The sequence below is a fragment of the Spirochaetota bacterium genome (genome assembly GCA_040756435.1).
Lineage (GTDB): Bacteria > Spirochaetota > UBA4802 > UBA4802 > UB4802 > UBA4802.
On the sequence record JBFLZD010000006.1, the window covers coordinates 1 to 57,671 of the forward strand.

Annotated in this window: 52 protein-coding genes; 32 read left to right on the forward strand and 20 right to left on the reverse strand. The window is 36.7% G+C overall.

Features of this window, described 5'->3' with window-relative positions; translation table 11 throughout:
- The first annotated feature begins 228 nt into the window (after nucleotides 1–228).
- From dnaA to gyrA, 7 genes are all read left to right on the forward strand, one after another.
- Nucleotides 229–1,572 (forward strand): chromosomal replication initiator protein DnaA, encoded by a 1,344-nt coding sequence (dnaA, locus tag AB1444_02905; GenBank protein MEW6525598.1) that lies wholly within the window; start codon nucleotides 229–231, stop codon nucleotides 1,570–1,572.
- 257 nt (nucleotides 1,573–1,829) lie between these two features.
- Nucleotides 1,830–2,951, forward strand: coding sequence for a DNA polymerase III subunit beta (gene dnaN, locus AB1444_02910; protein ID MEW6525599.1), 1,122 nt, complete (start codon nucleotides 1,830–1,832; stop codon nucleotides 2,949–2,951).
- Between the two features lie 14 nt (nucleotides 2,952–2,965).
- A complete protein-coding gene (gene recF, locus AB1444_02915) occupies nucleotides 2,966–4,063 on the forward strand; it encodes a DNA replication and repair protein RecF (GenBank protein MEW6525600.1) in 1,098 nt (365 codons plus the stop codon).
- A complete protein-coding gene (locus AB1444_02920; GenBank protein ID MEW6525601.1) occupies nucleotides 4,063–4,422 on the forward strand; it encodes a DUF721 domain-containing protein in 360 nt (119 codons plus the stop codon). The genes recF and AB1444_02920 overlap by 1 nt, the downstream gene beginning before the upstream one ends.
- Nucleotides 4,403–4,642: a hypothetical protein gene (locus AB1444_02925; GenBank protein ID MEW6525602.1), complete on the forward strand. Its 240-nt coding sequence runs from the start codon at nucleotides 4,403–4,405 to the stop codon at nucleotides 4,640–4,642. Before AB1444_02920 ends, AB1444_02925 begins: the two co-directional genes overlap by 20 nt.
- Nucleotides 4,639–6,534, forward strand: a complete 1,896-nt coding sequence (gyrB, locus tag AB1444_02930; GenBank protein MEW6525603.1) for a DNA topoisomerase (ATP-hydrolyzing) subunit B — start codon at nucleotides 4,639–4,641, stop codon at nucleotides 6,532–6,534. The genes AB1444_02925 and gyrB overlap by 4 nt, the downstream gene beginning before the upstream one ends.
- A gap of 52 nt (nucleotides 6,535–6,586) precedes the next feature.
- Nucleotides 6,587–9,031, forward strand: coding sequence for a DNA gyrase subunit A (gyrA, locus tag AB1444_02935; GenBank protein MEW6525604.1), 2,445 nt, complete (start codon nucleotides 6,587–6,589; stop codon nucleotides 9,029–9,031).
- A 229-nt stretch (nucleotides 9,032–9,260) separates the two neighbouring features.
- Here the strand turns inward: gyrA and AB1444_02940 are convergent, their stop codons facing one another.
- The 3 genes from AB1444_02940 to AB1444_02950 are packed head-to-tail and all read right to left on the reverse strand — an operon-like array spanning nucleotide 9,261 to nucleotide 12,080.
- Nucleotides 9,261–10,031, reverse strand: a complete 771-nt coding sequence (locus AB1444_02940; protein MEW6525605.1) for an SPOR domain-containing protein — start codon at nucleotides 10,029–10,031, stop codon at nucleotides 9,261–9,263.
- Nucleotides 9,998–10,588, reverse strand: a complete 591-nt coding sequence (gene coaE / locus AB1444_02945) for a dephospho-CoA kinase (GenBank protein MEW6525606.1) — start codon at nucleotides 10,586–10,588, stop codon at nucleotides 9,998–10,000. Before coaE ends, AB1444_02940 begins: the two co-directional genes overlap by 34 nt.
- Nucleotides 10,589–10,592: 4 nt before the next feature.
- A complete protein-coding gene (locus tag AB1444_02950; GenBank protein ID MEW6525607.1) occupies nucleotides 10,593–12,080 on the reverse strand; it encodes a 6-hydroxymethylpterin diphosphokinase MptE-like protein in 1,488 nt (495 codons plus the stop codon).
- 80 nt (nucleotides 12,081–12,160) lie between these two features.
- On the opposite strand from AB1444_02950, the gene AB1444_02955 reads away from it, so the two are divergent.
- Nucleotides 12,161–12,982, forward strand: coding sequence for an amidohydrolase family protein (locus AB1444_02955; protein ID MEW6525608.1), 822 nt, complete (start codon nucleotides 12,161–12,163; stop codon nucleotides 12,980–12,982).
- A 2-nt stretch (nucleotides 12,983–12,984) separates the two neighbouring features.
- Here the strand turns inward: AB1444_02955 and AB1444_02960 are convergent, their stop codons facing one another.
- On the reverse strand, nucleotides 12,985–13,248 hold the full coding sequence (locus tag AB1444_02960; protein MEW6525609.1) for a hypothetical protein: 264 nt from the start codon (nucleotides 13,246–13,248) through the stop codon (nucleotides 12,985–12,987).
- Nucleotides 13,249–13,356: 108 nt separating this feature from the next.
- Here AB1444_02960 and hisD point away from each other — a divergent pair, with 108 nt between their 5' ends.
- The gene (gene hisD / locus AB1444_02965) at nucleotides 13,357–14,652 is read left to right on the forward strand and encodes a histidinol dehydrogenase (protein MEW6525610.1); all 1,296 of its coding nucleotides are present in this window, start codon (nucleotides 13,357–13,359) and stop codon (nucleotides 14,650–14,652) included.
- A gap of 8 nt (nucleotides 14,653–14,660) precedes the next feature.
- Here hisD and AB1444_02970 read toward each other — a convergent pair whose 3' ends face one another.
- Complete coding sequence (locus AB1444_02970; protein ID MEW6525611.1) at nucleotides 14,661–15,299, reverse strand: DnaJ domain-containing protein; 639 nt, start codon at nucleotides 15,297–15,299, stop codon at nucleotides 14,661–14,663.
- 82 nt (nucleotides 15,300–15,381) lie between these two features.
- Here AB1444_02970 and AB1444_02975 point away from each other — a divergent pair, with 82 nt between their 5' ends.
- Entirely contained in the window at nucleotides 15,382–16,110 is a 729-nt protein-coding gene (locus AB1444_02975; GenBank protein ID MEW6525612.1) for a hypothetical protein, read from the forward strand.
- Here AB1444_02975 and AB1444_02980 read toward each other — a convergent pair.
- On the reverse strand, nucleotides 16,094–17,161 hold the full coding sequence (locus tag AB1444_02980; GenBank protein MEW6525613.1) for a mannose-1-phosphate guanylyltransferase: 1,068 nt from the start codon (nucleotides 17,159–17,161) through the stop codon (nucleotides 16,094–16,096). The two genes, AB1444_02975 and AB1444_02980, sit on opposite strands and share 17 nt — an antisense overlap.
- A gap of 92 nt (nucleotides 17,162–17,253) precedes the next feature.
- On the reverse strand, nucleotides 17,254–18,225 hold the full coding sequence (locus AB1444_02985) for an LEA type 2 family protein (protein MEW6525614.1): 972 nt from the start codon (nucleotides 18,223–18,225) through the stop codon (nucleotides 17,254–17,256).
- A gap of 149 nt (nucleotides 18,226–18,374) precedes the next feature.
- Between AB1444_02985 and AB1444_02990 the strand changes: the two genes are divergently transcribed.
- The 4 genes from AB1444_02990 to AB1444_03005 all read left to right on the forward strand — a co-directional run bounded on the left by AB1444_02990 (nucleotide 18,375) and on the right by AB1444_03005 (nucleotide 23,160).
- On the forward strand, nucleotides 18,375–19,190 hold the full coding sequence (locus AB1444_02990) for a hypothetical protein (protein MEW6525615.1): 816 nt from the start codon (nucleotides 18,375–18,377) through the stop codon (nucleotides 19,188–19,190).
- Between the two features lie 2 nt (nucleotides 19,191–19,192).
- A complete protein-coding gene (locus AB1444_02995; GenBank protein ID MEW6525616.1) occupies nucleotides 19,193–21,505 on the forward strand; it encodes a lytic transglycosylase domain-containing protein in 2,313 nt (770 codons plus the stop codon).
- A gap of 211 nt (nucleotides 21,506–21,716) precedes the next feature.
- On the forward strand, nucleotides 21,717–22,412 hold the full coding sequence (locus AB1444_03000) for a FecR family protein (GenBank protein MEW6525617.1): 696 nt from the start codon (nucleotides 21,717–21,719) through the stop codon (nucleotides 22,410–22,412).
- Nucleotides 22,381–23,160 (forward strand): HEAT repeat domain-containing protein, encoded by a 780-nt coding sequence (locus AB1444_03005; GenBank protein ID MEW6525618.1) that lies wholly within the window; start codon nucleotides 22,381–22,383, stop codon nucleotides 23,158–23,160. Before AB1444_03000 ends, AB1444_03005 begins: the two co-directional genes overlap by 32 nt.
- A 14-nt stretch (nucleotides 23,161–23,174) precedes the next feature.
- Here the strand turns inward: AB1444_03005 and AB1444_03010 are convergent, their stop codons facing one another.
- A complete protein-coding gene (locus AB1444_03010) occupies nucleotides 23,175–23,834 on the reverse strand; it encodes a hypothetical protein (protein MEW6525619.1) in 660 nt (219 codons plus the stop codon).
- 216 nt (nucleotides 23,835–24,050) lie between these two features.
- On the opposite strand from AB1444_03010, the gene AB1444_03015 reads away from it, so the two are divergent.
- Complete coding sequence (locus tag AB1444_03015) at nucleotides 24,051–25,151, forward strand: CDP-alcohol phosphatidyltransferase family protein (protein ID MEW6525620.1); 1,101 nt, start codon at nucleotides 24,051–24,053, stop codon at nucleotides 25,149–25,151.
- 39 nt (nucleotides 25,152–25,190) lie between these two features.
- On the opposite strand, the gene AB1444_03020 is transcribed toward AB1444_03015, so the two are convergent.
- The gene (locus tag AB1444_03020) at nucleotides 25,191–25,388 is read right to left on the reverse strand and encodes a zinc ribbon domain-containing protein (GenBank protein MEW6525621.1); all 198 of its coding nucleotides are present in this window, start codon (nucleotides 25,386–25,388) and stop codon (nucleotides 25,191–25,193) included.
- An 89-nt stretch (nucleotides 25,389–25,477) separates the two neighbouring features.
- Here AB1444_03020 and surE point away from each other — a divergent pair, with 89 nt between their 5' ends.
- From surE to AB1444_03045, 5 genes are all read left to right on the forward strand, one after another.
- A complete protein-coding gene (gene surE, locus AB1444_03025; protein ID MEW6525622.1) occupies nucleotides 25,478–26,236 on the forward strand; it encodes a 5'/3'-nucleotidase SurE in 759 nt (252 codons plus the stop codon).
- Nucleotides 26,224–26,916, forward strand: a complete 693-nt coding sequence (locus AB1444_03030) for a tetratricopeptide repeat protein (protein MEW6525623.1) — start codon at nucleotides 26,224–26,226, stop codon at nucleotides 26,914–26,916. The genes surE and AB1444_03030 overlap by 13 nt, the downstream gene beginning before the upstream one ends.
- A 403-nt stretch (nucleotides 26,917–27,319) precedes the next feature.
- Nucleotides 27,320–27,928 carry a TetR/AcrR family transcriptional regulator gene (locus AB1444_03035; protein MEW6525624.1) on the forward strand — a complete coding sequence of 203 codons (609 nt, stop codon included), beginning with the start codon at nucleotides 27,320–27,322 and terminating at the stop codon, nucleotides 27,926–27,928.
- A 116-nt stretch (nucleotides 27,929–28,044) separates the two neighbouring features.
- Nucleotides 28,045–29,322 carry a HEAT repeat domain-containing protein gene (locus AB1444_03040; GenBank protein MEW6525625.1) on the forward strand — a complete coding sequence of 426 codons (1,278 nt, stop codon included), beginning with the start codon at nucleotides 28,045–28,047 and terminating at the stop codon, nucleotides 29,320–29,322.
- A gap of 37 nt (nucleotides 29,323–29,359) precedes the next feature.
- The gene (locus AB1444_03045; GenBank protein MEW6525626.1) at nucleotides 29,360–31,006 is read left to right on the forward strand and encodes an NAD+ synthase; all 1,647 of its coding nucleotides are present in this window, start codon (nucleotides 29,360–29,362) and stop codon (nucleotides 31,004–31,006) included.
- A 1-nt stretch (nucleotide 31,007) separates the two neighbouring features.
- Here AB1444_03045 and AB1444_03050 read toward each other — a convergent pair whose 3' ends face one another.
- Nucleotides 31,008–31,661 carry an HAD family hydrolase gene (locus tag AB1444_03050; protein ID MEW6525627.1) on the reverse strand — a complete coding sequence of 218 codons (654 nt, stop codon included), beginning with the start codon at nucleotides 31,659–31,661 and terminating at the stop codon, nucleotides 31,008–31,010.
- 145 nt (nucleotides 31,662–31,806) lie between these two features.
- Here AB1444_03050 and AB1444_03055 point away from each other — a divergent pair, with 145 nt between their 5' ends.
- Both AB1444_03055 and AB1444_03060 read left to right on the forward strand, forming a co-directional pair.
- Nucleotides 31,807–32,754 carry an aspartate carbamoyltransferase catalytic subunit gene (locus tag AB1444_03055; protein ID MEW6525628.1) on the forward strand — a complete coding sequence of 316 codons (948 nt, stop codon included), beginning with the start codon at nucleotides 31,807–31,809 and terminating at the stop codon, nucleotides 32,752–32,754.
- Complete coding sequence (locus AB1444_03060; GenBank protein ID MEW6525629.1) at nucleotides 32,754–34,028, forward strand: dihydroorotase; 1,275 nt, start codon at nucleotides 32,754–32,756, stop codon at nucleotides 34,026–34,028. Before AB1444_03055 ends, AB1444_03060 begins: the two co-directional genes overlap by 1 nt.
- Here AB1444_03060 and AB1444_03065 read toward each other — a convergent pair.
- Nucleotides 34,021–34,626 (reverse strand): GDSL-type esterase/lipase family protein, encoded by a 606-nt coding sequence (locus AB1444_03065; protein ID MEW6525630.1) that lies wholly within the window; start codon nucleotides 34,624–34,626, stop codon nucleotides 34,021–34,023. The genes AB1444_03060 and AB1444_03065 overlap by 8 nt on opposite strands.
- Nucleotides 34,627–34,786: 160 nt before the next feature.
- Between AB1444_03065 and AB1444_03070 the strand changes: the two genes are divergently transcribed.
- Nucleotides 34,787–35,560: an SDR family oxidoreductase gene (locus AB1444_03070; GenBank protein ID MEW6525631.1), complete on the forward strand. Its 774-nt coding sequence runs from the start codon at nucleotides 34,787–34,789 to the stop codon at nucleotides 35,558–35,560.
- A 6-nt stretch (nucleotides 35,561–35,566) separates the two neighbouring features.
- Nucleotides 35,567–36,226 (forward strand): HAD family hydrolase, encoded by a 660-nt coding sequence (locus AB1444_03075; protein MEW6525632.1) that lies wholly within the window; start codon nucleotides 35,567–35,569, stop codon nucleotides 36,224–36,226.
- A gap of 3 nt (nucleotides 36,227–36,229) precedes the next feature.
- Here AB1444_03075 and guaB read toward each other — a convergent pair whose 3' ends face one another.
- The 3 genes from guaB to AB1444_03090 all read right to left on the reverse strand — a co-directional run bounded on the left by guaB (nucleotide 36,230) and on the right by AB1444_03090 (nucleotide 40,088).
- Nucleotides 36,230–37,726: an IMP dehydrogenase gene (guaB, locus tag AB1444_03080; protein MEW6525633.1), complete on the reverse strand. Its 1,497-nt coding sequence runs from the start codon at nucleotides 37,724–37,726 to the stop codon at nucleotides 36,230–36,232.
- Nucleotides 37,727–37,860: 134 nt separating this feature from the next.
- Nucleotides 37,861–39,210: a DNA repair protein RadA gene (gene radA / locus AB1444_03085; protein MEW6525634.1), complete on the reverse strand. Its 1,350-nt coding sequence runs from the start codon at nucleotides 39,208–39,210 to the stop codon at nucleotides 37,861–37,863.
- Nucleotides 39,211–39,212: 2 nt separating this feature from the next.
- Nucleotides 39,213–40,088, reverse strand: coding sequence for an MlaD family protein (locus tag AB1444_03090; protein ID MEW6525635.1), 876 nt, complete (start codon nucleotides 40,086–40,088; stop codon nucleotides 39,213–39,215).
- A gap of 175 nt (nucleotides 40,089–40,263) precedes the next feature.
- Between AB1444_03090 and purD the strand changes: the two genes are divergently transcribed.
- Complete coding sequence (purD, locus tag AB1444_03095; protein MEW6525636.1) at nucleotides 40,264–41,514, forward strand: phosphoribosylamine--glycine ligase; 1,251 nt, start codon at nucleotides 40,264–40,266, stop codon at nucleotides 41,512–41,514.
- Here the strand turns inward: purD and AB1444_03100 are convergent.
- Together AB1444_03100 and AB1444_03105 are read right to left on the reverse strand one after the other, a co-directional pair.
- Nucleotides 41,452–41,976: a YkgJ family cysteine cluster protein gene (locus AB1444_03100; GenBank protein ID MEW6525637.1), complete on the reverse strand. Its 525-nt coding sequence runs from the start codon at nucleotides 41,974–41,976 to the stop codon at nucleotides 41,452–41,454. The two genes, purD and AB1444_03100, sit on opposite strands and share 63 nt — an antisense overlap.
- Before the next feature lie 10 nt (nucleotides 41,977–41,986).
- Nucleotides 41,987–43,807: a cytochrome c biogenesis protein CcdA gene (locus tag AB1444_03105; GenBank protein ID MEW6525638.1), complete on the reverse strand. Its 1,821-nt coding sequence runs from the start codon at nucleotides 43,805–43,807 to the stop codon at nucleotides 41,987–41,989.
- Between the two features lie 269 nt (nucleotides 43,808–44,076).
- Between AB1444_03105 and AB1444_03110 the strand changes: the two genes are divergently transcribed.
- Nucleotides 44,077–44,247, forward strand: a complete 171-nt coding sequence (locus AB1444_03110; GenBank protein MEW6525639.1) for a hypothetical protein — start codon at nucleotides 44,077–44,079, stop codon at nucleotides 44,245–44,247.
- Between the two features lie 12 nt (nucleotides 44,248–44,259).
- On the opposite strand, the gene AB1444_03115 is transcribed toward AB1444_03110, so the two are convergent.
- A complete protein-coding gene (locus AB1444_03115) occupies nucleotides 44,260–44,883 on the reverse strand; it encodes a CsgG/HfaB family protein (protein ID MEW6525640.1) in 624 nt (207 codons plus the stop codon).
- Between the two features lie 287 nt (nucleotides 44,884–45,170).
- Here AB1444_03115 and AB1444_03120 point away from each other — a divergent pair, with 287 nt between their 5' ends.
- On the forward strand, nucleotides 45,171–45,809 hold the full coding sequence (locus AB1444_03120; GenBank protein ID MEW6525641.1) for a hypothetical protein: 639 nt from the start codon (nucleotides 45,171–45,173) through the stop codon (nucleotides 45,807–45,809).
- 88 nt (nucleotides 45,810–45,897) lie between these two features.
- On the forward strand, nucleotides 45,898–46,842 hold the full coding sequence (locus AB1444_03125; protein MEW6525642.1) for a histone deacetylase: 945 nt from the start codon (nucleotides 45,898–45,900) through the stop codon (nucleotides 46,840–46,842).
- Here the strand turns inward: AB1444_03125 and AB1444_03130 are convergent.
- Nucleotides 46,839–47,699, reverse strand: coding sequence for a DMT family transporter (locus AB1444_03130; protein ID MEW6525643.1), 861 nt, complete (start codon nucleotides 47,697–47,699; stop codon nucleotides 46,839–46,841). The genes AB1444_03125 and AB1444_03130 overlap by 4 nt on opposite strands.
- A gap of 228 nt (nucleotides 47,700–47,927) precedes the next feature.
- Between AB1444_03130 and AB1444_03135 the strand changes: the two genes are divergently transcribed.
- On the forward strand, nucleotides 47,928–49,946 hold the full coding sequence (locus AB1444_03135) for an FAD-dependent oxidoreductase (protein ID MEW6525644.1): 2,019 nt from the start codon (nucleotides 47,928–47,930) through the stop codon (nucleotides 49,944–49,946).
- Nucleotides 49,947–50,194: 248 nt separating this feature from the next.
- Here the strand turns inward: AB1444_03135 and AB1444_03140 are convergent, their stop codons facing one another.
- Nucleotides 50,195–52,003 carry a long-chain fatty acid--CoA ligase gene (locus tag AB1444_03140; GenBank protein MEW6525645.1) on the reverse strand — a complete coding sequence of 603 codons (1,809 nt, stop codon included), beginning with the start codon at nucleotides 52,001–52,003 and terminating at the stop codon, nucleotides 50,195–50,197.
- Nucleotides 52,004–52,428: 425 nt separating this feature from the next.
- Between AB1444_03140 and AB1444_03145 the strand changes: the two genes are divergently transcribed.
- From AB1444_03145 to leuS, 3 genes are all read left to right on the forward strand, one after another.
- Nucleotides 52,429–52,881 (forward strand): PTS sugar transporter subunit IIA, encoded by a 453-nt coding sequence (locus AB1444_03145; protein ID MEW6525646.1) that lies wholly within the window; start codon nucleotides 52,429–52,431, stop codon nucleotides 52,879–52,881.
- 11 nt (nucleotides 52,882–52,892) lie between these two features.
- Nucleotides 52,893–54,656, forward strand: a complete 1,764-nt coding sequence (locus AB1444_03150; GenBank protein MEW6525647.1) for a chloride channel protein — start codon at nucleotides 52,893–52,895, stop codon at nucleotides 54,654–54,656.
- 148 nt (nucleotides 54,657–54,804) lie between these two features.
- On the forward strand, nucleotides 54,805–57,270 hold the full coding sequence (gene leuS, locus AB1444_03155; GenBank protein ID MEW6525648.1) for a leucine--tRNA ligase: 2,466 nt from the start codon (nucleotides 54,805–54,807) through the stop codon (nucleotides 57,268–57,270).
- Between the two features lie 6 nt (nucleotides 57,271–57,276).
- On the opposite strand, the gene AB1444_03160 is transcribed toward leuS, so the two are convergent.
- Nucleotides 57,277–57,666: a hypothetical protein gene (locus AB1444_03160; GenBank protein ID MEW6525649.1), complete on the reverse strand. Its 390-nt coding sequence runs from the start codon at nucleotides 57,664–57,666 to the stop codon at nucleotides 57,277–57,279.
- Nucleotides 57,667–57,671 lie beyond the last annotated feature (5 nt).

Consider the following 57,671-nt stretch of genomic DNA (forward strand, 5'->3'; position numbering starts at 1 on the left):
TGTTACTTATTCTCACATTATCAATAATGATAAAAAATTTTATTTAGGCGATAATTTTTATAGATTAATTGGTTGCCAAAAAATATCATTATGCTTACATAGAGACAATTCAAAATAATTAACATCGCTAACAGTCTATAGCATCTAACCTTTTTACCACATGCTAAACGTATATTACGATATCAACAAAGTTATTAACAATTGTTGATAACTAAATGGGTTATTATTATGACAGATTCAACAGTAACAATCTGGAACAAGGTTTTGGGTTCTGTAGAAACATATATTAATAAGCAATCTTTTAATATGTGGTTTAAAAATACAGAACCAGTGGCCTTTAACGAAAATATTCTTGTTGTTAAAGTGCCTGATGATGTAGCAAAACGGCATATTTCTGATCATTATGCCTCTTTGATTCATTCAATCATCAAAGAACAGACAGGCAAAGAAATAGTATGCGAGTTTGTTACAGGCAATGGATTCAAAGAGCCAGTAATTAATGCTCCTTTGCCCATCACCAACGATGATAAGAAAGAAACATTGCAGTTTCCCACTATATTGAATCCAAATTATACATTTGAAAACTTTGTTATTGGTCCTAATAATCAACTTGCACATGCTGCAGCTATCTCGGTATCAAAGGCACCAGCCACGCAATACAATCCATTATTCATTTATGGCGGTACTGGCCTTGGAAAAACACATCTCATGCAGGCAATAGGTCATAGAATCATTCAGGAACGACCATACCTTAATGTACTGTATGTACCCTGTGAACAGTTTATTAACGAATTTATTCAGGCTATTAGAGCAAACACGCTTTCAAGTTTTAAGATCAAATACCGTAATGTTGATATTTTGTTGATAGATGATATTCAGTTTATTGAAAAAAAAGAGCAAACACAGGAAGAATTTTTCCATACATTCAATACCCTACATAACAGCAAAAAACAGATAGTTATTTCCAGTGATAGGCCACCAAAAGAGCTTTCAACCCTTGAGGAAAGGCTGCGAACACGATTTGAATGGGGTATGATTGTAGATATACAACTACCTAATCTGGAAACACGGGAAGCCATATTACGAAATAAAGCAGAGAAAATTAAAATTGAATTGTCTGATGAAGTATGCAATTACATAGCTCGCAGAATAAAATCCAGTATACGTGCACTTGAAGCTGCGTTGGTTAGATTAAGCATGGTTTCATCTATCTATAATCAACCCATTACTGTACAATTGGCAAAAGACCATTGCAAAGACCTTTTTGATGTTGACAGCAACAAAAAGATTACTGTACAGGATATTATGGTAAAAGTTGCTTCAAAATTTGGTATCAGTGTTGAAGATATTATTTCAAAAAACAGACAGAGTAAAGTAGTTCAGCCACGTTTTATTGCAATGTATTTAGCACGAAGATTAACTGAATTAACAACCATTGAGATTGGAAAAGAATTTGGTGATAGGGACCATTCCACTGTACTTAATGCTATCAATAACATTGAGAAATCCATCGAGGAAGATATCGACTTTAAAGAAGTTATTGATGAATTAATTTCAGAATTGCGAAGTTAATAACCTGTTAAAAAATTGTTAAGAATTATTGATAATATTGCATCTTTTAACAAAATTTGTAGTACATTATTTCTATGGTTTACACTTTTACAATACTCTATGAAAACAATAGTTGTTATTCACAAATTACATTTTTTAAAAACGCTGAAGAATTCAGACTTTTACTTAGTTATTCACAATATTTACATTACTACTACTAACACTTATTTTAATAAGTTTATAATAAATTAGTAATATTAGCAATGGTGGTGTGTACAATGATAATTGAAGTTGATAAAGTACAGTTAATTAAGGCAACAACAATAGCAGATTCTGTTGTTAGTGCAAAAAGCATTAATACAATACTAACACAGTGTCTTTTTAATGTGGATGGTGATACGCTTACCATAACAGGAACTGACAATGAGATAGGAATAAAAACGCAGCTGGATATTGTTTCAGATGACAATTGTTCCTTCACTTTAAGCGGGAAGCGTTTGGTAAGTCTTTTAAAAGAGTTTCCAGATGGTGTAGTAGTACTTGATGTTAATACTACCAACGTATCTATTTCATCAAAATCAGGTATGGTTAAAGGACAGTATGTGCTGGTAGGATCTTCAGCTGAAGAATACCCTGCTATACCTGAATTTAATTTAAAAAATGCAATAGAAATAGAACAAAAGACTTTCAGCGAAATGATAAGTAAAACTGTTCATGCTGCTGCTCATGATACCGTAAAACCAATTTTTAATGGTGTGTATATAGTTTCAGAAGATGAAAAATCCATGACAGTTGTTGCCACAGATTCAAGACGATTATCAATGATAAAAAAAGATATTACCGGTAGTTCTACCATAAAAAATGGTTTTATTTTGCCCCTAAAAACAGTTAATGAGCTTTTACGGCTTTTAGAAGATACAGGTACGTGCCTTATAGCTTTTGATGATAGTAGATGTTTTATAAAAATAGGGAGAACAGAGATAGTTTCACGCCTCATTGATGGGCAGTTCCCTGATTATAAACAGGTTATACCAAAAGATTATTTATTAAAGGCAGTTATTGAAGTTAAAAAATTAAAAGAAGCATTAAACAGATTAAAAAATTTTACCAATGAACCATCATGGAGGATACTGTTAAAATTTTCACAGAATTCCTTGATTATAGAAGCAAGCTATCCTGATCAAGGTGAAGGACAGGAGGAATTGGTAATTGACTCAGATTGTAAAGAACCAATAACAATAGGAATTAATGTACAATTTTTACTGGATTTATTGAAAGAGATAGATTCGTTTTCAGTTGTGATTTGTGTTACGGGTGTAATGAGCCCATTACTGATATATCCTGAAGATGATAGTAAATTCCAGTCTGTTATAATGCCAATTCAGATACGGTCAATGTAACGTAAATAAAAATAATGTTTATAGATAGATTGTTGCTGAAGACGTTTCGCAATTATGTACATGAGACTATTAGTTTCTCACCGGAAATTAATGTTATTTCTGGAGCAAATGGTTCAGGTAAGACAAATATTCTTGAAGCGGTCTATATAGCATCCCATATAAAATCATTTAGAAATTGCACCGATACAGATATCATTCAGTGGGGAAAACATGAATATTATATATCAGTACAGGTGAAAAATGCTGATATTTCAACAATTGAGATTGGAGCATCAGTTAGTGATCAACAATCTGAAAAAAAAGTAAAAATAGATGGCAAAGAAATAAAGAAATTATCTGATTTTTATGGTAGAATTAATGTTGTGGCTTTTTTCCCTGATGATACTGTAATAATCAGTGGGACACCTGATGTAATTAGAAGATATTTTGACAGGCTAATTTCAAAAGTAGATAAGGAATATATTGAGTTACTTACATCATTCAGAAAAATTTTAAAAAATCGTAATAGATTACTGAAAGATATACCCTATAAAAGAGACATAATAAAACAGCTTGACATCTGGGATTCAATGTATTCTGATTGTGCATATGCATTGGGAATAAAACGGAAACAGTATATTGAACACTTTAATACGTATTTTAAAGGACTCTATAAGGAACTTTCGGGATTTGGTGATGATTTAACTATTAAGTACTATGCTTCGCTGAAAAGTGAAGATGTAAAGGATGTGAAAAACGAATTAAGTAAAAAAAGAAATAGTGACATACAGATGGGAACCACAACTTTAGGGCCACACAGGGATGTATATGTAATATATGGCAATGACAATACAGTGTTTAAATCTTATGCATCAACGGGTCAGAGACGGTTAGCTTCAATAGCAATGAAATTATCTGAGGTTAATATAATTTATGACATTAAAAAAAGTAAATCAATTGTTCTTCTTGATGATGTGTTGTCTGAACTGGATGATGATAGAAGAAAGAATGTACTGCAAAAACTTATAGATGGCAACCACCAGGTTATAATATCCTGTGCAAGTAATAATGATGTGAATTTTGTGGATAACTATAAACATTTAAAGGTAGTTAATAACAGAGTGTCAGAATAATGAAGTTTAGATATAAAGAAAAAAGATATAATCGGACTATTGCATGCAGTCAGATAGTAAAAGATGTAGCCTCTGAGATTGGATTAACTGAAGATTTTATTCTGGAGCATATACGGTCTGTATGGCAAAAAGCGGTTGGGGATATCATTGCTACTCACAGCTATCCTTATAAGATAGCTAGCCGTATATTATATATTGTGGTAGATCATCCTATATATGCAAATGAAATTACATTATCGCAGTCCCTGATTATTAAGCGGTTGACGGAATTTTCTGGCTCAAAAGCTATTGATGCACTGAAATGTGCAGTTAAAAAGAAGTCATACAGGAAAAGCAACGATGTTCATTCATATCGGTGATAGAAAAAGTGTTTCGGATAAGCACCTTATTGCAATTTTAAATTGTGAAACGGTAGTAAAGTCCCCTGAAATTAATTCAGGTTTTATTGATAAAATTGGGAATGAAGATAAAACAATGGCAATTTGTATGAATAGCATTATAACAACAAAAGTAAGTTCATATACTGTTATTAAACGGTATGGGCAAATTAGTGATGCAGTATGGAGTAAGAAGATATGACAAGTTACAAAGCAGATAAAATTCAGGTATTGGAAGGACTGGATGCAGTACGGAAGCGTCCAGCAATGTATATAGGTTCAACGGATATCAATGGCCTTCATCATCTGGTATATGAAGTTGTTGATAACTCAATCGATGAAGCATTGGCCGGATTTTGCGATACTATACATGTGACCATCAATAAAGATAATTCAATTGAAGTAGTTGATAATGGCCGAGGCATCCCGGTTGATATACATCCCGTGTACAAGACATCGGCATTGGAGATAGTTCTTACTAAATTACATTCTGGAGGAAAATTTGACAATCAGGCGTATAAGGTGTCTGGTGGTTTGCATGGTGTTGGTATATCTGTTGTGAATGCACTGTCTGAATATATGGAAGTTGAAGTGTATAGAGATGGCAGGCGTTATTTTCAAAGTTATAAACGGGGGGTTCCAACAGATAAAGTTAAGGATATTGGCGAAACAAAGAAAACAGGAACACGGGTACTTTTTAAACCTGATAGTCAGATATTTGAAGAAACTGAGTTTCATTTTGAAACACTATCAAAGCGCATGAGGGAACTGGCATTTCTTAACAATGGTATTAAAATAACATTAACTGATTTGCGTGGAAAAGGAAAAGAACACACCTTTTACTTTAAAGGCGGTATAGTTTCTTTTGTTCAAAGCCTTACCGAGAATAAAACATCTATAACTAAAAAGGTTATTTACCTGCATGACAATCGAAGTAATATAGATGTTGAAATAGCCCTGGATTATATTGATACATATACTGAGACGGTATTTTGTTATGCAAATAATATTCATACAAAAGAAGGTGGAACTCATCTCATTGGATTTAAATCTGCATTAACTCGTGTGTTGAATGATTTTTTAAAACGGGAAGGGTATGATAAAAAAATTCCCCAGTTATCAGGTGATGATGTAAGAGAAGGTCTGGTTGCTATTATAAGTGTTAAGATACCCAACCCTCAGTTTGAGGGGCAGACCAAAATGAAACTGGGCAACAGTGAAGTTAAAGGGATTGTTGAATCTATAACCAATGAGCATCTTACTCAGTTTTTTGAAGAAAACCCACAGGTTGTGCGGAAAATTTTAGAAAAATGTATAGATACTGCACGTGCACGCATAGCAGCAAAAAAAGCACGTGATTTGACACGGAGAAAAAATGCTTTAGAGAATGATTCTCTACCGGGGAAATTGGCTGACTGTAGTGAACGTGATCCAGCCCTATGTGAGCTGTATCTTGTTGAAGGTGATTCAGCAGGTGGTTCAGCAAAGCAGGGAAGAGATAGAAAATTTCAGGCAATTTTGCCCTTAAAAGGAAAGATACTAAATGTTGAAAAGTCCCGTCTGGACAAGATTCTTTCCAATGATGAAATCAAGACCATTATTACTGCACTGGGTACCGGAATTGGCGAAAATGAATTTGATATCGCAAAGTGCAGATACCATAAGATTATTATCATGACCGATGCTGACGTTGATGGTTCTCATATACGAACATTGCTGTTAACATTCTTTTTCAGGTATATGCCTGAGATTATTGCCAATGGGTATCTGTATATTGCCCAACCGCCACTGTATAATATAAAAGCTGGCAAAGAACAGTATTATGCATACAGTGATGAAGAGAGAGATGCAATAGTTAAGAATTTAGATAAGTCTAAAGTGACGATTCAGAGATACAAAGGTTTAGGGGAGATGAATCCTGAACAGCTATGGGAAACAACCATGGATCCAGAAAAAAGGACATTATTGCAGGTTACATTGGAAGATGAAGTAGAAGCAGATGAGGTCTTTTCTGTTTTAATGGGTGATGCTGTTGAGCCACGGAGAAAATTTATAGAAGAAAATGCCCACATGGTTGAGAATTTAGATTTATAAAACATCATCCTATCACTATATAATTTCATTCTTTGAATAAAGGTAACAGACAGTGACAAAAAAACAGGATAACCCTAAGGACAAACGGGTTCATAACATTGAAATTGAAGAGTCAATGAAACGCTCATATTTGGATTATGCAATGAGCGTTATTGTGGGAAGAGCACTTCCTGATGTTAGGGATGGTTTAAAGCCGGTTCATCGAAGAATACTTCATGCTATGAATGAGCGGGCATGGCGCAGTGACAGGCCCTATGTTAAGTCAGCTAAGATAGTTGGTGAAGTAATTGGTAACTATCACCCTCATGGTGATGCGGCAGTGTATGATACCCTGGTCAGGATGGCACAGGATTTTTCAATGCGATTGCCTTTAATTGATGGACAGGGTAACTTTGGTTCAATTGATGGTGACCCACCTGCTGCATACCGGTATACCGAAGCACGCCTCTCTTCTATTGCACAGGAACTACTTAAAGATATTGATAAAGATACTGTTGATTTTATCTCAAACTTTGATGAAACACGCAAAGAACCAGTAGTTCTTCCTGCTGCCTTTCCAAACCTTCTGGTAAATGGATCATCGGGGATTGCTGTTGGGATGGCTACAAATATCCCACCTCATAATTTGTCAGAAGTTATTGATGCTATTGTTTTTATGATTGATAACCCTGATGCTACTGTGAAGCAATTGATGAAATTTGTTAAAGGCCCTGATTTCCCAACAGGCGGCATTATCGTTGCTTCAGAGGAGATGATAAAAGCATATGCCAAAGGCAAAGGAAGCATTATAGTCAGAGCCAAGCTCCATGTTGAGGAACAGAAAAATAAATCAATGATAGTGGTGACCGAGTTGCCGTATCAGGTAAACAAAGCGGCGCTCATTGCAAAGATTGCAGAGCTTGTTAATAATAAAGTTATTGAAGGCATTAATGAGCTGCGTGATGAATCAGACCGTAATGGTTTGAGAATTGTCATTGGCTGCAGGAAGGACGCGGTTACAAATATTATTATTAATCAGCTTTATAAACATACACAGCTTCAAACATCATTTGGCATTAATCTTCTGGCGCTGGTAAATAATCAGCCAAAACTATTAGATTTAAAAGGCCTGATAACACATTATATTAGCCACCGAAAAACTGTTGTTACCCGTCGTACCCAGTATGAATTAGCCAAAGCAAAAGAAAGAGCTCATATACTTGAAGGGTTGAAGATAGCTCTTGATAACATTGACGAAGTCATTGCAATAATAAGAGGGTCAAAAACTGTTGAGGAAGCAAATGAACGCCTCATCAAACGGTTTAAGCTATCTGAAATTCAATCAAAGGCAATCCTTGACATGAGATTGCAGCGATTGACAAGCCTGGAAGTTAAAAAGGTCATTGATGAACTGAAAGAATTATTAAAATTAATCGATGAGCTGACAGCTATATTAAAAAGTGAAAGAAGGATTTATACAATAATAAAAGAAGAATTAATTGCCATAAAAGAAAAATACCATGATACACGAAGAACTGAGATTATTTATGAAGATACATCAGTAAGTTTTGATGCTGAAGACTTAATTGCTGAAGAAGATATGGTCATAACTATTACCAATGATGGCTTTATACGGCGACTATCGGCAGATACATTTAAAAAGCAGCGTCGAGGTGGTAAAGGTGTGATTGGTCTTTCATCAAAAAAAGAAGATTTTATTACCATGATGACTATCGCTTCAACACATGATACGCTGTTATTGTTATCCAATAAAGGCAAGATCTTTGGCATGAAGGTATATGAAATACCGGTAGCTTCAAAAAATACACGGGGTAAGTCATTAAAAGGTATTATAAACCTTGCTTCCGGGGAAATGATAACTGCCATTTGTAGTGTAAATGATTTCAGTGAAAACTTTTTATGTATGGTTACACGCAATGGTGTAATGAAAAAGACGGCACTGGAAGAATTTAGCAATGTGAAAAAGGGCGGTATCATTGCTATTAATCTGCATAAGGATGATGAGCTTGTTGATGTAAAGGTGGTAAAATCACAGGATGATGTGGTGATAGCAACCAGAAATGGCCTTCTGCTGAGAACAAATATTGCAAAAATGCGAGCTATGGGCAGAAATTCCTCAGGCATTATTGGTATGCGTGTTGCATCAGGTGATCAAATTATTGCCATGGATGTAGTTAAGCCGGAATCAGACCTTTGTGTGGTTACATCTCGAGGGTATGGCAAAAAGACACAGTATTCACTTTTTGCTACAAAAGGTAGAGGTGGGAAGGGAATGGCATACCTTAAAATAAGTGAAAAAAATGGGTATGCGGTTGGTGTGCGATCAGTGCATCCTGAAGATGAGGTTATTATTGCATCCAAAAAAGGGATGACCATACGATTAAAAGCAAAAGAAATATCGTATCAGGGAAGAACTGCAGCCGGTGTTCTTTTATTGCAACTGGATAAGGAAGATGAAGTAACTGATTTTGCAGTACTGTATGAAGAAAAGGAATAAGTATAAAAAAAATAGAGTATATGAAGAGGGTGTCCCAAAACAAACAGTGGGGCTCTCAATGACGCGGGTGCAAAGTAATTGAGAGCGTAGCGCCTGTGCTGAGCCTGTCGAATCGAAGCAATCTCTATACCGCAGAAGACAAGATTGCTTCGTCACTTTGTTCCTCGCAATGACAGGAGGGCAAAAGTCATTGTAAAGAGATGTCTTGTGGGACACCCCCTTTATATATTTATTCTTTTACAATGTAACTTTCCCTGTACTTATCTATTGACTGAATTTCCTGTAACATGCTTATAGCTTTATCTTCTTTCAAAATAGGCCCTATTTTTACACGATAGTATGTTTTGCCAGAAACATCTACTTTATCAACATAGGCATCGTATTTCAAGGTCTGCAAACTTTTTGCTTCTTTCTGGGCTTTGGTAAGAGTATTATACGATGCTATCTGTATGGACCATGAACGCTGAGATACTTTCTTGGTATGAGATTCATCCGTTTTTGCCACCTCAACAACTTTATTCTTTTTAACGTTGGTTTTAGCTTTGGTATTCTTTTTTGATACATTTTTGACGGGGGTTACTTTTTTCACATTTTCATGGATAACCTGGGTGGTTTCTGTATCGTCCAGTTTTGCTAAAGCAGTATCGGGTATCTCTTTTTTAGGTATACTATCCAGTTTTGATGGTTCATCTGGTTTAGGAGCAATATCCAGTTTATTACTGGCATTGTCCATTAAAGGCAGATCAGGATTTTGTACTGTGTTACCTAAATCGATGCCTTTATCAAGTTGTGCTATTGTATCCCCTGGAATTTCAGGAGGAACCAATGCATTATGGGAAACAACCTTATTTTCACTAAAATTCATTCCTAAAAGAAATGTGGTAACTATGATGCCAATAAGTACAGCACTGATCAGGATAATACGGGGAACATCAAGATGAAGGAGAAAAACATTCTTTTCCCTGGCTACTGGCTTTTCATTAAAATCAAAGTTTTCCATAATTCTTCAACCTGCTTTTTAGTATTTTCTAATGATCCAGAATTATCTATGATATAATCGGCCAGTTTCATCTTTTCTTTAAGTGAAATTTGGTGATTCAGTCGTGCTTTGATTTCATCTGCAGTTATGCCATCGCGGATTACACCACGGTTGAGCACCTGATCTGTATTGGCAATAACCACGATGTTTTTATCCATATGAGTATAAAATTCTGTTTCAAAAAGCAGAGGGGTATTAATCATATAGATGGTGCTACTATCATTGGATCTTTTCATTACTTCCTGCAATATTGCTGGATGGGTTATAGCATTAAGCTTTTCAACAAGATTTTTATCATTAAATACTTTTTGCGCTAGATATCTTCTGTTCAGTGTTCCATCTGAATTGAGTATATCATTCCCAAATGTTTGCACCAATGTATCAAGCACCGGGCTTGGCGGGGTAACAATTTCACGGGCAATGATGTCTGTATCAATAACTATCGCCCCTAACTGTTCAAACATGGAACACACTGTTCCCTTGCCTGATGCATAAATGCCTGTAACTCCAATTCTCATAGATTCACTCCATGTGTAATAAATGATGAATTCTTTGAATGTTTGTATAATCATGTACTCGAGAGGATTTTAAAATAGTAGTAAGCATTGTTTCATCGTTAAGAATGGTGTATACTTTACGGAGGTTGATTGTATGTGATAACGGTTGGAACAAAGGTGGCTTCATCTTTTTTGTATTGCGGCTGACCTGTGGCAGTGTAAGGAATTGTGTGATTGTTATTGTCTTTGCGTGGTTAAGTGGCAATACGGGATTAATATGGAATATGGGAGTGCCTTCTGGAAGGATGGCATCCAGTGCATCATGATACTGTATAAAGTTTTTCCTTGAGAAAATTGCACTTCCCGTACGTTTTGACGTTTGGATTATGTAGTTCATGTTTTTTGTCTCAAGTGGTGTATGACGGCTGTGCATAAGTTGATAACGGTAATGGTATTCTGTTGATTGAGCGTATGTAACAAGATTGGGAAATGAAAAGTCTGCACCTGCAATAGCTATTGGGTTACAGCCCGAAAAGATAGCAAATGTTACTGCATCACCAAGTACTGTTCCTGTTCTGCTGTCCACAGAACCAATAATCCCTGGGAACAACTCTTCCAGTAACTGACATATTGGATGTGTATTCAATGATATAATTGCCGGAAATGAAAAAATCATTGGGTGTGCAGTAGGTGCGGTGATTACAGGTATAGTAGGTTGTGTGGGAAAAAGATGTGCAAATACAATAGGTTGTGGATCAATAGAAACGATATAATCTGGTGTGATAGAATGTGCATGTAATGCTTTGAGCGCAGAATCAACTGATATAATGATACAATGGTGCTGGTTCTCTTTTAGGTGATAGAGTGTTTCATCCAGGGAAGGGCCCGGAGCTACAATAATACAGGGCTGGTTGACATGAATTGTTTTGCATTGTGATACCGGAACGCAATTGGGTAATTGGTTCAAATTCAATAATGCATTTTTTAAATATCGGTATGCAAACAATGATGACGTAAGATGATTTGATACTGATTTGTCTACTATCTGCTGTATGATTTTTTTTATGGATGAAAAAATGTGCGGGAAAGCATGAAAAGAAGCAGGATGGTCAATGACCTGTATACCTTTGATGAATTGTAACTGAATAGTATCACGTACTTGCTGAAGATTATTGGGATCCACAAATACCAATTGTACTGAGGGGTGATGAATAATTGCCTGTATATCTGGTGGGATGTTGGCATTGGTTAGATAGTTATTTATATCAATGCAGATAATCTGTTTAAAAAAAGGTATGCAAGTGGCCAAATATGCCAGATGGTATCCAAGGCCAATGCCTACAATAATACAGGCATCGTATTTTTCAGGGTTGACAATATCCTGTAAGTATGTTGATTCTTTTGTTGGGTAGTATTTACTGTGAATATAGCGAAAACTGCCATCTTCTGCCTTTACACGAAGTGTATGGTAGTTTTCTTTGCTGGGTTCTAAAAAAAATTCTATTGTATTCATAATTAATAGTAATAAACGTTGGCTTAAAGATAAAATACTAAAAAAGTATACGATAATGTCAATACATAATAGGTTATACAATGATCATTGATGGGCATACACATATTTTTACTGATGATATGGTGCAAAACAAAGAGCGCTATTGTGATGACAGGCAATTTTCGCTGCTTTATTATGGCAAAGCACGCATAGCACATGCTGAAATACTTGTAGATTCAATGGAACAAAATGGCATAGACGCCTCCCTGGTGCTGGGTTTTACCTGGCAAAATGAAGAGTATGCTCATATGCATAATGACTATCTTGCTACTGTACAGCATAAATATAAAGGAAAAATATATGCATTTGGGGCGATAGCTATGAAAGGGGATCTGTACAAACAGATAGAATCAATTAAAAAGCTGGGATTATATGGTATTGGTGAAATAGCTTTTTATGCTGATGGATTTAACGAAGAAGAGGAAATGTTACTGGGACAGATTCTTGCTATAGCTGAAAAGTTTGCTTTACCTGTTTGTCTTCATGTCAATGAACCGGTGGGGCATATGTATGCTGGAAAATATTATACAGATATGCGCAGTCTTTTTGCATTGTGTTCGCATTATACTAAAATACCAATTATTTGTTCACACTGGGGAGGAGGGTTTTTATTTTATGAGTTAATGCCTGAAGTTAAGAAATCTTTGACTCATGTTTACTATGATACGGCAGCAACCCCTTTTCTGTATGAATCTGGTATTTATTATTTAGCTGTACAGGTGTGCGGAAAAGAAAAAATACTATTTGGGAGCGACTTCCCGCTCCTGGAGTATTCACGCTATAAACAGCACATAGAAGCACTGGGAGAAAGTACTGAGCATATCCTGTATAAGAATGTGAAAAAAGTATTGGGAATACCGTGATGCTATTTTTTCATGATATTGAGGCGTTCTTTTCCAACTTCGGCTTTCAACTGAGGATCACTTTCAACCTGTTTTTCATATTCTTCATATTGTTGTAGGGTAATGCCATATTTTTTCACGATGGATTCTTTGGTTGCCTGCTGCATATCGCTGTCAAGAATTTCGTTTTGGATGGTGACAAAAAGTTTTGGTGTTATGGTAGTTTTTTTGCAACCGGTTATAACAAGAGCTATCGCTATCATTATTACTGCTATATGCTTGAACATAGGACCTCCAGAAATATTTTTTTACTGTACAGTTTGTGATATTTTAATGAATGGTAATGATAAAGTCAAGAAATAATACATAAACCTTCTGTGTTATAAGGAGCAGCCATGATAGCTATCAAGAAATTATCTGATTTGACGGGAGAAGAACGCAATAAACTGTTTCAACGTTTTGGCGATGATTTTACCGGAATAATGGTTAATACTGTTATCCCCATTGTTCAGAAAGTGCGTGATGAGGGTGACCGGGCTGTTATTGAATTTACACAACAATTTGACGGGGTAAATTTACAAGAGGTATGCGCAACAGAAAAGGAAATTAAAACAGCGTATCATAATACTGATGCAAAAGTTATTGATTCGTTTATAAAGGCAATAGAAAACATACGGGAATTCCATTTACACCAGAAGAGGGATTCGTTCATATACACACGGGAGGATGGCACTACACTGGGTATGCTGTATCAACCATTGGAAAGTGCAGCGGTATATGTTCCCGGTGGTAAAGCGTCATATCCTTCATCAGTATTGATGGGAGTTATACCAGCCCAGATTGCAGGATGCAAGCATATTTCAATAATAACTCCACCTGCAAAGGATGGGACCATAGCTCCGTATATTGGGGCAATGGCACACATACTGGGCATCACAACCATAATAAAATCCGGCGGTGCACAGGGTATTGCCGCTGCGGCGTTTGGAACACACACAGTGCCCAAGGCTGACATTATTGTGGGACCCGGCAATATCTATGTAACTGCTGCCAAAGCCTATCTTTTCAGCCAGGGAGTCATTCAGATTGATTCACTGGCAGGGCCAAGTGAGGTATTAATAATAGCCGATGAACATGCCAACCCTCACTGGGTAGCATGGGATTTACTGTCACAGGCAGAGCATGAAGAGATGGCCATTGCAATTCTTGTGACAACCTCTGAATCGCTTGCACATGAAGTAATAACATATATTGAAGAAGATATAAACTCAGGCAGAGGCAGGCATGCAATCAAAAAAAGGGCAATAAAAAATGCTCATATTATTCTTGTCTCATCAGTTGAGGAAGCAATAGATTTTTCCAATAATTACGGCCCTGAACATATGGAATTGATTGTGGAAAATCCACTTCACTATCTTACACAAATAAAAAATGTGGGCTCACTTTTTCTTGGGGCGTATGCTCCTGTTGCAGTTGGTGATTATTTTTCAGGGACTAACCACGTACTACCCACAGGGGGTGCTGCCCGCTTTTCATCCGGGCTTGGTGTTGAAACGTTTATGCGCCGTACATCATTTCAGTATCTGACACCTTCAGCACTCAAGCATGCTACAGAGCATGTATCCCGCATGTCACAGGTAGAAGGGTTTGATGATAAACATGGCGATTCGTTAAGAATAAGGTTCAGGTAATGACTGCTTTATATAATGGTGACTTTTATACGAAGGTACTTTATAGTTAGATCTGTAAAAGTAGCGGGCCTATATTTTCTAAGGTCAACGGTTAGTATTGTAGTTTTTGTTATATCAGCTGGAAGTTCAATCTCAAATGTTGAAGCACTGGATATCCGTCCCAATCCATTGCATACATAGCAATCACGGTGCTGCCCATTACACAGAGGACACAGTATACGGGATGGCAACTGGACCAACGCAACTGCCCCTTTGGCAATCTCCTGTTGTGTGCATACTATCTCAATGTCATGATCAAATTCATGAATAATATCCTTGCGACGCATCTTTTTTGGTAAAAACTCCTTTTTTAATAGATCCTTCAGCGATATAGAGTACCTGATGCGTTTTTGGGGTATATAGTGCTTTTCAAGTTTTTTGGGATATTGTAAACGTGTGGCATCATAGTGAGCACGCTCTCTATCATCCATGAGGATGCGGTATGCTTCAATTACCTTTTGAAGTTCTACGGTAAATCTTTCAGAGCTTAAACCTGTGCTGTCAGGATGTAACGATTTAACCTTGGTACAGAAAGCTCTTCGTATTTCCTCCTTTGATGAAAGAGGGGATACGTCCAGAAGCTCATAAAGATTATCTCTATATTTCATAAAAAAATCTGCTATAATAAAAATGTTGTGTACATTTGTTATTAAAATACCAAAATGCAGGGGAATGTGCAAGTGAATTAATATGAATACTTCCAATAAAATATCTCTATGCCAGCCTGCGTATGGTAAAGGGTGTTGTGTGTGTTGTGGGCTTTTTAACTGTGCTGATATCTCTTTTGCAGGATTAGGGCATTTTTTATCTGACGCAACTGCTGAAGTGTGCTCCTTACCGGTAAGTGGCGGCAATATAAGGAATTTTGAATCGCTGCAAAGACGTTTGACTTTCAGGGATACCACAACCTACGTGTGCCCTTATATGGGGTTTATTGACAGCAATACTCCGGGATGTCTGATGCATCCTGTAGTTAACAATGGAAAAGACAAAAGAGATTGCAGCCTATTTGGGAAAGAAATATGTAACGACTACTTTTGCCCTGCATACCATATACTGGATGACCGATTAAAAAAGATACTGATCACGTATACAAATAACTGGTACACCTATTCACTTGGCATCATTGATCCGCTAAGCTTTATATGGATTGTGCAGCTTATTGAAGATATGTCAGGGAAACCGATAGTTCCTGAAAAAGGTACTCCCGATGCTACTATTGCAACACTCATTAATATGTCTTTGATGCTGCTGGCTGATTTTTTTAATCGGGTGCCCTTGCCGATATTTTACTACAGTGAGCCTGAATACCACCTGCATATGCGGGAGCTATCGCTCAATCAAAACTCCTTTCTTAATGCAGGAGTCAGGGATACAATCAAAAAGGCTGTTAGCGCCTGTTTTAACGGTTGTTCTTGATACGGTTCACAACTTCCCTGAGATCCTGGGATGCGTTCTTATCCATAACGAGGATTTCATTTCCTGAATCCACCACAACAACGTCATGCAGGCCAACCACTGCAATGAGCTTAGTCTCAGGGAATACTGTACAATTTTTTGAAAGGTGAAAAATAACCTTTTCAGGATAGGGAGATCGGTTCATATCGGTGTTGGGCGATAGTACATCATCAATTGAAGCCCAGCTTCCTAAATCAGCCCATCCAAATTCACCAGGGATTACATACCGCTGGTCAGCTTTTTCCATAATGCCATAATCAATAGATATTGCATCAACTTGTGAGAATACATTTCGCTTGATTTCCCATGGTAGTTCGTCGTTTTGAGTTAGCTGTTCTACCGTGAGATCGCGCAGTGGTTGAAATGCCTGGTATAGTTTTGGCATTAGTTTTTGATAGTATTCTAGAATAACAGATATTTTCCATACAAAAATACCACTGTTCCAGAAGTAATTACCTTCCCTGAGGTATTTTTTTGCTGTTTCTAAATTTGGTTTTTCAACAAACATCTCAACGGGTTTTACTTCTGAAGGATCATCATAGGCTTTTATATATCCATATCCTGTTTCCGGATATGTTGGGGTAATGCCGATAGTTACCAGATGATTGTTATGTGCATGTTCAATTGCTTTTTTTAGAATAGTTACAAATACATCTGTTTTTTTGATATAATGATCAGCAGGCAATATGAGCATTATGGCATCATCGTATAATTTGGAAAGATAGGTTGCTGCGTAGAGAATTGCCGGTGCGGTATTTCTAGGCATAGGTTCAGAGATAATGCTTCCTTTTAGCCCTGTTTTTTTTAATTCATCATAGGACATTTCTTCATACATGCGTGCGGTAACGATAAGGCAAAAATCAGGATTGAGTGGTTTAAGCCTGTTAATTGTCAGTTCAAGCAATGTGCCTTCGCCTGTAATATTATGAAATTGTTTGGGTTTTCCTTCATTGCTGAGTGGCCATAGCCTAGTGCCTGAACCACCGGCAAGTATTACAGGAATAACGTTCATGGTAAACTCCTTTTAATCACGTTGAATAAATAATGGTTATTTTACTATCATTTCTCAGAGTATGAATGAGTCAATTATTAAATTGTCTACAGTTACCATTTAATGGCGCCCTGCTGATTAATGGTAAATGGTACAGGTAGTTCTGTCCCTTTTAATGCAGCATTGAAGAGCATATTCCCTTTCATGGTGTACTGAATATTCTTTTGTGCAATAGCCTGTGTCAGGCCTTTGCTAATATTTTTGGTGCTCAAAGTAGTTAAACAGTTAATTTTTGACGCACCATCAGCATTCTGTATGGTTGGCTGGCCTTTAGCTATTTCACTGTCGTGCAGTATAAAATTGTAATTGAGTGATTTTCCGACCAAGGCAGCCTTTGTTTTATTTTTGATTATGATATCAAATGCAACTGATAGGGGTATATCAAATTTTGAAATGCTATCAGGAATCCCCTTTCCCTGGCAAAAGTTCTGGATATCAGTATACAGAGAAGGAATTTCTAGTGGATTGATATTTTTTACGATATTTTTTAAATCTGATAGCGAAGGAGGTATTATTTTAAAATGTGCAATATCAATCGTTGGTTTAATAGTTGGGATTTCCTTTTTAATAGTAAAGGGAACCGCTATTGATTGTACAATTTGGATTGATGGTGGCAATGAAAAAGCAATAGTACCTTTTACTGTTATAACAATTGAATCTTTATTGTAATATTCTTTCACAGCCTTTATAAGTTGTTCGTATGTGATAGTAACAGTAAATGTTTTGTTTGTTTTTGAATTGCTGGATAGTTTAAGTTTATCTGCAGATTGTAGTGAAAATAGTGAGAATGTATCAATATATATTTGACTTTGTATTGAATCTAAGTACAATGTTACAGGATAAGGATTTTCAACATCCAGTGAAAAGAGCATGGTCATATCGGTCAGTGTTATTTCTTTGAATTGAAAATCTTTAAAAGTAACAGTGGGTTTTTTCTGCAACATTGATGGATCAAATGTAGTACAGGTTATATAAAACAGTAAAGAAATCATCGATACTAATAATAGAATTTTTCTGGTTTTCATAATAGTATCTCCTGGTATTATAGTTACATATAGTGCTTTTGTACTAGTACTATAGTATGCGGATGGATATAGTCAATCATAAATTATCAGGGAGTTAATTAATACTACGTATGGGACATAGGTTTTTACGTATAAGAGCTATTTTCTCAATGATTTTAATAAGTGCAGTGGTAGTGATGCTTTTATCATCGCAAAATACTCTCATTGCTCAAAGGACAAAGAGCAGTCAGAGTGCTGGGGAACAGCGGAAAGCTGAAAAAGGGCTAAAAGATAATGAGCGCTTCTTTTATTTTATTAATTTTTCTGTATCCAATGTTTCAGTGGAAGAAGAAAGGGTAATCTGCCGCAAGGCAATATTATATGATATGTTTGCAAAATTTTTATATATGAAATTCAAGTTTAAAGATTCTTATGAAAATATTCGTAAAACTCAGGAATTACTGATATCATTATACAGAATGGTTTTACATCGTGAAATTGATGAAGGGAAAAAACTGTTAGATACTGTGTCGCCAGGGCCTATCTTGAAAGATGATTATGTATCAAAACATTACTGTAATTTAGGATATACAAATAATGAACAGGCCCGTATGTATATGGTTATGGCTGATAGTTACAGGACAACACTGTACTCGATGCGATTATATAAATATATTCAGGCGTTGAAAAAAGCCAAACAGGCAAAACGATATGCTTTACTTGCGTATATTGCATTTAATCATAAAGAGTCACATAGTAGAATTGAAAATAAACAGAATGTTGGGAATGAACCATATATTTATTCATATATGAAAACAAAAATAGAATCAATCAAAGATGAAAATGAAAAGAACTATCTGTTAAAAGTCCTGGCTGACAGCTACTACCGGCTCATTAATAATTATTCGTTTTATGATGATGTGTGGAGTAATGGATCATTGCAAGAATTGCCTGAGTATGCAGATTATCAGAAAGAGGAAGATTAATCATGATTATAAGAACATATACATGGATGGTTACTCTATTAACGTTAGGTATATTTTCATTTCTTTCCTGTTCTGATGTTGTTTTGCCGCAGGGGTTATCTGAATTAGGATTCTATAGCAATAATAAAACTATAATTCAAACATTAGAACAGAAAGGGGAGCTATCGTACACTGAACATTTCATGTTGGGATTGGCGTATAAGGATGCTAAAGACTATAAGAAGTCAATATATCACTTTGCTAATAGCTGTTTTGTTGAACGGAGAGCTACAAAATTATCTCTATATCCGCAGCCAGTCTATCGATTTGTTAGCCGTTTTGCTCTAAAATCATATTTATATAATGATGCAATATATGAAATTGCAAAAGGATTCATGTACTATCAGGAATATGGATATGTAATAAAATTAATTGATTTGATGAAAAATGAAAAAACAGGAGTATTCCGTGATGCACAGATACTTAAAGCTGAAGCGTTAGGACAACTGAAACAGTTTGGACAGGCTGAAAAGGTATTACAGAAGAGTATTTCAAAATTTAAAGATGTAGACTCGCTGGCATGGTTGTATATAAAATTAGCTTCACTGTATGAGAAGCAGGACAAATATCCTGATGCAGTGGATAGCTATTATAACCTATTAAAAATAAGCACAGCAAGCTGGCAATCTGAAATTGCAGCAAAGCGGATATTACAGATTGCAACTAAAAATCCTGATATTTCATTAAACCCTGATGAAACACTGCTTATTATTGAAGCTTTGTATAATACAAAAAATTACCAGGATATTGTTTCTATAGATCAAAGCCTTTTACACATTACGGCCGATAGCACAAAAAAATTTCATCTTGATCTGATACGGATAAAAACATTATGTCAGTTGGGTAAATGGGATTCCTTGAAAACAATATATGATGTATATCAGGGAACCGATTATCGGTATGATATTGCTGCTACCATAGTGGATACATTATGGTATAATGATAAAAAGGGACAGGCCATGCAGTGGCTGGCAAAACTGGAAAATGCTGAAAATCCAAAATTTAAACAGAAGGTGCTGTATTATAAAGCACTCTATGCTGTCCAGAGAAAAGAAACAGATCCTAAGCTTGTAGATGAATATGTGGCACACTATCCTGATGACACGGCTACACAGGAATTATTGTGGTTGTTTTCCAAAAATACTATCACCAATACAAAAACTGCATTATATTATCTTGAGAAATATTATTCTACATTTGGTACAAGAGGGAAATATGCTGATGAGGTGTGTTTCTGGCTTTATAATCTAAAAAATCCAGAAAATCCGGATGAAGCTGCTGCAATAGCCTATTCTATGATAGCGTTTTTGCCTCATTCTGCTTATACATGGATATTGCTTGAGCGACTATCATCGCAGTATTCAATGGAAAAGCTTTCATCTGATTTTTCAATGGCGCTTCAAACAGATAATCTGGTAGCTACTCTTTTTACCCATGCTATGTTAACCTATAAAGAGCGAGAAAATAAAAAACGCTTACAGCGGCTGGGCATGATAAAAAAATATTTTCCAAAATCTCGTGAAATACAGTATAATCATATTCCCACACGTGATGGGAAGCTATCATTACACATTCCAGGTGAGATAGTTACCAGGATTGAACATTACTTTTCAATAGGGTACAGTGAGGGAATAAATAGAGAATTGGTTTTATACACTGATTCCGATACCAATGATGTATATGTGCTACAATACCTTTTTGGATTAAAGTATAAAAATTATTTTCTTTCAGCTCAGGGTTTAGTTCAGCTTTTAAAGCGGTTAGATATAAAAGAAAATATATTTTTAATGCATGATGATACAATAGAAAGCATTTTACCAAAGCCATTTGTTCAATGTGTAACACAGTCTTCACAAAAGTATGATATACGTGAACCTTTGATTTATGCTGTGATGAAAGCTGAATCCTTCTTCAACCCCTATGCTGAATCCTCAGCAGGTGCTATAGGCCTTATGCAATTAATGATGCCTACTGCAAAAGAAATAGCTAAAAAAATAGGAGTTGGCCAGATTAATAAGGAAATGTTAAAGGATCCCTGTGTGTCCATAGAATTGGGAACATATTATATTTCCTGGTTAATGAAAAATTTGAAAAATGATATTACATTGGTTTCGGCTGCATATAATGCGGGTATAGGCAATGTATTGAAATGGCGTTACGATAATGAAGACATGTTCACTGTTATGACCCCATTTGCTGAGACCAAGGGCTATATTGAACGTATTAAAAAGTTTTACTATCAATATCAGTTGGTATACGATTTAAGCAGACAGTAAATTATTGCATTTCATGGTACCGAAAAGAGTATTATGTAGTAAAATCTCTGTTGTCATAGTATACCATGAATGTTGGGGATAGAAACGTATAGAGAAATTTGCAATGAATAGTGACCTGGAGAACCTCAGTGCTATTCATTATAAAGGCACCCATGAGGCTCTTGAAAGGGATGTTTATTATCATAATGTTCTGTGTTGGAGGAGAGCAATTATGAAGCAATGTATAAGGAATAGTGTAATAATCATTTTATCCCTGTTTTTTACTGTTAATGCAATGGCAAAGCCGGTGGGGAAAATCCTGGATTTGTCGGGGGATGTTGATATTACATCAGCTTCAGGAAAACGAATAATTCCTGATGAGGGGACAATACTGGAAGATACAGATAAAATCAGGACTGGAAGAAAATCGTTTGTATCTGTTTTATTAAATGATGGAAGCAAACTGTTTATCCGGGAGATATCGGTGCTATATGTTAAGGATATCAGATTAAAAGAGGCCGATCAGCCTACAAAAATTCAAATGATTACCGGCAAATTGCGGGTAATTGCAGCAAAAACAATAAAGGGCAGCAGTGTGATTGTTTATACACCTACAGCAATTGCGGGGGTAAGGGGTACTGATTTTGGCATTATAGCAACACAATTTGAAACCAAGGTTGTGGTTTTCAAAGGCGAAGTAGAAGTTGCAAACAGGGATACAAATATATTAAAATCATATATATTAAAAGATAGAGAAGAAACAAGGGTTTCCTATCAACAACCTCCTGAAGAACCCGTTACAGTTCCTGATTATATGTTGCCCAAGTGGTTTGATAGTTATGTAATTGATGAAAAGAGAAATATTATTATCAAGATTAAACAGGAGGAAGGATTAATTGACCAGCTCCTGCGGAAAAAAGATTTTTAATGGATTGTTGATATGGATGCTCAGTATTTTGATTGGGTCATGTAATTCCATCAAGCCTATTACCGGATATGATTCTGTTCTGTTATACTATGAAAATGGATACAAAAGTGATAACTGGAAAACCCGGTTAGAAGCTATAAAGGCGGTTGCATCAATTAAAGGTGAAAGAGCTGAAAACCTTATTATTCAAGCTTTACATGATCCGCATAATGCTGTAAAAATTGAAGCTTTGCAAATACTTTCTAAAAGGCCAATCAAACGGGCACGTGTTTATATAAGGGATTTAGCCCTCAATAGCCAGAATGACAATGTGCGATGGAATGCTTTGCGTACATTATCTCACTACCGCGATCCCCGTGACGTATCTATTTTTATTTATAATTTCAATAACGACGATTGGCTAATCAGAGAAGCATCTATCATAGGATTACTAAGTATTGATGACTACTCAACAAAGTATATTCATATGAATATTATTATTAAGGCTCTAGATGATCCATCTATAAGTGTTAAGTTTGCTGTGCTGTCACATCTTACTATCAAAGATACTGCATTATACAGTAAACTTATCCAGATGTTACAAGAAGAAAATAATCCACCATCTCTTCTGATTGCCATATTACAAGCTTTACAGGCATATACAATTGAAGAAAAGGACAGGGATAAAATTGTTGAACTGCTTACCCACAGCAATGCAACTGTCAGGATAACAGCCTTGCATACGTTAAAGGGTAAGAAAGATATGTGATTCCAATTAATAAATTAATTTTTCTTTTCTTTTGCTATATAGATCTTGTTCTGATTATCAACAATATCTTTCTTATATTCTTCAGGCAACTGTTCGCCAAGTACCTGGTAAACTTTAAAGCAATTTTCCTTTGCTCTCCGGAAATAATAGATGGCATCTATTGGCTTTGACCTGACCAGATAATCATTTGCAATTTTAATACCATAACTTGCATTGCTAATAAGAGGATCAACAGATGGATTTGGCTTTGTCTGTTCAATTGAAGCTTTGAGAGAATGACGGACTCCCATTTTTATAACCTGAATATGAAGCTTTTCAGCCTGTTCCTTATAGAGCTTTGCCAATCTCATGGCTACTTCTTTAATATCTTTTTCATTTTTTGTAAAAAGATTAGCAGAAGCTATCATCTCATTTCTGAAATACAGTGCGCTTGCTTCAGCATATGTATCTACTAAACTATTAAATTCCTGTTCGCCACCACCAAAATTATAGATAGCAGTTCTGAGCAATTTTATATTTTTAAAATTATCATAGCTTAATCGCTGGATAACTGCTTCCGCATCATAGAGAGGATTAAATTGTTTCTCTGGATTTTCCTGTGCGTGTGGAGCTGAGTAAAGTATTAAGCATACAACAAGAAAAATAATAGACAAAAAGAAATTTACATATTTCATAATGATATCTCCTTTATAAAAAACATTAAGATGATATACTTACATGGTAAGAGTAATTATACAATATCTAAAGTATTAAAGTCAAGTAAAATGTTATATCAATGTCATATAAAAACATCTTGACGTAATTATGTAAAAAAAGGTTTTAAGATATAATTACTGGATGATTTATGGCGCAGTAAAACTGGGTTAAGAATTCCTTAAAAGGGTAATGACATGATACAAAAAGCATATATTTATAGTCTTCAAAGATATAACACTAAAAAAAAGATCTGTGGTTTATATATCCTTGAACGGCTGATTTATACACTTCAAAAAGTTGGGATTAAACAAATATATATTATGTTAGATGAACAGGAAAAAATATTTTATGAACATACAATAGCGCCACATATAAAAAAAAGGAAGATTCACCTACAGCAGTGCTTACCGGGTGATGTCCCTGAAAAAGGGTCTTTGTATGTGCCATCAAACCTGTTTGTACAGCCTCATTATTTTGAAAATTTTAATGATTACTTTAGGCAAAACAAGGGATTATTTGAACCAGTTTTAAATGATAAACAATTTATAATTTCCACTGATGAAGATTTAAAGAAAGCTGAATTTCTGGTTGTGAAATATATCATAGACAATACTGGCGGGTATATTGCAAAAAATATTAATAAACGAATTTCCATCCCAATTAGTTTGCAACTGGCCAAAACAAGGATACATCCCAATATACTTACTATGATCAATATGATGGTGGGTTTTTTAAGTGCATATTATGTACTACAGGGGTCATACTGGCAGATAGTTTTAGGGGGGCTCCTGTTTCAACTGGCATCAGTGTTTGATGGCGTGGATGGTGAAGTTGCTAAATTTACATTCAAAGTTTCAAAAATTGGTGGATGGCTTGATACGATTGGGGATAATGGCACACTGCTTTTATTCTTAATTGCCGTATCAGTATTATATTTTAAAAATACCTCGACACTTGCAGCCAGTATAATAGTAACGTTGCTTTTTGTGGGTTTGTTCTGGTTTATTGGTATGATCGTATGGTATTTGCGAAAATTCAGTGAATCAGGATCACTGGTTGCATACGATAAGGAGTTTTTACAGAAATTACCTCCAGATGATTTGTTGGTTAAGTTTGCTCTCAGTATGAAATATTTTACCAAGAAAGAATTTTTTGCTCTTTTCTTTTTTTGTATAAGTTTTACCGGTAAAATCTATTATTTAATTCCTATAATCACCTGTACAGTTTGTTGTGGTGCTATCATTCTTACCATTATTAATAAAAAATATTTCAAAATAGTTGATACGTTGCGGTAATGTTGCATAAATAAGTAATCTTTTTTAAAAAGTAATGGATTATTTACAGTGAGCGCAGTTTTTCCCAGAACAACCAGAACATGATGATTGACCACGAATAGTGCTGACAAGCGAAATGATTTTTTCTGTGTCATGAGAGTGGCACTGCGGGCAGGGTGGACAGTTACTATCTCCCATTTTTTTGAGCTCACTGTAGATATGATGACATGTATTGCATCTATATTCGTATACAGGCATAATGTTACACACGCACAAGTGATGTATATTGTATTATATAGCACATGCGTATGATAGCAGTAAAGAAAATATTAAATTAAGAGAACATTATGAATATTCTGATAACTAATGATGATGGCATTCATGCCAGGGGATTGCAGATTTTGAAAAAAGTTTTATCGGACAATTATTCGGTATATGCGATAGCTCCTGATAAAGAACGAAGCGGATGTTCTAACGCAATTCAGATACGTAAATCAATAAAGGTTGAACAACTAGATGAATTTACCTTTGCTGTTGATGGGTTTACTGCTGATTGTGTCAATATAGGATTACATGGGGGGCTTATTCCACCAGTTGATCTTGTGATATCAGGTATTAATCACGGTCCTAATCTGGGTGATGATATATATTTTTCAGGAACGGTTGCAGGTGCCAGGACAGCATATATTTTTGGTGTCAGTGGCATTGCTTTGTCAATAGATAGTTATGAAGAGTCAGATTATTTTTACGATGCCTCATTATTTGTACTGGAACTGTTAAAAGATTTTCCCCTGCATAGTAAAAAACCACTTTTTTTGAATATCAACTATCCCGACCTGCCACGATCTGCCATAAAAGGTGTGCAGTATACAAGTTTGGGGAAACGATTTTATCGTGATTCATATCGCATTATACAAAGCAAGAATAATAATTTTGACATGGAATTGGATGGTACAATTGAAAATGATGAAAAAACAGGGAGCGATGTTACTGAGTTACGGAATGGATATATTGTAGTAACCCCATTGACTATAGATTGTACGGATTATGACTTTATAGATCGATTGAAAACAAGAGAGATAACAAATCATATATGGAAGAATTAGACATACACAAACAGATTACAGCATTGCTTGATCAGGTCACCCATCTTCTTAATTATAAAAAGGATTTTGCTCACGCTAAAAATACCTTGCATAAGCTTGAATCAATGGATGCAGAAAACCCTGTAGTATTGTACAATTTAGCAATTGTCTGTATTCATTTGCAGGATTATGAAGGCGCTATTGATTACCTGAAGCGGTGTATGTCATTGCCGATGACATTTATAGATATACGACAGGTTCGTAAGGTGTATATATTTGCATTATTGCAGAAAGGGGATTATGACAAGGCTTTAGATGAATTGCAGCAACAAAATGACCAGGATGATGCTATTATCCAGATGAAGGCATTTGCACTTGAGAAAAAGGGTAACTATCGCCAGGCTTTGCAGCTGTATGAAAGGATACTTGAACATAACCCTGATAATGTGAATGCCTGCAATGCTATAGCGTATATTTGGGCACTTATCCCAAATGGTAATCTGAGTAAGGCTTTGGAAATGGCTAAAAAAGCAGTATCCCATGCTCCCAACAATGCAGCATATAACGATACATTGGGGTATGTTTATTACAAAAGAGGGGAATATAATCTGGCAAAAAAATTTCTAAAAAAAGCTCTTTCACTTAAGCCTGATAATAGTGAAATACGCAAGCATATTGATGAATTGCTGAACATTAGCTAAGGCAAATGATTATACCTAAAATTTTAATTATAAAATAGAAGAAGCTGACTGTGCTATATAGTACCGATAAAAAAGCTACTGTAAAGTGTTCTTATTACAGTAAAGTGTTGAATTATAACAATATTAAAATTATAAAAAGTTGTTGACGCAAAAAAGTATGCTATGTATAACGTTTATAGTAAAGAATCTTTTTTTATATAAAATAATGAAAATGTTAACGATATGTATAATAAGGATAGATGATTATCGAAAATAAAAGGAATATATAGTATATGAGTAAAGAATTGCAGGAAAAAGCTGAAAGAATGATTAAGGAACTTCAGGAAGCTTTGCAACCAATCAAAGAAGAATTGCTTCGTGTAAAAGGTGAAATTAAATAGAATTTATTTAAAGGGGTATACAGATGCCAGCAAAAGGACAAAAACGGCGACAACAAATTGTAGATATTGCTAAAAAGATGTTTATAGAGAAGGGTTTCCAGAGTACCCATATAGGGCAGGTCTGTGAAGAATTGAATATTGCCCGGGGGACAGTATATCAGTATTTTGGTAATAAAAGAGAAATCCTCTATGCAATTATGGAATCTATTGAAGAAACTATTGATGATATTCTTGATCCTGATGATCTCAGGGATCTTTTAAAAGACAATCCATCACAGAAGGATATAATCAAATTCAATACTGATAGGATAACTGAATGTATCAAGGCTATTTTAAGTGAGCCAATCGTAATTAAGCTCATATTTAAAGATATTGTAGGCATAGATGAAGAGGTAATTGAACGTGTTGACCAGTTTTTAAAACATTTGATTAATATTGTTTCTCGGGATATAGAAGAGATAAAGAAAAAAGGCCTTTACAAGAAGACGCTAAATTCAGAAATTACTGCAATTATGCTTATTGGCTCGGTAATGTTTTTGGTATACCAGTTTGATAAGGAAAAAAAGGATGTTACTGACAAAGAGGTTATTAATTCACTGGTGACACATTATTTCAGTGGTGTATTGAAATAGTACTTTTACTATGATATGTCCTTTATATCCCGGCCCAGGAGGGTCGGGTTTTTTTATTGATTATAAATCTGCACTATTTTACTGTAACCTGACTATACTATGATGGTGTCATCTTTATGAAGAAAATAAGTATTGTAGTAGCTTTTGTTTTTATTGCCTATACGGTAAGTTTTGCAAGTGATGAATGTATTACGGCACTTGCGAATAATGTAGAAGATAGTTATATTGACCTTTCTGATGAATGCATCCTGAAATTGAAAGAGTTAATTGTCAAAGGGAAAGATAACGATCAAAAGATACAGGCATTACAGGTATTGAAAAAAAGTAAAGTACGAACTAATATAGAATTTTTTAAGGATATATTGCATTCAGTACATTCAATAACAGTACAGCAAATGGTTATTGAAATACTATCTGATATGCATGATAAAAAAGTGTTGCCGGTGATAATTGAATTTTTGCCATCACCATTTTTTGCAGTGAGGGAATCAGTCATACTGGCGCTAAAAAAGAATGGTGATGATAGAATGTACCCGTATATTATCCGTTTAGCCATAAGTGATGATGTTATCCAGAGAATATATGCATTAGAAGCGCTGTACCATCTCTATGACAATAGGTTTTATGAAATTATTGTCAGGCTTCTTCAGGATAACAATAAATCGGTGCGGTATTTTGCCCTTGATTGTGTTGTCCATAATGAAATCAGCGCTGCTTTGCCATATGTGCGCTCGATTGCCTCAAATGATGAAAATGAGGAAGTACGGGTAAAAGCTATAAATGTTTTATCAGCTTTGCATGATAGGATAGCATATTATATTTTTGTCCGTGCACTATCAGATTATTCTGATCTTGTGCGGGATGCTGCAGTTGATGCTCTGTCAGTCTTTCTATCTAAAGAAAGTACTATATATTTATCACGGCAGTTGTTAACTGAACGAGAAGTTTATATAAAACGAAAGATAATAAAAGCACTTATAAATGCTAAAAATTTAGGTGATATGAGGGGATTACAACATATTGTGCACAATGAAGAAAACAGAAGCTTGCGCATTTATGCAGTCTATGCCTTGGGGGTAATACGTGATGAACGCACACTACCGCTGATTATAGAGTCATTAGATGATGAAGATTTTAGAATACGCGCAGAGGCTGCAGCTGCCCTATCACAGTTTAAAGGTAAAAATGTAGTGATTTCGTTGCTTGAGTATTACCCAAAAGAAAAGGAAGTATATGTCAAAACAGCAATTATTTTCTCTTTAAAAAGAATATGTGATGCAGGTTCATTACAAAAATTATTTATTATTTACACACAGGAACAGGATCTGGTTTTGAAAATGATTTTAAGCAACACTATTCAGCATATCATTACAAGAAACATACGACAATATTAGGATATTTACAATAGGACACATTCAAAGGGTAATTATTATGAAGATTGCGATAGCTCAAATTAATCCAATCATTGCAGATATTGAGGGGAATTGTAATAAGATTTCTCATTTTGTTACTCTTGCAAAAGAAAAGGGAGCAGATTTAGTTATTTTCCCTGAGATGGCTACAATTGGGTACCCTCCTATGGATTTATTGGAGCATAAAAAACTCATTGATGATAATCTTAGGGCATTAGAGGCAATAGCTCCTTTAAGCAGTAATTGCGGTATTATTTGCGGATATGTAGATTATAATTATGATAATCCTCCAATGCTGTATAATGCTGCAGCCTTTATGTATGATGGGAAAATACAGTCAAAGCATTATAAAACACTCCTTCCCACCTATGATGTATTTGATGAATTACGATACTTTTCACCTGCACCATCTCAGGAGATAATTACCTATAAAGGAATTAATATTGGTGTTACCATATGTGAAGATATATGGAATGACATGAGCCTGAGCGAGGATATGTTTATGGAGTTCAGGCACTATGCTGTTGATCCCATTGAAAACTGTATTAAAAAAGGTGCTCATGTACTGGTAAATATTTCAGCATCCCCGTATGTAAAGGGGAAAAATTCAATAAAATGGACTAAAATCCAGCATGTTGCCAAAAAACATAAGGTGCCTGTAATCTATGTCAATCAGGTTGGGGGTAATGATAGCCTTATATTTGATGGGAACAGTTTTGTTATTGATAAAAAGGGGAATTTTATACTCAAAGCTAAAGATTTTCAGGAAGATTGCATTGTGTTTGATACAGAAAAAGAATATATGCACATAAGCTGTGAGGAGGATTTCATTGCTGACATTGAGAAAGCACTCATTCTAGGCATACGGGATTATGTATATAAATCGGGATTTAAAAAAGTTGTCATAGGTTTAAGTGGCGGAATTGACTCGGCATTGACAGCATGTCTGGCTGTTAAGGCTTTAGGACCCAAAAATGTGTTGGGGATTACCATGCCATCCAAATTCTCTTCAAAGGGAAGTGTTGATGATTCAGTAGCTTTGGCACACAATTTAGGAATAGATATCCATACTATTCCCATAAAAAATCTTTTTGAAACCTATATCCATGAGTTAAATCCCTTCTTTAAAGACTTACCATTTGATATTGCAGAAGAGAATATACAGGCACGAATACGTGGAAATATATTGATGGCATTCAGCAACAAATTTGGTATGATGTTACTCACCACGGGAAATAAATCGGAATTATCAATGGGCTACTGTACCCTATATGGTGACATGGCAGGTGGCCTTGCAGTGCTTTCTGATGTGCCAAAGACTCTGGTTTATGCACTATCCTATTATATTAACAAAGATAAAGAGATAATACCCAAATCAATACTTGAAAAAGCACCATCTGCAGAGTTACGTGAAAATCAGAAAGATCAGGATTCACTGCCTCCGTATGAGGTACTAGACCAGATTATTGAACGATATGTGGAATTGAAAATGAGTGCAGAACAGATTATTGGCGATGGGTTTGATCCTGACATAGTATATTCTGTGTTGCGAACTATCGACCGAAATGAATATAAGCGAAAACAGGCGCCAGTAGGATTAAAGGTAACCACCAAGGCTTTTGGTGTTGGAAGGCGAATACCCATTGTTCAGAGATTCAAGCATTGAATTACCACCTGTGCACAGGCCAGCCTTTCAAGCGAGCTAGTTTTAATAAGGCTGGCTGTGGATTGACACATTGAGGAAATCCCACAGCTTCCAGAACAGGTATATCGGCAATAGAATCAGCATAGTAATAAGTAGATTTGATGTCTACGCTATGATTTGTGCAAAACTGAATGGCTCTATTAAGTTTTTCTATCCCGTAACAGTAATTGCCTTTTATTGAACCGGTGTAGTAACCATTGTTTACTTCCAGCTCAGTACATAGAACATCATCAAAGTGAAGATGTTTCATTACCGGTTTACATATAAAATCAAGAGATGCAGAAAGTAATACAATGGATGCTCCCTTAGCTTTATGCATATACATTGATTCAAGAGCCTGAGGATAAATGTAATGTTTTACTGTCTCTTCAAAAAATATTTCAGAATACTGTTCTATGGTTTTGGCTTCCATTCCTTTTAATCTTCTAACCCAATTTGTTATTAATGATTGTGTATTGATAATGCCTGATTTATAGAACAATGAGAGTATGATACCATTAATAAGAGATAATAATGGTATCATACCTCTTTTATAAAGGTCCCTGACGATAAGTGTACCTGAACTTGATGCAAGGATGGTATGATCAAGGTCATAAAAGGCAATATAGTCGCTCATATATTCTCCTTTTTTAGGATGTACACTGAGATCACAAGTGTATAGTGTATGCATAATAGTGCAATCAAAAATATATTTAAAAAAATTATTGAAAATATTTATGCTATTTGGGATGATATATAACAAATAAAAGGTAATACAGGATATGAGTGGTTTACAAAGAAAAGACTTACTGGATATACAATCATTAACTACCGAAGAAATTTTATTAATATGTAACTCTGCAAAATATTTCAAGGCCCTTTTTACGCGATCAATTAAAACAGTGCCAATTTTACGAGGTAAGACTGTTTGCCTTTTATTTTATGAGCCCTCAACTCGCACACGCATAAGTTTTGAGCTGGCAGCAAAACGCCTTTCAGCAGATTTAATAAATATTGCGGTGCAAACATCAAGCGTGGTAAAAGGAGAATCTCTGATTGATACTGTGCATACGCTGGAAGCGTATAAAGCAGATTTTATTGTTATGCGTCATGCGGCCTCATTAGCGCCGCATTTTTTATCTCGTAATATAAAATCATCAGTGATTAATGCAGGGGATGGCAACCATGCTCATCCAACGCAAGCTCTGCTGGATGCATACTCACTGATGGAAATAGTGGGTACTATCAATGGATTGCATATTGGTATTGTGGGTGATATTCTTCATTCACGTGTTGCTCGTTCTGATATTGAGATTTTTAAGCGATTGGGAGCAAAGGTTAGCCTGATTGGTCCTCCCACGCTGGTTCCTGATGAATTCAGGATGTATGGTGTTGATATTTATTATGAGTTTGATGAAATACTTCCTCATCTTAATGTTATTAACATGTTGCGTATACAGCGTGAACGCCAGCAGGGTTCATTTTTCCCTTCAATACGGGAATACCATAAACGCTTTGCTTTGACCAAAGAACGCCTTAAACGATGTAAGAAAGATGTTATTGTGATGCATCCCGGACCAATTAACCGGGGTATTGAAATAGACGATGAGGTGGCCGATAGTTCCCATGCAATAATAAATGAACAGGTCACCAATGGGGTAGCAGTACGGATGGCTATTTTTTATCTTCTTGCAGGCGGAGCTCCACTGGATGAGAAAGAGGTTGAGTAATGAAATTGTTAATTAAATATGGCAGATTAATTGACCCTGCTTCACAAACTGATGAAGAATTTGATATTCTTGTTGCAGACGGCAAAATAGTTACGATAGATAAGAATATTAAAAAGGATGAAGCACAGCTTATTAATGCAAAGGATTGCATTGTGGTTCCCGGGCTGGTGGATATGCATGTCCATTTCAGAGAACCTGGCCGTGAGGATGTTGAAACTATTATAGGAGGCTCCAGAGTTGCAGCTAAATCAGGGTACACCAGTGTATGTACCATGCCAAATACAAGTCCCGTGATTGATAATCAGGCGCTTGTACGATATATAAAAAAGCAGGCAGAATCGGGGCCAATTAATGTTTATCCTGTTGCAGCTATAACGAAAGGTTCAATGGGTGAAGAACTTACTGAAATGGGTGAGCTGGTTGAAGGTGGTGCAATAGCATTCAGTGATGATGGTAAACCCGTTATGAACTCAACCACCATGAGGCGCGCATTAGAGTATTCAAGGATGTTTAACGTTCCCATTATAACGCATGCAGAGGATATCACATTATCTGGTGGTGGGATAATGAACGAAGGGAACAATTCAATATTTTTGGGTTTAAAAGGAATCCCCCGTGAAGCTGAAGAGATTATGATTGCACGTGATGTATTGCTTACACGTTTAACAAAAGGGAGATTGCATGTAGCTCATGTTTCATCCAAAGGTTCACTGGATATTATTGCCATGGCCAAACGGAATAATATACAGGTAACCTGTGAGACAGCACCGCATTATTTTTCACTGACCGATGATGCCATAGCGGAACATCTTTCCATGGCAAAAATGAACCCGCCATTACGTACAGAAGAAGATAGAAAGGCAATTATTGAAGGATTGCGCAATGGCTTAATTGAAGTAATTGCCACCGACCATGCTCCTCATCTTCACAATGAAAAGATGCAGGAGATAGCATTTGCACCGTTTGGCATTATAGGGCTTGAAACAGCAGTGCCATTAATTATTACTGTACTTGTCAAAGAGAACGGTTTTAGCTTCATACAGGCATTTGAAAAAGTTACTATAAATCCCTGTAAGATTTTAGGCATTGATAGAGGGTATATTAAAGAAGGCGCGGTTGCAGATATTACAATTATCAATCCTGATAAAAAAATTACAGTCAATGAAGATTTTATTGTTTCGCGATGTAAGAATACGCCTTTTATGGGAAAAGAGCTTTTTGGTCAGGTTGAATATACTATCTGCAATGGTGAAATAGTTTATCCCTTTAGCTGAATAAATCCTGTAATGCACGTGCCATTATATAGTAGCCTTCTTCGGTTGGGTGTACGCCATCAAACTGTACAAGTTCCTGTAATGGTGTGCCTTTGTTGACAGTGTTTTTCCAGTACTCATGTGTCTTTGATACTGGAAGATTATACTCATCAGCAATAGATAATATTGTATCATATAATTTATACGCATTTTTTGCTTCAGGGAAATCACCAAACCATACAGAAGTTAACAGTACTATATCAGATGGCAATTGTGCCTGTATAGCATTGATTATTGCCCGTATGTAGTTACCAAATACATGTGGTGAATACCCGCATGCGTAATCATTGAGAGCAAACTGTATAAGCACGCAATCAGGATTGTATGAGATGACATCATACGAAACACGGTGCAATCCGCCATCGGCTGTGTCGCCTGGTATACCTTTATTGATTATGCTAATTGATGCAGTTGGGTAGTGTGATTTTAAAAAATCATGAAAATAATCAATATATCCCTTATCAACCATCCATCCATAGGTTAATGAGTCACCTAAAGCAACGATGGTGACAGCCTGGCCATTTTTAAGTTTTTCAATAGTTTTCAGTGGTTTAATCATGGCTCTCCCACAAATTCCTTAAAAGATTGTAATGGCTGTATGAAAATTGTCAAGTAGCAAAATGGTATTGGGTGTAGTGTAGCAATGAATTCTTCTTGCAATATTAAAGTTCTACTATAGGGTAAGACAAAATTAAAAAATTTTTTAAGAGAGGTACAGGATGGATCTTAACGATAAATGCATACTATTGACAGGTGCTTCATCCGGGATAGGGAAAGCATTGCTGGAAGAATTAACAAAATACAATACAACAATTGTGGTTGGAGATATTAATCCCGGTGCTATTGCACAAAATAAACATGTAAAAGCAGTACGCTGTGATGTTAGCAAACAAAAAGATATCGACATGTTGTTTAAAAAAGCACTTGCCATTATGGGGAAAATTGATATCTGCATTGCAAATGCTGGTTTTGCCTACTATGAAAAATTACAAAAAGCTGACTACAATCATATCCACAAAATTGTGTCGGTTAATTATATTGCCCCAATTTATTTTCTTGAGAAGATGATGGAGATAAATAAAGGAAAAGAAGCATGTATGGTATTTACTGCTTCTGCAATGGCAAAATTACCGTTGCCGGGGTATGCATTATATTCAGCTACCAAAGCTGCTCTTGATGGGTTTGCCTATTCATTTAATTTTGAAAAGGAAAAAAACTTTCACCTTGTAGTGGTTTATCCCATAGCAACCAAAACTGAATTTTTTAAAACAGCAGGTGAGGGAACACCGGTACCTTTTCCCACGCAAACACCACAAGAAGTTGCCCAAGAAGTTATCAAAGGGATTCTGCACAATAAACGGTATGTGTTCCCTTCAAAAATATTCAGATGCATGATGATTGTAAACAGGATTCTACCGTTTGCCCTGTGGTGTTATGCCAAAGTTGAACAGTATAAATTTAAAAAGTGGCTTGAATCATCGGGGCGCAAATAAGTGGACATGGGAATTAACGGTGTCATATTTGACCTGGATGGGACACTTCTGGATACTATAGCAGATTTGGCATACAGTGTAAACAGTGTCCTGAAACGTTATGGGTATCGCACACATCCGGTGGAGGAATATAACCAGTTTATTGGTGATGGGATGGCAATGCTCATCCAGCGTGCGGTAGGGGAAACCTGTTCAGATAAAGATATTACAAAGCTTGTTGCTGAATTGAAAGATGAGTATGCAAAAAACTGGAACAGAGAAACAAAACAGTATCCAGGTGTGTATGACCTTTTACAGGAACTATCGCACAAAAAAATCAAGATTTCCGTTTTTTCAAATAAATCACATGAGTTTACTGTAGCAATGGTTGAATACTATTTTTCAGGTATTGCATTCAGCACAATTTTAGGGCTGCAAGATTCCATCCCCCGCAAGCCTGACCCATATGGTGCACTGCTTATTGCCCGCACCATGCAATTAGAACCAACACAGATTGCCATGATTGGTGATTCGGCTACGGACATTGAGATGGCGCATGCATGTGGTATGTATAGCATTGGCGTAAGCTGGGGCTATAGACCTGTTGCGTTGCTTTTACAGCATCATCCCCATGCAATAGCCCACACGCCTGAAGACATCATACGAATTATCACTTCAGTAACGTAATGGCTACAGATACTTGGGTTCTTTATACGAATAAATGGTATGCACACCACCTTCAATCTGGGCTGACAGAGAACGCAATTCAAAGCGAAGCTCTTCTTTATAAAGCTTTTCGTGAAGCTCTTTAATAGTACGCACACCCATATCCTGAAAAGCGTGTTTCAAACCCTGTACCAGATAGGGCACATAATCAAACATTGAACCTTTATCAACCACAGCGCCAGAAACACCCTGGGCTACGAGTATCTTGGAGTCTTCGGCAAAATAGCGTTTTGAACCGCCTTTTTCCATGGCTTCAAGGGATGCCATACCACGATAACGTTTTAGGCGCACACCATTTTCATAAAAATATTCGCCAGGCGCTTCTTCGGTACCGGCAAACATGGAGCCCATCATTGCAGTTGATGCACCAATTGCAAGTGCTTTGGCTATATGCCCTATTGTTGCAATCCCGCCGTCGGCAATTGTAGGTATATTATATTGTTTTGCAAACTTGCTGCAGCGGTACACCGCAGTTGATTGTGCACGGCCAACAGCCATGGTAACCTGTGTGGTACAGATTGAGCCTGGACCCATGCCAATGCGAAGAGCATCTGCCCCAGCTTTGATAAGATTTTCACATTGCTCAACGGTTACAACATTACCGGCAATGACATCAAGTTCAGGGTATTTCTTTTTAATATATTTAATCATTTCTATCTGGTAGATGGAGTTGCCCTGTGCTGCATCTATAACCACAACATTGACACCAGCTTTCACAAGTTCCTGCAATCGCTCTTTTGATTCATCCTTGGTGGAAATGGCTGCTCCAACCATTAGCTGCTTGTTGGCATCTTTTGAAGCAAAGGGATATTCTCTGTTGGTAACAAGGTCATTACGGCTCATCAGGGCAACAAGCCTTCCTTCATCATCAACTATCGGTAATTTGCCCTTTTTAGATTTTTTAAGTAACTCATTTGCCTGTGTCAGTGTAATACCAACCTTTGCAGTGACAAGATCGGTGGTCATTACATCTTTTATTTTTTTTGACCGGTCAGTTTCAAAATCAATATCCCTGTTGGTAACAATGCCTACCAGTTTAGAACCTAAATTGCCATCAACAGTGATGGGTATGCCTGAAAAGCCAAATTTTTCCTTAATTTCATCAATATGGGCGATAGTATGTTCAGGAGATAATACAACCGGATCTGTTATAAATCCATTTTCAAATCGTTTAACTTTTCGTACTAAAGTTACCTGTTCCTCAATGGTATTGTTGTAATGAATGATCCCAATCCCCCCTAATAATGCTAAACTGATAGCCATCTTAGATTCAGTGACCGTGTCCATGGGGCTGGATACCAGAGGCCGTTTGAGTTTAATATTGCGAGTTAATTGTGTTTCTAAATCAACATCATCAGGGTTAAAGTCAATATAACCCGGTAATATGATAAAATCGTTATAGGATAGCCCTTGAGTAGAATTTAAAAGCTCTTCAGCTGAATATCCGTCTTTTGGTTTCATGTGGTACCTCTATGAGTCAATGAATTGTATTGTCTATAGTGTTGTGGTGTTATATAAGATATAGCATGGAGCACACTATATTTCAATTATTTGCTTAAGTATTACATATAATGGTGCAATAATCAACGTAAAAATCAAAGATGCTGTAAAATTTGTGTAAGCTCTGCAATGGTGGTTAACGGTATTAGTGTCCCGGAAAAGCCGGCATTTGAAACCTCAGATATATTATTGCGGGGTAAAATAATGGTGGTTATACCGGAGTTTAAAAATTCCGATAGCCTGCGTAATGAGTGGCTTGCAGAGCGAACCTGTCCGGAAAGTGATAATTCGCCAATGATGCCGGTGGTATGGGGAATGATTGTATTTTTTAAACTGGATATAATGGCGGCGGCAATTGCCAGGTCACAAGATGTATCATCGATGGTAAATCCGCCTGCAACATTAATAAATATGTCAAACGAGCTTAATGAAATCTTTGCATGCTTTTCAATGACCGCTACCAGCAGATTAAGCCTGTTAACATCAAAACCATCTGCCATCCGGCGGGGGTTAGAAAAGCTTGTTGCAGTAACAAGTGATTGTGCTTCAAAGAGTATGGTTCGCGTTCCTTCTATGGTGGCACTGATAACGCTTCCCGGAAAGCTTGTATCATGTGATTGAACAAATAGTGAGTTCTTGTCCTTTACTTCTGTTAATCCTGTGGCGGTCATGGTAAATAGTGCTATCTCATTAATTGATCCAAAACGGTTTTTAAAGGCACGCAATATGCGATAGTCACGGGTAAAGTCTCCTTCAAAATAAAGTACCGTATCAACAATATGCTCCAGTATTTTTGGACCTGCAATAGAGCCATCCTTGGTGATATGACCAATTAATAGTATACAGGTTTGCGTTTGCCTGGCAACATCAGCAAGCCGTGACGCGGTATAGCGTATCTGGCTTACGGAACCAACAGGTGATGTTATCTCTCTGGAATACAGTGTCTGGATAGAGTCTATAATTACCAGTTGAGGTGTGTTGGAGCGTATGAGTGCTTCAATATGGTCAATATCGGTAACTGACGAAAGATGTATTGAATCAGGCTTGATATTAAGGCGGCGAGAGCGTAAGTGTATCTGCTGCAAGGTTTCTTCTCCAGAGCAGTACAGTGTGGTGCAGTGTTGAGCCACCTGTAAGGCAAGCGTGGATTTGCCTATACCTGGTTCACCACCCAGAAGGATAATGGAGCCGGGAACCACTCCTCCACCACAAACAAGGTCAAATTCGCCAATACCGGTTGGAATACGCTGAATAGATTCCGACAGCACCTGTGAAAGGGGAAGGATGGAATTTTCAAAAGGTATTTCGTTTTTAACAACAGGAGTATCCTGTATTTCTTCAACTATGGTATTCCAGGCGTTGCATTCCGGGCATTTACCCAACCATTTCTGAAATGTTGCCCCGCATTCATTACAGATATATATTGTTTTTGGTTTTTTAGGCATTGTTATTTTTTCTGCTTAAAGAGTAGTAATGATGGATCTTTTTCAAGCCTTGAAAAAAGTTCTTTTGCTGAAATGGATGCATCACGTATGTTAGTATAAATTTCTTCATCATACAGAAGCTTTCCCATTGTTCCACGGCCCTTTTCAAGACGATATGCAATTTTATTCATGCTGGATGTGAGTTCAGAAAGATTTTGTAATGTAATGGTAATATCTTCACGGTTTTTTTCAGAGATATATGCCATATTTTTTGAAATAACATTCATCTGGTTCATAAATTGCTGCAATTGCTGGGAAAAAGTTACAATAGCTGCACGTGCAGTACCAACTGACTGCCTTACATCATAGCGGTTTTCATCAACCATTTTATTTAAGTTTGCAACAAATTTATTTGAATTCTGGAATATCTCGGCAAGGATCTGGGCACCGCTTTTATCCTGCATAAAGCTCTGGAATGTCTGCATCATCTGGTCAAAGCTTGCAGGGTCAATACCATACTTGATATCCCCGTCGTTAAGAAAACCAACATCCTCGCTCATTGGAGGAATGACAACATTAATATATTTTTCCCCAATCATGCCTGATGTAAAGATTGAAAACGTTGCTGCTTTTGATAACCGGTATCCCTTATCTATCCATAGTATAACATCTGTTTTTTCACCAGTCTGGCGGATCTCATCCACATATCCAATTTTGATGCCACCACCAATTTTGACAGGGGCACCAACTCTAAGGTCGTTTAAAAATCCAAAATATACATGTAACCGGTAGCCTTTTTGTGAAATGTTAAATTTTGTTAACAGTCCAACCAGTACAATAAAAAGAGTAAAGCTTGTCATAACTAAAAGCCCAACTTTTGCTTCATTACTCAGGCGCATAGCAAACCTCCTTATATCAGGGTGTTGTTATCTCATATACTGTACATACTTTAAGTTCAAGAATTATTCTTATCGAATATAAAAAATATTGTGTGAATGAAAGATGTTTATATAAAATGATTGAAAAATTATATCTCTTGTTTACAACAATACATGCATATAACAGGAGGGATCAATGAGATATTTAGTTGTAGGATCTGGCGGGCGTGAACATGCCATTGCATGGAGGTTGATTCATGATGGAAGTGCCAGTGAGGTATATGTTGCACCCGGCAATGGTGGTATTGATGAGAGGTTTAGAATTCAGGTTGCTGTGAATGATTTTGAATCATTATACACTATCTGCAAACAAAAAAATATTGATATTGTTATAATTGGGCCTGAAGCTCCTCTTGTTGATGGGGTAGTTGATTTTTTACAGAACAGAGGTGTTAGGGTATTTGGTCCAACAGCTCAGGCTGCACAACTTGAAGGTAGCAAGCTTTTTGCAAAATATATCATGCAAAAATATAATGTGCCAACAGCTCATTTCAGGGAATTTAAAGGAAAAGAATCGCTAATAGAATATATAGAATCTTCAGCGGTTTTTCCGGTTGTAATAAAGTTAGATGGGCTTGCTGCAGGTAAGGGTGTGGGTGTGTGCAGGGATAGGGAGACTGCACTGCAGTTTATTCATGAGATGGTCAAAGATAACGCAAAAGTTTTTGTTGAGGATTTTTGTGATGGTGAAGAAGCATCCGTACTGGGGATCAGTGATGGTACAACAGTGTTGCCATTTATTGCTGCCCAGGATCATAAGCGGGTATATGATAATGATGAAGGGCCTAACACCGGTGGTATGGGTGCATATGCACCGGCTCCAGTGGTTACCAGCAGAATACTGGAAAGGGTGCACAGGGAAATTCTTCAACCAGTAATTCTGGGTATGAAAAATGAGGGGATGCCTTTTGTTGGGATTTTGTATGCAGGCCTTATTATTAAAGGCAATGATATTAAAGTATTGGAATTCAATGTTCGCTTTGGTGATCCTGAAACGCAAGTGTTATTGCCATTGGTAAATGGCAAATTAGGTGATTTCATACAGGCAGCTATTGATGGAAAACTTTCCAGTATGAATCTTACATTCAGGAATAAGCATGCCATTACTGTGGTCCTTGCTTCAGGAGGTTACCCCGGTTCATATAAAACGGGTTTACCTATTACAGGTTTGGACCAACTGCCTGAGGATATCCTTGTTTTTCATGCAGGTACTAAACGGGATGGGCAATTACTTACCAATGGGGGTAGAGTGCTGAATATTACAGCAATAGCCGACAGTTTAGAAGAAGCCTACCATAAAGTATATAATGCTATACCGTCTGTATCATTTGAGGGTATGCACTATAGAAAAGATATCGGTTTCAGGGCTTTGAAAAAACGCCCGTAAGTTAATACGTTCTGTTTGTAATATAGGGATTTGTACTTCCTTAATAAATAAAATATTAATAGCTGCAAGCATTGTGTTACAGTTTTCTAAATTGAGAATATATTGTGGTTCAAAGCGTATGCCATTATTTAATGGGCAGATATCAACACCGTTATGTATTAAAACCGGATAGCCATGGGTTCTGCAAATTACAGGCCGTACAGGATAGATAATGCAGCTATTGTTATGCAAAAATATACAGGAATGATAGCTTTTCTGTTTAATTATGGTTCTTATTGATTCAGGTTGTTTTATATACCATTGTACTATGGGTATCAGTTCAACCGGCATTATACTTTCCAGTATACAACAACTGCTGCAGCCCTCCCTGCAATGTAATTGTTTGCCGTACGTTTCAACGACAGAGTCAGTAAATGCATCAACTTTTTGTATCAGCTCATAGTAATATTTGAGTGATTGCATTGGCTTACCTTTAAGGAATAGTCATCAGTTGAGGAACCTCTGATTGTTTGCTCAATTCCAGAGCTTTTTGCAAAGCCTTCAATAAATCTTTTGCTGTATAAATATCACGCAGGATAACAGGTTGTGAAAAATTATCCCCTGAAGGGAAGATAGCTACAAAGGGTATTGATCGTGAACCCAGTTGTTGCAATATGGTCTCTGCTGGGGGATTTTTTGTTGTAATATCGGCTTTGTACACAGCAATATTATTCTTATGGATAAATTCAATAACATCTGAAGATGATAATGCTGTAGCTTCAACAAATTTGCAGTTTGGACACCACTGTGCAGTAAAAATGACCATTGCAACCTGCGATGTATTGTTATGAACTATCGCCTCCCAGTCATAAGGCTTGTAGGTTATGGTAGCTTGTGATGTTTTTTTGGAAGAAAATAGTATGCTTGCAGAAAAAACAAGTAGCACAAGCACCACAAATGAAATTATTCGCTGTAGAGATGGTTTTGTTAAATTTCCAAACCGTCCCCATTGCCATAATCCAATGGATACAAGTAATAAAAACCAAATAGTTTTTATCAATGTAGATGCATCAAGCAATGTGACAAGGTAGATAGTGGTGGCAACCATTAGAAATCCCATGAATTGCTCAAATGTTATCATCCAGTCTCCTGGTTTGGGAATGAACCTGATAAGTGACGGATAGAATGATAAAAGCAGATATGGCAAGGACATGCCAAGGCCAATGTTAATAAAAACCATAAAAATTATAACTGGATGCTGCGTTAATGACCATGCCAGTGTAGCCCCTAAAAACGGACCGCTGCAGGGGGTAGCAAGTAGTGTGGCAACTATGCCTTTGAAATAGGAATCTACGTATATATTGGCACTTTGTACTTGTGGAAGTCGTGGAATATTGAATGTATACACACCAAAAAACGATAATGCCAGTGCGAAAATTATGGCTGCCATAATAATAATAAATGTTTTATGCTGAAAAAGCTCACCCCAGTTATATCCAGCATATGCTGCCAGAGAAGCCAATGCCAGAAATGATGTGAGTATCCCTGCGGTAAAAAGCAATCCCATAATCCTTACCTGGCGTGGTTTGTTGTTGCCATATGATATAAAACTTAAAATTTTCAGGCTAATTACAGGCAGCACACAGGGCATAAAGTTGAGTAAAAAGCCTGCTAAAATGCCAAAGAAGATTGCGTGGAATAAACTTAATGGAGAAGAACTGCCTGCATCTATTACGTTAAAATGACCGGATGCATCCTTTTTGTTTACTGTATGAATTATAGCTTCAGGCTCTTTATACATGGCGCATAATGAAGTGTCAAATTCAGAGGCTGATTTATCAACGTTGATTATCTGGGTGACAGTCTGCCGTATGGGGGTGCAGGATACATCATTGCAATATAATGCCTCAATAGTGATTGATAATGAATACGAACCTTCTTTTGCCGTATGTAGTGTAAATGGGATACAGAGTGAGGTGTGCTTTTTGTAAATATACACGGGTTTGCTGTCAAGAGGTGAAATATAAAAGGTTCCGGGAAGATAACGCGTTTTTCCGGGTACTATGTGTTGCGTTGCTTTTGTATAAGCGGTTGTAGCTTTTCCGGTTCCTTCACCTTTGGGGTTGGCATAGATATAGCCTTTTGAAGGTAGCTCTATATCTATAATAGTACAGGCTTTTGTATTTGGTTTTACATTTAGTACTTTCTTTACAGGATGTATAGTAATGTTAGTATCAGCGTATCCATAATATTCGGATGCAATCATAAACAAAATTAAGGTATATATTGCTAAATATATTTTGTTACTTTTCATTATGAAGAGTCTCCTTCTGAAAATAGAATGTATTCATTTCACCTTCCCTGCTTTGATAGGCTATAGCAACCGTTGTGTTTAATTCCCAGCCATTGTGAACACCCATGTCTAAGTATTTGTGTTATACTATGGAATTCAGTTAATAAATTTGATGGGAAGATAATTTTAAAAGATACAAAAAATTTTGAAAAAAAATATTGTATTAAGAATATAGCAGATTTAGTCGATATTGCAAATAGAAATTAATGATTGACACAAAGGAGGGTGTCATGATGGCACAACACATAACAGCAATAGAACAGAGCATAGAACAACTCAATAATCTGCTTAAGGGGCTGGCTGCAGTACGTACTGGATTAAGTGAAAAACTGGTAAAAGCAAATGTGGTTGCTAATGTCAGTGTTGAAGGCCTGGGAACTATTATAGACAGCTATCAGTAAAAAAGGGATGCATTATATGCAGCACCCTTTTTTACCACTAATATCCTTTTCTATAGCCCTTACCACATCACGAGCAGCTTTGCTTACATCTGTATTAATATTCTGGTCAGTAAGCAGTAATATAGGAAGATAATACCACCCTAATAGACAGCATCCGCACCATGCATTCTTATTGGTTTCACGGTTATAGCGTAAAGTGCCTACAATGCTCCCTGTTTGTGTATTGATAATACGGGCATTGAATGCTATCTTTGTCTTTGGTACAATATAAAATTGCCTGTCATAATAATAATCTGATACACTTCCCACAATAATATAATCTGTTTTAGCCAGTTTGCCTATATCAGTCAGTTGTGCATCGGTTAATCCTGTCATGTCTAAGGATTTTTCCTTAATAATTTTTTCCACCTGAGATCGTTCCACCAGATCCCAGTTAGATATCTGTACCAGTTCACTTGTCAATGCGTCAGCAATACTTACTCCTGAACCAGGATATTTTGGGGCATCAACAAAGGTTAGCACAGCTATACGAATAGGCTTTTGTAAAGCCTGTTTATCTTTTATGTACACTGATTTGTCTACTGATGTACAAGAAATCATAAAAAGAAATAGTAAAAGCACTGTTAATTTTTTCATAATGATATACCTTAAATAAATAATATATTACAACATTTTTGGTTATTTAAAAGAAGATATAACAATATGCATTTAAATCGTGTAAATAATCAACAATTTTTATGTATTGATAATAAATAATATTTAAAAATTGCAAATAGTCTTTCAGTAATGGTTGAATACATGGGATATATGTTTTTGATAATATAATTGCAATTGTAAAATGGTTATCATTAAATTGATGTTGACAGACAATAGCACCTTACGTAAGGTAAAAAAAATATTTAACAGCAGGAGACGCTATGAATATGAAAAGGATACCATTTGTAATCTTTAGTTTAATTATTATAATTACTTCAAGTTCTACTGTATTTGCTGCCAATTCCGAGTTAAACGGTACCCTGGGTACCTCATATGCCGATGACCCTGCAAAATATGGCCTGGATATTTCCTTACATTACAACTGGCTGCTTGACCCATATTTTGTAACAGGCCTTGAATCAGGATTTTACTGGGTTAAATGGGACAGAAAGATTGGTGTTAAACAGGAAGGTACAGTGTATGTAGATGTAAAAGCAGATACCAATGCGTATGTTATCCCTATGATGTTCAATGCACAGGTGCGCTTGCCAAACTTAAAGGATAAACTGTATGTAACGCCCTTCGTAACCATTGGCCTTGGCTATTCATTCATGATATTGCATTATTCACAGCCTGATTTTACTGATTCAAATACAGGTAAGTCATATAATGCAGATTCCATTACCAAACTTTTTAGCGGGCTTTCATGGGAGCTTTTCTTTGGTGCTTCGTTAAAGCCGGCTGCTGATTCAAAGGTTGATTTTTATGCTGAAGCTGGATATCGCAGCTTACCTCTTAAAAGCGGCGATTTAGAACTGGATATGTCAGGGCTGGTAATACGGTTAGGGGTTAGGTATCCTCTGTAAGCTACCAACTCAATTTTTAAAGTACTTGACTTTTTATAAAACATTTTATTTGGTTTTGTAAAACTATTATTGAATATGCGGGGTGTTTATGGTACCTACTGCATACCTGTTTGATCCTGTATATATGGACCATGATACAGGATGGGGACATCCAGAAAGACCTGAGCGACTGGCAGCTATAGATCAGCGATTGCGTCAGCAGACATATTATAAATCCCTGATTAAGGTTGAACCAAAAATTGGAGCAAAGCGGTATATAGAACTGGTGCATTCTGCGGAATACATTGACCGCGTAAAGCAGGAGATAGAATCCGGCATACATTATTTAGATTCCATGGATACAGCTGTATGCAAGCGTTCATATGAGGTTGCGCTATTTGCAGTAGGTGGTAGCCTCAACATGTGTGATACCATTATGTCGGGTGAAGCAATACGCGGCTTTTGTGCAGTTCGCCCTCCCGGTCATCATGCTGAGTATGATTATGCTGCAGGTTTTTGTATATTCAATAATATTGCAATTGCAGCTAAATATTTACAGGTAGAGCATGGATTAAAAAAAATTGCGATAGTTGATTGGGATGTACACCATGGTAATGGAACACAGCATACCTTTGAGCGTGATAAAACCGTAATGTACATCAGCACGCATCAGTATCCTCATTATCCTGGAACCGGTGCCCGCAGCGAACGGGGCAAAGGAGAGGGCGAAGGATATACACTGAATTTTCCAATGCCGGCAGGTAGTGGTGAACCTGAATATTTAGATGTCTTTAAAAATCAGATAGTTCCTGCATTAATAAAATTTGAACCTGATATTATCCTTATTTCAGCTGGTTTTGATGCACACAATGCCGACCCCTTATCATATATAGGGCTTACCTCTGAGTCATACTATAAATTTACTGTGCTGTTAAAACAGGTTGCCAATGAATTCAGTGGTGGCCGCATGATAGCATTCCTTGAGGGAGGATATGACCTGGAAGCACTGGCAAGTAGTGTGGATATGATGATGCGCGGATTTATAGAAGATTAATGTATATCTTTGTGTTCCTGTAAACTCACTCCTATCAGAGCCACTGTGATTAATAATCCGCCAATAATGATGTTTGTGGCAAATGAGTCATTGAAAAAATATATACCCATGCATGCTGCAATAAATATCCTGCTTGAAGATAGTATGGAACCACTTGTTGCATCAATGAACTTGAATCCTGCAGTAAAAAAAGCCTGTCCTAAATAGGCACTTAAGCCTGAAAGCAGCATATAAAAAAATGTGATACTATCGGGAATTGTAAATACCGGAATCATTGCAATGCCATTTATAACAAGCCCAATGCTCATAAGATGGAATAAAATAATTGATGTACTATCATATTTTCGTGATTCACGAAGTGCTACTACAGCAATAGCAGAAATAATTGCTGAAAGAAATGAATAAACATCACCAATATTGATGGTACTGTAATGAGGCAGTATCACCAGATAGGTGCCAGCCAGTGTTAGCATAAGATACAAAAAATTGATTTTTATAATGCGTTCCTTATTAAATAAAGGAGCAAGCACAAATACAAAAACAGGATATGTCATATTGAGCATATTTGCATTGGTAACTGTTGTATATTGGACTCCAACAAAAAAAAGTATTGCTGCTACGGTGTTTGATACAGCACGGGTAAGCACCAGGGGTATATTATTAGGGCGAATGCTCATTTTATGGATGACAATATACCCTGAAGAGATAATAAATCCAATGAGGAACCTTACAAAGGATACCTCTATACCATGAATGGGGGATGTACTGGTAATATATTTTGCAAACACGGTTGATAAAGAAAACGTAACTGCAGAAAGAAGTACATACAGAATACCTTTTGTACGAGGTGTAATCATTATATGAATTCCATTATTCAAGTATGTATGCTAATTAAAAAAAATATTAACTAAAATTTACATATAAGATTATGAAAATCTATTAAAAATATATAGTAGCACATAATAACAGATATGTTGGTAAATCATAGTAAAAATTTTTTATTATTAATTCTGTAAAAAAAGTTGTAATATAAAGTGGTAATGTGATAAAATCTAAACATAACAGTGTTATGTTTAGGAGGCTCTATGTATCAACTTCTTTTCACACCTATAACCATTAATACATTGGAAATCAAAAACAGGATTGCTTACCCTGCTTTAGGGTTAATGTATTCATACGATGGTACTTTGAATGATCGATACTATGAATATTTCAGAGAAAAAGCAAAAGGGGGAGCTGGTCTTGTTACTGTGGGCCCGGTTGGGATAGATATTGCAGGATCTGGCAGAGTTGCTTTATCACTGGCATCAGATGAAAGGATTCCTGATTTTGCAAAATTAGCACAGATTATAAAAAGTGAAGGAGCGCGAACGTTTGTACAACTGTTCCATGCTGGGGCATATTCGTATTCAATGCTCACTGATGGCGTTCAGCCTATTGCCCCTTCAGCGGTCTATTCAAAATACTCAAAGCAAACACCCAGAGAAATGACACTGGAGGACATCGAAATTGTCCAGAAAGCATACGTTGATGCTGCGCTGCGTGTAAAGGAAGCGGGCTTTGATGGCGTTGAGATTATTGCTTCGGCAGGGTATCTCATTACACAGTTTCTATCGCCCATAACTAATAAACGAACAGACAAATATGGTGGATCATTTGAAAACAGGGTACGCTTCCCAAGAGAGGTGATTGAGAAGGTGCGTCAGGCAGTTGGCAAAGATTTCCCAATCAGCATACGGATGGCAGGCCATGATTTTGTTCCGGGAAGCAACACAAGCAAAGAAACACCGTTGTTTGCTAAGGTATATGAAGAAGCAGGTGTGGATATTATTAATGTTACGGGTGGGTGGCATGAAGCTAAGGTTCCACAGCTTCCCATGGAATTACCGCGTGGAGGGTATGCGTATTTAGCTGCCAATATTAAAAAAGCAGTGAATGTGCCTGTTATGGCTTCCAACAGAATAAGCTCACCGGCTGAAGCTGAAAAGATACTTCGCGACAGCATGGCTGATATGGTTAACTTAGGAAGAGTACTGATTGCTGATCCGTACTGGCCAAAGAAAGCTATGCAGGGAAAAGCAAAGCTTATAAGGCCATGTGTGGGTTGTAATCAGGGTTGTACTGATACATTGTTCAGTGGCATGCCGGTAGGATGTATTCTAAACGCTCGTGCAGGGTATGAGTTTGAACGCTCTTTAGCAAAAACTTCTCATCCGTTGAAGATTATGGTTGTGGGTGCAGGACCTGCAGGACTTGAAGCAGCAGTACGGGCAAAAGAGGCAGGGCATGAAGTAGAAATTTATGAGAAAGAACATGAAATTGGTGGCCAGTTATATATAGCTGCTGCACCACCACATAAACATGAATTACTTGAGATTATACGCTACTATAAAGCAATGATAGAAGAATATTCAATTCCGGTACATTTGAATACAGCGGTAACAATTGATATTATAAACAAAAAGAAGCCTGATCATGTAATAGTTGCTACAGGTGCTGAAGCGCTGAAGCCCCCCATCAAGGGCATAGATAATCCACATGTATATTCAGCCTGGGACGTTTTGCGTGATAATCCCAAATTGGGGCGCAATGTTGCAGTGATAGGCGGAGGTGCTGTTGGTATAGAAACAGCATTGTTTATTGCAAATAAGGGTACATTGTCACCTGAAGCACTGCATTTTTTGATGTTTTTTGAAGCAGAACCAGTGGAACGATTGAAAGAATTAATAACACAGGGCACCAGTACTGTCACCATTATTGAGATGCTTCCTTCTATTGGTAAGGATGTTGGCAGGTCGACAAAGTGGATATTGAAATTGGAATTGGAAAAATTTGGTGTTAATGTGATTACATCTGCCAGGGTTACTGAGATTACGGATAAAGCTGTAGTTTTTTCAAGGGATAATACTGTAATAGCACAGGAATTTGATAATGTGGTTATTGCAGTAGGCTCAAGGCCGGTTAATCCGCTGGGGAATGAATTGCAAAAAGCTGGTATTGCGCACACGATCATTGGCGATTGCAAAAAGATAGGAAAAATAAATGATGCCATTCATGAAGCATTTTTAGCGATAGCTAACTTGCAACAGATGGCAAAGGTATAACAGTAGATAAAAAATGAGGTGTCCCAAAAGACACCTCATTGCAATTACGTTACAACCGCGTCATTGCGAGGAATGAAATGACGAAGCAATCCCATAGTTGCGAGCGCCGCAGGCGCGTAGCAATCTCATCTTCTGCGGCATTAAGATTGCTTTGCTTCGACAAGCTCAGCACTGGCGCTACGCTCGCAATAACATTGCACTCACATTATTGTGAACCCCACGGTTTGTTTTGAGACGTCCCCTTTCTGTCATTCACCCTTATCATCCTTATACATTGCATCAATGATATCTTTATACTTTTCAGCAATAACTTTGCGTTTAAGTTTTAAGGTTGGAGTTATCTCGCCTGATTCAACGGTAAATTCCTGAGGAAGAAGGGTAAATTTTTTGATCTTTTCAAACCGTGCAAATTCTTTCTGCGCTTCTTCTATTCGCTGCCGGTAAAATTCAATGATCTCAGGTTTTGAGATTAGGTCTTCTTTACTTGTATACGATATATTATGGGCTTTTGCATATTCTTCCAGTGCCAGGAATGAAGGTACCACCAATGCAGTAACATACTTTCGCTGATCACCAATGACCGCTATCTGTTCAATGAAATGGTCGGCACCAATGGTGCTTTCTATCATCTGAGGAGCGATGTATTTCCCGCCTGATGTTTTCATGAGGTCTTTAATTCGCTCAGTAATTCTGAGTTCACCATTTTCTTCAAAGAATCCGGCATCACCGGTTCTGAACCAGCCATCATGGGTAAGTACTTCAGCCGTTGCTTCTGGCTTTTTGTAATAGCCTTTCATGACATTGCCGCCACGTACTAAAATTTCCCCGTTACTGGGATCAATCTTGACCTCTACATCAGGGAGAGGTTTGCCAACTGCACCAAATTTAAAATTATACTGTTCATGGCAGGTAACGGTTGCTGTGGTCTCGGTTAATCCATAGCCATAGCAAATAAATATGCCACAGGCATAGAAGAATTCTTCAATTTCCTGTGAAAGGGGAGCTCCTGCACAGGGGAAGAATTTTATTCTTCCACCTACAACATCCCGTATTTTTTTGAGTACAAGTGTGTCAGCTATTTTATATTTAAAACGCAGCAGTGGTGATATAAAAAGCTGGTCTTTCTTTTTGTTATTATGCTGTGCACCAACTTTGATAGCCCATTTGAAAAGTTTTTGTTTGGCTGGTGGAGCGCTTTCTAATCGGTTATAGACTGTTGCATAAATCTTTTCATAGAACCGTGGGACGGCACACATGATGGTAGGTTTGACTTCCTGAATGAATTCAACAATCTTTGCCGGGTCTTCCAAGTAATTATTGGTCATACCTTTTGCAAACACATAGTATGTCCATATACGTTCAAATACATGGCTTAATGGCAAAAATGCAAGTGATATATCATTTTCATTTGGGTCAATCAGTCGTAAATCATGCTGCACTTTTTGAAAAAGAGCATTTGAGTGAGTTAGCATTACACCTTTGGGTTCACCGGTGGTACCAGATGTATAAATTAATGTTAAAAGGTCATCCAATGTTCCTCTGCTCATCATTTCTTTGACTTCATTGTCTTTGGAGGACTGCTGCCCAATTTTCAAAAAATCGCTGAAATACATTATTGTATCAGATTTTTGTATTGGTACTGTCTCTTTAAAGACGATAACCTTCTGCAAGAATTTATTATCAGGGAGTATCTGCATGATTTTGGAGTATTGTTCTGCATCCCCCACAAATATAACTTTTATTTCTGCATGGTTGATGATGTATTCTGCCTGTTTTGCTGTGTTGGTTGCGTAAATAGGAACAGGAATTGCCCGTATACATAATGAACCAATGTCAGCAATAGACCATTGAGGCATATTTTGTGAAAATATTCCTACTGTTTCCTGTTCGCCAATACCACATTCAATTAATGCTTTGCTGGTATTGTTTACCATATCACCAAATTGCTTCCAGGTAAATTCTACCCAGCTATCCTTTGGTTTATACCGCATTGCTACTCTGTTGCCGTATTTGTTAACCTGATCCCAGAATACCTGCGAATAATGTGTGTATCCCATACCTCTACCCCTTTTATATAAAATATTTTATAATGTATTATAATTGGTTGTTCATTAAGATTTTAACATATAAATATTGTACTAAGTCAATAAAATTTTTTTGCTAATTGCTCTTCATTATTAAAAATTTTATTCATATATGTTAGCATGACTCAACTTCATGAGATGATAGTAGTGTACAGGGTGTGTTATTTTATATACTAATTGAAGTTAAGAAATTAATTGAGTTTTGCAATTAAATTATTGACATGAAATATTTTAAAATATATCTAAAAGGCTGTGAAAATAAATGTATACTGTTCAAGGAAGCATTGAAAATTGATTATCATGATGGGTTATGTATTCGATAATCAAGTATGTATGAAAATATTATTTTTTTGATATCATGAATTGAATATTTTACTATATACAATCAGGAGATAGTTGTGAGTTCATTACTGGAGTTTACGGATACCAAGTTTATTAAGTTTTTAAAATCACAAAACAAATATAAGGCCATTGAAGAGCTTGCGGACGTATTCAAAGGCACCGATGTGTGCTCCGATATCAAAGCATTCATCAATGCATTGAAGGAGCGTGAAGAAATAATGACAACAGGCATTGGTTTTGGTATAGCGGTTCCGCATGCTAAACTGGAATCAGTTAATAAAATTGCATTTGCTATAGGTATTTCGAAAAAAGGGATTGACTTTAATTCTATTGATGGAAAGCCAGTACACCTGGTGGTACTGGTAGCTGCGGGTGAACGCCAGCATAAAGAGTATTTGAAGTTATTATCTAAAATAATGTCGGTTCTAAAAAACGATACAATACGCAATGAAATGATTCAGGCTAAAAGCACTAAAAATATTATTGAAATACTTCGTAATGCTAAGTAATTTTTTGCCACATGAACAAAACACTATATATTCTCCAGTACTATTATGATAGTATAAAAAAATTTTTCACTACCAGATATGACCTGAAAGAATACATATTACAGATTGGCATTTCGCTTGTCATTGGAACTGCTGCTGGCCTGGGTGCTATGGGGTTCCATACTCTCATTGAGTGGATGCGTTTTGCAATCAATCCTTCGCATTTTTCACGCTACCTTGAAATTCCATCATTTGTTATGGCGATAGTTCCTGTTATTGGGGCGTTGATGATTATAGGCTTAACGCGATTATTCCCAAAGCAGGCGTCTGAACGAGGAGTTACCAGTGTTATAAAATCTGTCCTGTTGCAAAAAATCCCCATTCCACTTTTTACAACGTTGTTTCATTTGATAGCTTCTGCTGTGACATTGGGTACTGGTGCACCGCTGGGTCCTGAAGGGCCTTCTGCTAAAATTGGTGGTGGACTTGGTTCATATATTTCATCACTTTTTCGTTTGAATATCCGTAAAATGACCACATATACCGTTGCAGGAGCTGGTGCTGCAATTTCTGCTATATTCAATGCCCCTATAGCTGGCGTCTTTTTTGGGATAGAGGTAATATTGCTCAATGATTTAAAAAATGAGTCATTGAGTGCTCTGGTAATAGCATCTGTATCTGCGGATATGGTTTCAAAAGCATATTTAGGAAATGTTGCATTGTTACAGATTCCCAAATTTCAGGTTAATACTCACGAGGTTCTGTATTTTATTCTACTAGCAATAGTGTGTGGCATTGTTGCGCTTTTATTTATGGAACTATCGCACATAATAAAAAAATTTTATAGAAAAATAAGAAAGGATGACACAATTGCCATATTGTTACCACTATCACTCCTATTTGCTGTTGCAGTTATGTTTTATACAGATATTTATGGCATTGGGTATGAATTAATCAATAAAGTCCTGGCAAAAGAATTTTCTGTAAATATTTTGCTTATATTGTTTGTATTAAAAATTATATTTATAGCACTATATTTTCAAACTGGAGCCTATGGCGGTTTATTTGCTCCATCATTATGTATAGGCATACTGGTTGGTTATTTATTTGCATCACTGCTTTCTATATTTGGGGTAACACTTGATCCTGTTGCGTATGCACTCATAGGTATGGGTGGTATGCTTGCTGGTTTAAACTCAATACCAATTACTGCCATATTGATGGTATTTGAATTGACCAATGATTATAGAATTATTCTTCCTGTTATGCTTGCTACGGTGATATCGCACCTGACTGTTACCTACTATAATAAAGGCACCATCTATGAATTAGAGTTGCTGGAAGAGGGCATTGATGTGCGCAAAAGCCGTATTAATGTTCTTGAATCAGTTACTGTCCAGTCAATAGCAAGCAAGGATTTTCAGATAATTAATACAAAAGCACCACTCAAATTTGCAATGGATAAACTGATTGAAGTGGAAAGGCTTATTGTAGTTGATGATAATGGTGGCTATGCAGGGATATTATCATTAAATGAAGTCAGGCAGGCACTACTTTCCAGTGATGTGGTTGAATTGCTGATCTGTCAGGATATTGTATTACATGTTAATCCCTGCAGCGAGAGTGATTCCGCAGCGGAGGCGCTAAGACGAATGGATGAATATGGGATTGATTTTTTACCTGTAGTAAAAGAAAATAAGGTTACAGCTATTGTCCTGTATCGGGATATAATAAGTATGTACAATAAAATTATAGTACAGATTGAAGAAAAGCAGTATGGACATTTTGGCTTATAATATTTGTACGATAGTTACCTGTTAACAAAATACTTGACGATAAAACCTGTGTGAATAATGTGCATTTGTATTTTATTAATATATAGTGATAGACTCTATTGATGTATTGGGTGCAACTGGTGTAAAATGTATTATTGGAGGATGATGTATGCAGGAAAAGGAATATAAACCCAAGCAAATTGAAAAAAAGTGGCAGGACCGATGGAATAACGAGAAGGTATTTTTATCAAAACGTGATAAAAACAGGCAAAAGTATTATATATTAGAAATGTTTCCATATCCATCTGGTAGAATACACATGGGTCATGTGCGCAATTATTCAATTGGCGATGTTGTAGCACGTTATAAACGAATGCAGGGCTTTAATGTATTCCATCCCATGGGATGGGATGCATTTGGCTTACCTGCAGAAAATGCTGCTATCAAGCATAATATTCCTCCTAAAAAATGGACAGATGACAATATTGCTTATATGAAAAAGCAATTTAAGATGTTAGGGTACTCTTATGATTGGGAAAGGGAGATAGCAACCCATACACCTGAATATTATAAATGGAATCAATATGTTTTTATCAAGATGTACGAGAAAGGACTGGCCTATAAGCGCAAAGCACCGGTTAACTGGTGCCCAACGTGCAATACAGTGCTTGCCAATGAACAGGTTGAAAATGGAGTATGCTGGCGATGTGAAACACAGGTAACCCAGCGTGAACTTGAGCAATGGTTTTTTAAAATAACCGATTATGCTGAGGATCTGTTATCAGGCCATGATATTCTAAAAGAGGGTTGGCCTGAACGTGTTATTGTAATGCAGAGAAACTGGATAGGTAAATCAACAGGACTGGTTGTAAATTTCAAGGTTGCTGATACTGGTGAAGACTTCCCAATTTTTACCACGCGTCCCGATACTATTTACGGTGTAACTTTTATGGTAATAGCTCCTGAACATCCATTTCTGGAGCGAGTAAAAGACTCAAAAGTAAAGGAATTTATAAAAAGAATCAAAGAGCAGTCTCTGGTAGACAGGCTTTCTGAAGAAAAAGAAAAAGAAGGCATAGATACCGGAATAAAAATCATAAACCCATTTAACGGTGATATTGTCCCTCTGTATGTGGGTAATTTTGTTCTTATGGAATATGGAACAGGTGCTATTATGGCAGTACCCGCACATGATACACGTGACTTTGCATTTGCTAAAAAATATGGAATTCCTATAAAGCTGGTTATTGATAATCCTTCTTTGCCCATTGATGTTGCATCAATGAAAGATGCATATGTGGATGATGGTGTATGTGTGAATTCCGGTCCCTTTACAGGTATGGCTAATAAGAATGCCATTGAAGCAATATCAGATTATGCTGAAAAAGAAGGTATAGGCTACAAAAAAGTAAATTACCGCCTAAAAGATTGGCTTATATCACGACAGCGATACTGGGGCTGCCCTATACCAATTGTGTATTGTGAAAAGTGTGGTGCACAGCCTGTAGCTTATGATACCTTGCCGGTGGTATTGCCAACGGATGTTGATTTTCATGGTGATTCTCGATCACCACTTACCATGATGCCCGAATTTTATGAAACCAAATGTCCACACTGTGGAGGGAAAGCAAAACGTGAAACAGATACCATGGATACTTTTGTTGATTCTTCATGGTATTTTGCAAAGTTTACTTCTCCTCATTCAAAGGAAATTTTTGATTTTGATGAGGTCAATTACTGGACTCCCGTTGATCAATACATTGGTGGAATAGAACATGCATGTATGCATTTGCTCTATGCTCGTTTTTTTACCATGGTGCTTAATGATCTTGGAATCCTTAAATACCGCGAACCGTTTACACGTCTTTTAACTCAGGGCATGGTTATTAAAGATGGAGCAAAGATGAGTAAATCCAAGGGCAATATTGTGGATCCTGATGATATCATAGACAAATATGGTGCTGATACTGTACGACTATTCATGCTTTTTGCAGCTCCACCTGAAAAGGATCTGGATTGGTCGGATAAGGGTGTTGAAGGTTGCTATCGCTTTGTGAATAGAGTATGGCGCATTGTTCAGAAATATAGTGATTGTTATACAAAATATAATTTTGATGGTATAGTGTTAGATACTGCGTTAAAAAATTTAAGAGGCGAAATTCATCGCACGGTCAAATCAGTGACGCATGATATAGAAAATAGAATGCAATTTAATACAGCAATTGCCCGTATGATGGAATTGGTAAACGCGTTGTATCAGGTAAATGAAGAAATGATACGAACAGATGCCGGGAAAATGGTAGTATCCGAATTGTTTGATAAACTATTGCCAATGCTTGGACCGTTTGTGCCACATCTTGCCGAAGAATTATGGGAGGTCCTGGGGCATAAAAATTTTATTCTGGATGAGCCATGGCCTGATTTCAAAGAAGAGCTTACCGCAAAGGATGAAATAGAAGTTGTGTTCCAGATAAATGGAAAGATACGGTCAAAACGAAATGTCCCTGCTGATATTACAAAAGAAGAAATGGAAAAGGTAGCTCTTGATGATGACAGAATTAAAGAGATGATAGCGGGGAAAACAGTCAGAAAAGTAATAGTTGTGCCTGGAAAATTGGTTAATATTGTCATGTAGATTATATTATCTGAGTAGATACGCAGCTATACATAGTATTCCTGTGGCAATTCGAGCTATTGCATCAATAATCAATGCAAAGCGGCTTCCTGTTTGCCCCAATTCCTCAAGTCCTTGAAAAAATATATTTTTTATCTTTTCAGGATAAATCAAAACGAATGGCCCAGAAAAGACCACTATTAATCCAATGATGAAAAGTGGGGTAGATAAAGGGTTGGATGATGGGACCTGAGTTAATGGAAATCCCGCTACTATTAATGCAATCCCATAAAGAAAATACAACCTGCTTGAAGAAATTTGTATCCATAATTGTAACATTCGGGCAGGCATTACAAGTTCTAACAGCCCAATGGTTATAACATACATACCTACTATCAGTATAAAAAGCATTACCATGGGAT

Excerpts from the sequence above, each read along its gene's own strand:
- AB1444_03090 (MEW6525635.1), bottom strand. The coding sequence starts at position 40,088 with ATGCGCCTGAGTAATGAAGCAAAAGTTGGGCTTTTAGTTATGACAAGC.
- AB1444_03130 (MEW6525643.1), bottom strand. The coding sequence starts at position 47,699 with ATGATTACACCTCGTACAAAAGGTATTCTGTATGTACTTCTTTCTGCA.
- AB1444_03160 (MEW6525649.1), bottom strand. The coding sequence starts at position 57,666 with ATGGTAATGCTTTTTATACTGATAGTAGGTATGTATGTTATAACCATT.
- AB1444_02940 (MEW6525605.1), bottom strand. The coding sequence starts at position 10,031 with ATGGAAAACTTTGATTTTAATGAAAAGCCAGTAGCCAGGGAAAAGAAT.
- AB1444_03055 (MEW6525628.1), top strand. The coding sequence starts at position 31,807 with ATGAGTGGTTTACAAAGAAAAGACTTACTGGATATACAATCATTAACT.
- AB1444_03120 (MEW6525641.1), top strand. The coding sequence starts at position 45,171 with ATGAAAAGGATACCATTTGTAATCTTTAGTTTAATTATTATAATTACT.
- AB1444_03105 (MEW6525638.1), bottom strand. The coding sequence starts at position 43,807 with ATGAAAAGTAACAAAATATATTTAGCAATATATACCTTAATTTTGTTT.
- AB1444_03020 (MEW6525621.1), bottom strand. The coding sequence starts at position 25,388 with ATGCCTGTATACGAATATAGATGCAATACATGTCATCATATCTACAGT.
- AB1444_03135 (MEW6525644.1), top strand. The coding sequence starts at position 47,928 with ATGTATCAACTTCTTTTCACACCTATAACCATTAATACATTGGAAATC.
- AB1444_03000 (MEW6525617.1), top strand. The coding sequence starts at position 21,717 with ATGAAGCAATGTATAAGGAATAGTGTAATAATCATTTTATCCCTGTTT.
- AB1444_03150 (MEW6525647.1), top strand. The coding sequence starts at position 52,893 with ATGAACAAAACACTATATATTCTCCAGTACTATTATGATAGTATAAAA.
- AB1444_03015 (MEW6525620.1), top strand. The coding sequence starts at position 24,051 with ATGATACAAAAAGCATATATTTATAGTCTTCAAAGATATAACACTAAA.
- AB1444_03065 (MEW6525630.1), bottom strand. The coding sequence starts at position 34,626 with ATGATTAAACCACTGAAAACTATTGAAAAACTTAAAAATGGCCAGGCT.
- AB1444_03040 (MEW6525625.1), top strand. The coding sequence starts at position 28,045 with ATGAAGAAAATAAGTATTGTAGTAGCTTTTGTTTTTATTGCCTATACG.
- AB1444_03045 (MEW6525626.1), top strand. The coding sequence starts at position 29,360 with ATGAAGATTGCGATAGCTCAAATTAATCCAATCATTGCAGATATTGAG.
- AB1444_03010 (MEW6525619.1), bottom strand. The coding sequence starts at position 23,834 with ATGAAATATGTAAATTTCTTTTTGTCTATTATTTTTCTTGTTGTATGC.
- surE (MEW6525622.1), top strand. The coding sequence starts at position 25,478 with ATGAATATTCTGATAACTAATGATGATGGCATTCATGCCAGGGGATTG.
- AB1444_02970 (MEW6525611.1), bottom strand. The coding sequence starts at position 15,299 with ATGAAATATAGAGATAATCTTTATGAGCTTCTGGACGTATCCCCTCTT.
- AB1444_03110 (MEW6525639.1), top strand. The coding sequence starts at position 44,077 with ATGATGGCACAACACATAACAGCAATAGAACAGAGCATAGAACAACTC.
- hisD (MEW6525610.1), top strand. The coding sequence starts at position 13,357 with ATGATAGCTATCAAGAAATTATCTGATTTGACGGGAGAAGAACGCAAT.
- AB1444_02920 (MEW6525601.1), top strand. The coding sequence starts at position 4,063 with ATGAAGTTTAGATATAAAGAAAAAAGATATAATCGGACTATTGCATGC.
- coaE (MEW6525606.1), bottom strand. The coding sequence starts at position 10,588 with ATGAGAATTGGAGTTACAGGCATTTATGCATCAGGCAAGGGAACAGTG.
- AB1444_03115 (MEW6525640.1), bottom strand. The coding sequence starts at position 44,883 with ATGAAAAAATTAACAGTGCTTTTACTATTTCTTTTTATGATTTCTTGT.
- AB1444_02955 (MEW6525608.1), top strand. The coding sequence starts at position 12,161 with ATGATCATTGATGGGCATACACATATTTTTACTGATGATATGGTGCAA.
- AB1444_03100 (MEW6525637.1), bottom strand. The coding sequence starts at position 41,976 with ATGCAATCACTCAAATATTACTATGAGCTGATACAAAAAGTTGATGCA.
- AB1444_02990 (MEW6525615.1), top strand. The coding sequence starts at position 18,375 with ATGATTTTAATAAGTGCAGTGGTAGTGATGCTTTTATCATCGCAAAAT.
- AB1444_03050 (MEW6525627.1), bottom strand. The coding sequence starts at position 31,661 with ATGAGCGACTATATTGCCTTTTATGACCTTGATCATACCATCCTTGCA.
- leuS (MEW6525648.1), top strand. The coding sequence starts at position 54,805 with ATGCAGGAAAAGGAATATAAACCCAAGCAAATTGAAAAAAAGTGGCAG.
- dnaA (MEW6525598.1), top strand. The coding sequence starts at position 229 with ATGACAGATTCAACAGTAACAATCTGGAACAAGGTTTTGGGTTCTGTA.
- recF (MEW6525600.1), top strand. The coding sequence starts at position 2,966 with ATGTTTATAGATAGATTGTTGCTGAAGACGTTTCGCAATTATGTACAT.
- guaB (MEW6525633.1), bottom strand. The coding sequence starts at position 37,726 with ATGAAACCAAAAGACGGATATTCAGCTGAAGAGCTTTTAAATTCTACT.
- AB1444_03030 (MEW6525623.1), top strand. The coding sequence starts at position 26,224 with ATGGAAGAATTAGACATACACAAACAGATTACAGCATTGCTTGATCAG.
- AB1444_03075 (MEW6525632.1), top strand. The coding sequence starts at position 35,567 with ATGGGAATTAACGGTGTCATATTTGACCTGGATGGGACACTTCTGGAT.
- AB1444_02960 (MEW6525609.1), bottom strand. The coding sequence starts at position 13,248 with ATGTTCAAGCATATAGCAGTAATAATGATAGCGATAGCTCTTGTTATA.
- AB1444_03125 (MEW6525642.1), top strand. The coding sequence starts at position 45,898 with ATGGTACCTACTGCATACCTGTTTGATCCTGTATATATGGACCATGAT.
- gyrB (MEW6525603.1), top strand. The coding sequence starts at position 4,639 with ATGACAAGTTACAAAGCAGATAAAATTCAGGTATTGGAAGGACTGGAT.
- dnaN (MEW6525599.1), top strand. The coding sequence starts at position 1,830 with ATGATAATTGAAGTTGATAAAGTACAGTTAATTAAGGCAACAACAATA.
- AB1444_02975 (MEW6525612.1), top strand. The coding sequence starts at position 15,382 with ATGAATACTTCCAATAAAATATCTCTATGCCAGCCTGCGTATGGTAAA.
- purD (MEW6525636.1), top strand. The coding sequence starts at position 40,264 with ATGAGATATTTAGTTGTAGGATCTGGCGGGCGTGAACATGCCATTGCA.
- AB1444_02925 (MEW6525602.1), top strand. The coding sequence starts at position 4,403 with ATGTTCATTCATATCGGTGATAGAAAAAGTGTTTCGGATAAGCACCTT.
- AB1444_03035 (MEW6525624.1), top strand. The coding sequence starts at position 27,320 with ATGCCAGCAAAAGGACAAAAACGGCGACAACAAATTGTAGATATTGCT.
- AB1444_02985 (MEW6525614.1), bottom strand. The coding sequence starts at position 18,225 with ATGAAAACCAGAAAAATTCTATTATTAGTATCGATGATTTCTTTACTG.
- AB1444_03070 (MEW6525631.1), top strand. The coding sequence starts at position 34,787 with ATGGATCTTAACGATAAATGCATACTATTGACAGGTGCTTCATCCGGG.
- AB1444_03140 (MEW6525645.1), bottom strand. The coding sequence starts at position 52,003 with ATGGGATACACACATTATTCGCAGGTATTCTGGGATCAGGTTAACAAA.
- AB1444_02950 (MEW6525607.1), bottom strand. The coding sequence starts at position 12,080 with ATGAATACAATAGAATTTTTTTTAGAACCCAGCAAAGAAAACTACCAT.
- AB1444_02980 (MEW6525613.1), bottom strand. The coding sequence starts at position 17,161 with ATGAACGTTATTCCTGTAATACTTGCCGGTGGTTCAGGCACTAGGCTA.
- AB1444_03060 (MEW6525629.1), top strand. The coding sequence starts at position 32,754 with ATGAAATTGTTAATTAAATATGGCAGATTAATTGACCCTGCTTCACAA.
- radA (MEW6525634.1), bottom strand. The coding sequence starts at position 39,210 with ATGCCTAAAAAACCAAAAACAATATATATCTGTAATGAATGCGGGGCA.
- AB1444_02995 (MEW6525616.1), top strand. The coding sequence starts at position 19,193 with ATGATTATAAGAACATATACATGGATGGTTACTCTATTAACGTTAGGT.